The organism is Methylophilus sp. (assembly GCF_035460085.1).
Taxonomy (GTDB): Bacteria; Pseudomonadota; Gammaproteobacteria; order Burkholderiales; family Methylophilaceae; genus Methylophilus.
In genome coordinates this window covers 1-51,582 of record NZ_DATHWZ010000054.1, presented here as the reverse complement: position 1 = coordinate 51,582, position 51,582 = coordinate 1, and the positions used below count along the sequence as shown (strand labels likewise).

Here is a 51,582-nt window from a genome sequence, read left to right as displayed (position 1 = left end):
TAATGACTGCGGGAGCTTCACAATACCGGCCCTTTGATGATTAACATCTTCCACCTAATTTTGAATTTTTTGTGAAATCGACCAAAAATCCGGTTTAGGGTTTAAGTTAGCGAAATTAATTTACGTTATTGCTATTAAATTGCAATCAAACAATAAATAGTGATGCTCGCATATACCAGATATCCACCCATGACTTCCAGACCACCCTTCCTCGACAGCCTGGCTTATAGCTGGGGAGCCAAATGGGGAGAAGATCAACTAAAACGTTTTGCTGAAGGGTTGGATCCAGGGTCAGACACTATCGTAGATATATTAAGAACACGGTGTCTGACCTCGGTTTACCAGCCTATCGTGTCATTGAATAATGCAGATATTTATGGATTCGAAGGTCTGATCCGTGGCCCGGCGGATACTAGCCTGTACCTGCCGTTGCAATTATTCGAGGCCGCCAAACAACGCCAATACCTGCCAGAAATGGAGCACCTTAGTCGCCAGATCGTGCTTGAAAATTACGCGGCCACCTGCAAAACGCGCAAGCTTTTTCTCAACAGCACGCCCGAAATGCTATTGATGTCAGCGCCGAATAAAGCTGAAACCATGGCCTACATCGCCAGTCTTGGCCTGGAACCACAACAGATTATTATTGAAGTCACCGAGCAGACCCGCAACATGGATTATGGCCAGCTGCGTGAAGCAGTGCAGCTATACCGCGACATCGGCTTTGAGATCGCGATGGACGATCTGGGTGAGGGGTTTTCCAGCTTGCGTCTGTGGTCAGAGCTGAAGCCGGACTATGTGAAAATTGACAAACATTTCATACGTAATATCCACCTCGACCAGGTCAAATTCGAATTCGTCCGCTCTATCCAGCAAATAGCGCAGAACTCTGGCGCCAAAGTCATCGCCGAAGGCATTGAAACCTTTGAAGAACTCAGTATTATCAAAGACCTGAAAATTGATTTCTGCCAAGGTTACTACTTGGGCCGCCCCGAACCGACCTTGATACAGTCGATCGATGTCGATGTAAAAAAACAACTGGTCAGGAATACACTGCATCTTTACCAGAATACCTATATCGCACTGGACCACCGCTCCAATGTCAGCAAACTGCTGAAATATATCCCGCCCATTCAGGCAACGATGACCAATAATGAAGTGATGCGGCTGATCGACGCAGATAGCAGCATCCATATGCTGCCGGTAGTCGATGGCGAAACACCGATCGGGCTGATCACGCGCTATACCATGATAGATAACCTGGCCCGCCCTTACCGCAGGGAGTTGTACGGTAACCGCCGCTGTGCCGAGACCTTTATGGATACCCAGCCACTGATCGTCGAAAAATCCATGAGCCTGAAAGCACTGAGTGACATCATCGCCGAGGAGGCACAGCACTTCAGCAATGGTTTTATCATCACAGACAATGGCCGCTACCTGGGCATAGGCCGTGGACAGGATTTGCTGCGTGAAGTCACGCAAATGCAGATCAACGCCGCACGCTACGCCAACCCCATCACGCTGCTGCCAGGCAACGTACCTATCAATGAACAGCTTGACCGGTTACTTGCCTCGGAGTGCAGGTTCAGCGTCTGCTATTTTGACCTGGACACCTTTAAGCCCTATAACGATATTTATGGATTCCGCCGTGGCGATGAAATCATCAGTTACACCGCCAAACTATTACTGGATCACGTTGACCAGAATTTTGATTTTGTCGGCCACATTGGCGGTGATGATTTTATTGTCATCTTCCAAAGCAAAGACTGGCAGGCGCGTTGTAAACAGATTCTGAGCAATATGGAAAATGATATTGCTGAATTCTATGATGAAGCGCATAAAGCCGCCGGAGGTGTTGTGGCGGAAGACCGCCAGGGAAAAGTGGTGCAATACCCGTTTGTCAGCCTGTCTATCGGTGCGGTAAAAGTGAAACCGGGGAGATTCCGCTCACAGCATGAACTGTCTTCAGCAGTCAGCCTGGCAAAGAAACAAGCCAAAAAAATGCCGGGCAATAGCCTGTTTATTGAACGACGGGCTTAAAGGAAAAAGGCGAAGCTAGCTTCGCCTTTTTTTGATTTACCTACAAGAATAACGCAATCAGGATAATGATAGGGATTGGTAACCCGATAAACCAAAGTAATAATGAACGCATGTAAATCTCCTAATGAATGACAACTTCATGTCTTTGCACGCTTAGCGTACTAAACAGAGTTAACGTACAAACAAGGCAATCAAGATAATCAGTGGGATAGGCACACCCAAAAAGAATAGTAGTAGTGAACGCATATTAATATCTCCTGATAATTTAAAAAACTTTTATCCGTTTAAACCCTGATTACGCATCGCGGCAGCGGCCACCCCAGGTTGCAGCCAGGCTGGCTGAGAATGCACCAATCAGTAAAGATACGAACAACCACAGCGTGATACCAACAGAAGCCTTACGTGCTTGATCAGCAGCTTCCTTGGCTTTTGTTGCGGCTTCATTCAGTTTTTTATCCAAGGTGGCATAGATTTCTTTTACACGTGCCTCGGCTTCTTGCTGTGTCAACCCAGTGCGTTGTGCAACGAGCTGTGTCAGGTAAGCAGAGTCCTCAGCTGACAATGAACCATTCGCAACGGAATTTGCAAAAATGCGTGTAACTTCATCAGTTGGAATAGGTTTTGAAGGCGAGTCCATCGTGTTACGGCTGGCAGTGTTGTTAGTGCTGCTTGGGTCTTGTTGAACTGTACCATTCAGATTAGGCCTGAACAAAGCATCGACAAAATAACCTGAGGTGTTGCTACCGTTAGCGGATGTTTCGCTGTTGGCTACATGCGCGGCTGCCATGACACCGGCAGAGGCGGCACCACCAGCTAAACTTGCTGTAGCCTGTACGCCTGTATCTACAATGGAGCCAATGATAGAAGTCACCAGTGTCGCTGTTGCCAGAGTCGCCACACTCCATGCCAGGAAGCCATGGGCAGTATCGCGGAAATATACTTCATCAGGATCAGTGTCTATCCATCTAACACGCAGGCGTCCCGTCAAATAGCCACCCATACCAGAAGCGATTGCCTGCGTGACTGTTATCCATATGATGGCAGAAATTCCGAATGCTGCAGCAGAAACCCCGTCGTGAGACCATGGTGAGATAGAAGAAAGTCCCAACCCTGTACCCAGCAGAAAAAGGATCAGTGATAGAACTGCTGATGCGACTGCACCGAGCAGGATAGCTGACCAGGAAATTGCGCTGGTAGGCCCCCCATTAACGAGAGTTGTACGACTCGCTGCCGGGTCATTAGATAAAATAGCTGCCATGATTAAGCTCCAAAATTATTATTTATTAAAGTAATTATTAATCTGATAAAACCGTCTCAACTAGCCCCTGGCGATATCCAGGGGTATTCGCATCAAACGTGTTTTTCATCAGTGTTTTAAATCCATCCTGCTAACGACATAATCAGCAAAATCACAAGCGCGGAACCTAGAATACCAGGCGGGTAATACCCCCAACGGTTGTGATAGGGCCATGCAGGTAGTACAAAAAATAGAGCCAAAATCAGCGACCCTATTAACATATCGCCCAACATGATTCCTCCCCAAATCGAATAAATAAACCAGCGACTAAACAATTTATCTATTTACATCACATGCCTGGTCTTGTGACCAGATGCTTGAAACTAGTGCATTGCATGCGCTATAGGATGAGGCTTCATCATGCGGATTTATGATGTTGGCTTCCATACACTTTACGCTGAAAATTTTGTAGGAATTCTCGGACGCTCAAGTGCTTAATCTCCGGCGGCATTGATTACCGATGATGATTTGCGGGCAGTGATTAAGGGCTAAACAACTTGAGTAATGTTGGGCTGAGTTTTTGCCGGATTTTCAGATAGTCTTTCCACGGGTCAGATCTCTGCCTGGATAAGCGTTCGCCTATATTGGTGATATTGAAAATATCAGAGTGGATGTCAGCGCCTACCTCGTCCCAGAAGAGTGGTGTCGCCACCGGGGCGCCGGCGCGGGCACGCGTGGAATACGGCACAATGGCGGTGGCCCCGGAACCGTTTCGCAGGTAATCAATAAAAATTTTACCTTCGCGTTTCTTTTTGGAAATGCTGGAGGTAAACCGGTCGGGAATATGTTTTTCAAGATACCGGGCAATATCGCGGCTAAAAGCTTTTACCACTTGCCACGGATATTCAGGCTTGATTGGCACTTCTACATGCAAGCCTTTGCCGCCGGTGGTTTTGACAAAGCATGTCAGGTCGACTTCTTCCAGCAGGCCTTTTAATAACAGAGCTGCTTCGGTGACTTTGTCCCAGCTGAGTTCCGGTGCAGGGTCTAGGTCAAAAATAAGCCTATCTGCCAGTGCAGTCACCGGATAGCGTGAACCCCAGCTATGTAACTCCAGCACGCCCAGCTGAACCAACTCGATCATGGCAGGCAGCGTACTGGCGATAAAATATTCAGCGTCTTTCGATGCTGGATCCAGTTGTACCGATTGCAGGTGGCGGTGGCTATCCCTGGTCACATGTTTCTGGAAAAAACATCCGTTCTGGTAACCATCCGGACAGCGCACAATTGATAACGGCCTGTCCTCCAGATAAGGCAATATCCATTGTTCGATATTGGCATAATGGCGGGCGATATCCATTTTGGTATAGCCATCGCCGGCATAAAGCACCTTGGCTGGGTGAGTGAGCTTGATGCCGGCTACCTGTGATCCGCTCGCAGAATCAGTCAACGGCTGAGTAGAGGTTTTTTGGCCAGTGTGCCTGGTGTTATTAGCGTTTTTTTTCTCTGCGTTTTTTTCTTTGGATGCCTTACTTTCAATATCTTCCGGAGCCAGCGCTGCTTCATGGATGATTTCTTTCGCCGGCTTGTCACTACGCAACCCTATAAAACTGGCATGTCTTGTCAGGCCTTCGCTGGTCCATTGTGCGAACTTTACTTCAGCCACCAGTGATGGCTTCAGCCAGTGCACACCCTGCGCTTCCCGGCCTGTGGGCGGGTTCGCAAACGCCGGTGTTGCCATCTTCAGTTTGGGTAAATGGCCGGCAATCATGTTCAGGCTATCTGCATTAAAACCGGTACCGACCCGGCCTGCATAGCGCAACTTGCCTGCTTCATCATAGAGACCCAGCAACAAGGCGCCGAATCGTTCACGGCTGCCAGCGGGATCGGTATACCCCGCGATAACAAACTCTTGCCGCAATCCGCATTTCACTTTAAGCCAGTCAGCAGACCGGTTTTGCACATAAGTGCCCTGCGCATCTTTGACGACAATGCCTTCCTGTCCATGCAGGCAGGCTTGTTTGAACACTTCAACCGCCTGCCCGGTGATATGGTCGCTGAAATGGATAAGGCTGTCTGCACCTTGCTTGGCCAGCAGGGTACGCAACAAGTCCTTACGGTTAATCAACGGCAATTTTGTCAGGTCATGACCGTCCAGATACATCAGGTCGAACACAAAATAGATCAGCTTTGCTTCTTTATCCAGGCGCATGGCATTTTGTAGCAGCTGAAAGCTGACATTGCCATCCGGCCCTATCGCCACGACTTCTCCATCCAGCCAGGCGGTATCCACCGGTAAAGCAGACAGTGCTTCAGCCAGAGCAGGCCATTTAGCTGACCAGTCATGCCCATTCCGGGTCAGCATCCGGGCCTTGCCATCTTTAATGCGGGTCAACGCTCGGTAACCATCATATTTCAGTTCAACCAGCCATTGTTCGCCATCCGGCACCTTACTGGCCAGCGTAGCCAGTTGTGGTGAACACTTTTCAGGGATTGAGGTAGGTGTTGTATTGGCAGGAATTTGAATTTCCGGCGAGGCCCCTTCGTCATGCTGATGGTCATGGTTATCCGGCAACTCGCTGACAGACGCTTGGGCAGTGTTGGTGATCTGTGCCCCAGCCCCGGTGCGCGCGTGCTCGTCATGCTCCTTGATCAACAGCCAGTTGATTTTATCGTCTTTATCAGCTTGCCTTGTTTTCATCCGCACCAGTGCCCATTTGCCCTCCAGCTTATGTCCGTGCAGCTTGAACTTGATTGAGCCATTCTTATAGCCGGTCACCGGGTCACCGATGGCTTCCCAGGTGCCTTTATCCCACAGCATGACATGGCCTGCGCCGTACTGGCCGGAAGGGATATCACCTTCAAATGTGCCATAGGCGAGCGGATGGTCTTCCACTTCTACCGCGAGGCGTTTATCAGCAGGGTCCAGGCTAGGCCCTTTCGGCACTGCCCAGCTTTTCAGGGTGCCATCAAACTCCAGCCGGAAGTCATAATGCAGGCGGCGCGCATGGTGCTTCTGGATAAAAAAACGCAGTTGCTCACCCGGCGACTCTACTTGGCCACGTGGTTCACGCGTGATCTTGAAATCACGTTTTTTCCAGTATTGTTGTAATCCCATCCTGTCGTCTCACCTATTACGATTGCCACTCAGGCCGACCGTTTACGCGCCGGTTCTGATTTCTGTTTAGGCTCTGCTTTCAGCCGGGCGGTTTTTGGCCCAGGTTTGACTTTACTTTCAGTGTTGCTTTTCCCTGCCGGTTTACCACCGGCACGTGCAGTTTTGTCGGCAATACTGGCTTTCAGCAGCTGCATCAGGTCCACTACATTGCTACCTGAAGGGGCACGGGTTTGCTCGCCATCTTGCTCCGGCTCGGTCAGCGTATGGGTTTGCTTGGCTTTCACTTTTTTCTTCACCAGCGCCAGCACATCCTGGCGGAAAGTATCCTGGTATTGTTCGGGGCTCCACGCTTCAGACATATCTTTCACCAGCGACAACGCCATGTCCATTTCTTTGGCGGATACCTGTGACTGTTTGCCGGGCTTGGGTTCGGGGATTTCCGGCAACTCACGGATTTCCTCCTGGTAACGCAGAAGATTGAGGACTATGACCTTATGGAATGGCATCAATGCAGCCAGGTGCTGTTTGGTGCGGATGACCACTTGCCCCAAGGCCAGCTTGCCGGATTCCTCCAGAGTTTGCCGTAATAAGGCATACACCTTCTCGCCGCCTTTGCCGGGTACCAGATAATAAGGTTGTTCAAAAAAGAATACCGGGATCTCGCTGCGGTCAATAAAAGACAGGATATCTATGGTCTGGGTGCTTTCAGGGTTGGCTCTGCGTAAATCTTCATCGGTCAGTACCACATATTCATCTTTTTCATAGGCATATCCTTTGATGATATCCGGCTGCTTGACTTCCTTGCCGGTGACTTTGTTATAGCGCTTATAGCCCACCGGAGCGAAATCACGTTTATCAAGAAGATCCAGGTCTATCCCTGAGCTGCTACTGGCAGAATGTAGTTCAACCGGAATATGTACCAGGCCGAAACTGATGGCACCTTTCCAAATGGGACGTGACATACGGCGGATCTTTCAACAATCAATGAAGAAATATAATCTTCCTTATTCCTTTGTACCAAATATCGGAATTAAGCTGAAAATCCTGTAGGAAAAGTACTAAATTGAACAATTATCTAAGTGAAAAATACTTTTCTGATTGTTAAGTGAACAAATATACTTTTATATCAATATGAGCGTATACTAAAGATGCAGTTCATGGAAACAGTTCTGAATTTTCCTCTACGTCCTCATTTGAGGCTCCTCCATCTGAGTAATTGTTTTAAGTTTTCCTTCCCGTGCTTCCCTAGTAGTTTGCTTACTTCCGCAGCATGCGTTTGCATTTCGAATAATACGCATTACGCCTGGGCATACTAATGGCTGCAGCTCTCCATCTATTCTTCCCAAGCTTTTAATTTAAAAGGTCAAGAAAATGGATGAATCATTATTGTTCAGCAGTGCAGACTTAAAAGTCAGCAATCAGCATTTGAATGTTAGAGGGAAAATCTATGCCATCGCCGACATCAACCAAGTGGAATTGAACTTCATACAACCTAAGCGCCTATTGGCGACTATTTTGTTCTTAACGGGTTTATTTTTATTACTCGATGAAGGCAATTTATTTGCCTTGGGTGGATTTTCAATCATCCTCAGTGTCGTGTTCTGGGTCTCGGAAGGCACCAGATACGCCTTGGTGATACATTCTGCGGCGTCAGAAAAACAGGTTTACATCAGTAGTGACCGCTTGCTGATTGAAAAGGTGATTTACGCTTTGGATACTGCCATGCTCGAAAAAGTCAGCCCTAAAACGGTTAGTAGCTATTCCAGTATAGAAAGAACTTACCCTGATAACCCTAATGATATTAACTTCGGTGCTTCTTGATGGGACAATAAAATCACAAACTGCTGGTATCAAGCAGGTTGTGATATAGCCGCTAGCGCTTCTGTAGCGGTTGACTGGTCATTCAACACGATATCCGCTAGTGAAATAATACCAACCAGCCGGTTTTCCCGGTCTAATACGGGCAATCTGCGTACCTGAAACTGTTTCATATCTGCCGCAGCCTCTTCTATTGTCTGGTCATCGAAAACATACCTGGCTTCAGTACCCAACAATTGGCTGACTTTAGTATTATCCAGTGACAAGCCTCGTGCCACTGCGCGTATGGTGATGTCACGATCAGACAACATCCCAATCAATTCACCATTCTCGCAAATGGGTAATATGCCTAAATCATGTTCCATCATGATTTTTGCCACGGCACGCAAGGTGTGATCTGGAGAAGTCACAATCACTTCCGGCGTCATAATTTCTCTAATCAGCATATTGTTTCCTTAACATCAATCAATCGATCAATCTAATGTGCAACACCTTAAAAGTTAAGTTGAGCACTGTTAGGCTTAAGTCTAAAGATTTAAACGCCGCAAAATCATCCGTAGGCGGCTGATTACGGCGTCAGACATTGATGCAAATATATGCAGATTTATCTGACAAACCAAATGTGATTAAGCAGGCGATGCCGCCTGATTTAATGCATACCTGTAGTCAGCACCACTTTGCAGCAGGCTCTTCCATGCAATGGATGATGTCGGCAGGATGCAACTGCCCTCTTCAATACTGTTGACTAATTCAGGAGGAAGCACCATAAATAGCTGAATTAACACTAGGACTTGATCAAAAGCCTCTCTCTATAAAACGACCTGGAAAAATTACATGGATACCGCTGACAATGGAATCAGATATTCACTGACAGTAGCTGTATGCATTTCGTCCTAGACTGATGCTTTCTCAATGAAAAGGGAATCGTCATGTATTCAGTAAAACGTTTAATGCTGGGATCAGCAGTAGTGGGCCTGCTTTGTATGGGCTTGAATGTGCATGCTAAAGATATCGCATCATCAGACAAGCGCTTTTTGAAAAACGCGGCTGAAGCTGGCAATTACGAAATCGCAGGTAGCCAACTTGCACTGAAGAAATCCAAAAACGCGGAGATTCTGAAATTTGCAAAGATGATGACTGAAGACCATACGCAAGCAGCCGCTAAAGTAAAAGATTTAGCTGCAAAACGCGGTGTGGAGTTGCCTAAAGAACCTAGCCTGATACAACAGGCAAAACTCAAATATCTGGAAACAAGAGAAGGTACCAAGTTTGATAAAAGCTATGCTTCAGGTGTAGGTGTGGCAGCACATGAACAAACCATTAAATTATTTGAAGATGCAGCGGAAGATGCGATGGATCCGGAAATCAAAAAATTTGCTTCTGATAGTTTGCCTGTCTTGAAAAAACATCTTGAAGAGGCAAAAAGAATAGATATGCGAGTCAATAAAGACGACTAACGATTAGCCAAATGCTTAGATTAAAAAGCCTGACTTGGTACAAGTCAGGCTTCGTGCTTATTAAAATGACTGATGGATTATCGTTCGGCAATCGCAATTTCTATCCAGCTTTCAATGTGTTCACTGATATGTGCGTAGACCTCTTTGCTGGTCTCGCCAGGTGGATCATAGGTGTGAATAACATCGGTGACCAGTCGGCCATCCGGCATACTTAGACCTTCAAAAGGATCCGGTCCGGCCATATCTTCCTGCTGCTTTTGATCAAGCAATTTGTGTATCCTGATGCCTAATAATCCTTTGCCAGATAGCAGGGTTTGTTCGATTTCATAACGGACCCATTTGCTACGTGCCGTTTCTGCCCCGATCAATACAATGGTACAACTACGGCCATTGAGTTGCTTCTTGATCCAGCGACGAATGGCTGAGTCCTCAGATTTATATACCTCTTCCCAGGCATTATCAATCGCAGCCTGGTTGCCTAAAACCATGCCGATATTGCGCACCATAGAGGCTCGCCAGCTATCGCGCTGATAATCAAAACTGTAGAAAACCCGCCGCGCCATACACACTCTTTAAAATCCAAACCCTCATGTTACTTTAAATGCCGGGGAGCTTGTAGGACAAATGAGAATTTTATGATTTGCAGGGCAAACAGAATGTGAAAAATAACCATTGGCTGGTTATTTAATAGAGAAAAAATCGAATTAAAAGAAAGTTAGCGATGTTTATCTTGGTGGGATTATTGCATCGGATTGCTGGTAGCGTATGCGAAATGCGTGTGAAAAAGCCGCGCAAAATCGATATCTGCAAGATCAGTTTGGGTGCCATAGCCATGATCCAGCACCAAATTCAAAGCAGCACCGCCCGGAGAAGGTACCGGTAATATACTGGCATTGGGATGATAGTATTTGAATATCGCATGCTCGGTTTCAACCCCTTCCATGCCACCAATAAACACGGCTCCGATGAGGTCTTCACGCGAAAGCATTTCCTTGCGCATGTGCAGGATGCTGGCTTCCCTGTTATTGGATACAGGGCTGGTGTAAATGACATTGCCGAATCTTTTGTTTTCTTCAGCGAACTCATCCTCAAAAAACCTGCTCTGGTAAAGCACCACAGCATCGGCATAATCCACACCAATATCCTCGCAGATACTCCAGAGCATGGGCGTAATTGCCGGATGGCCACCCCAAACTATCTTATGCTGCCTGATCACGGCAATCATCATCTCACGCACCGCGCACTGGATTAAGAAAGGGTTGGCAGTCTCATGGTAGGTACCACGGTTAGGGACAGGCACACTGGCTGAAAGAAATATTGCCCCCATGTATCAATGCCCCCAATGCTTAAATTGCTGGCTGGCTTCAGAGGCTTTAATCCAACTGTCGGATTGAGTATGCTTGCTAAGCCAATCCAGGTAATGCAGGCCTTTTTGATATAAACCGACGGGGTCATAGACGACAGCCGCAGACTGACTTGACGGCGTATGGCTTAGCGCCTCTTCTAAAAGGACAGGGGTGGGTACTCCAACTGTTGGATAGACTGTTAAACGTTGGCCGTTCGGTAATTGCATATGCATCGCTTTATAGGTGCTGACGCCGAGCATTTTCCCGCCAATCGCCTGAATTGCAATCCGGAGATTACTGATCATATTGACCATTCGTATAGCATGATTCTGGCTGCGCACCTCTTCAAGTTGTAAACAAATACGTTCCACTGCGTCAGCCTCGAGCCCTCCGGAATCCAATTGAATATCCTCACTTGCGAGCTTGCTTATACAGGTAGTGGCTGATCGCCGGGAGGCAGTGACATCTGGCCAGTTCACCCGCAACACACTGATGCCTTTGGCCAGTACGCGGCCAAATTCTGCGTTACTCCAGCGACTATTAAAATAACCAGGTGTATCCAGCATCAACACGACATCAGAATCATATAGCTTATGCCATGATAATGCCTTGGCATCCTCAGTCATGTCGATACCATGCGTATCCATGAACACATTGAATTGCCGCGCGGTGAGCGCTTCACAAAGCTGAGAAGCCGCAGCAAGGGCATCATTACGTTGATAACTGATAAATACCCGTCGCTGGTGCGCTAACAGTCCGACACTCTCCAGTAGGGCATTCGCGACATGCTCAGCCCCGCCTGCTTTATAATCGAGGCAGTTCAAAGGATGCAATATGTCAGGTAATTCTGACTGGCGTCGACTTGAATCTGATACCACTGGCAATATGGGAACACCGCGCGCTAAAAGCTCTTCAAGGTTTGCAACATCTACGTTATTTCCGCCAAAGAATACCGCCGCTGATGGTTGTAGTTGATCTGGTTTAAAAGTGGCTGGTAAAACATCCCATACCACTTCATGCCTCAGCCGTAAATTAAACTTGTCCAGAGCAGAGGCTATGCATTCGCTTAGATCGCGAATTTGTGCCTCTGTTGGCGCACCCAGGACAGCGAGTTGGTATAGAAAAGTCATTGTGATGCAGTCATGTGTTTATTCGAAAATCATTACTGATGATGCCTGATTTTAATTGTGCAAATACTTACTTACAGTATATAGCTTAATGCAAGCCAAAGGCCTATACCAGATAAATACTACGCCCATTCAATCATGCAATCTCATTTTCAAAGTAATTAATGTGCAAATCGTTAGGCTAATATGCAATATTGATGTTAAAACAACCAGTCATGTTTGGCTGAAATACTTGTAAGATTTTACGGACGATTCAAGTTGGTCAATTCTGGCATGTCTTAAGCATGCTTAACTAGAAGGATTTTACGTGCTTCTAAGAAAGGAAATCTTGCTTAATTTCATGAGCACAAACATTCTTAAGACAAAAAAGTGGATGTGTATGCACACATCCTAAAATGACCCGGCTACAGTGGTTCACCGGACATCATCATGAATCAGTTTATGAAGCTGATTGTTTTTCTTATCACAATCAGAACAAAGGTGTTTTCAACATCACTGATATTAAGTGGTCCTTGCTCATAGGTTTATCCGCCGATGACTGATTGCCACGTCAGAATTTCATTCAACATTAGTTTATGCAAAAAATGGTGTTCACCAAAAACAAAAGACTCATGGCTGATGCCTGGAGTCTCATTTTAGTGCTTTCGTTAGGCAACTTGCCTATGAATCTCTATTTCACACGATTCAAATCTCAACTCATTGCGCGGATTGGCCTGCAGAGAGGTCCGGTTCAGGTTTGTAAATGAACGTGATCTTAGCGCCGCTTTCTGCGGCCGCATTCGCCAATTGATGGATATCTTCAGCCGTTTTGCTATTGGCGACAAGGGTGAACCCCAAGCCGGCTTTAGCAATTCTGATCAATGCATCTGTGGGTTTGTTTTCAAAGCTCATCATGAATATCCTTCCGTAAATTGATCGGAGGTATTTACACACTTGATTCTTCAAGTAAGGGATTAAATTTTGCGCGCATGCTAATTATCAGGCAATAAAAAACAGCCAAACATAGCTAATTTAAAAGTTTAAGCATACTCCGCTATAAATTAATAGCCAGCATTCCTTTAACCGCTGAGCATATTCAGGAATAATTCCCATGTGAAGTTAGCCGCAGGAAAAATGTATGCATGTGGTGGATGATTTTGTTCAAAAGACATAACTCAAAGCATGCAGATGATTGCGAATCCGACCAGGCTTTGAGCACTCCCACAAACCCGTAAAACCAGATAGACTGGCTCTTTGGAAACAATTTTGGTTAAAAGAACAAGCATTCATAGTTCTTTGGAATAGATAGTAAAGTCACTTACCAGTAACGACAGTGGAGATTAAATGCGTCAGGATTCAACACTGCAACTTGTTGCAGGTCACATCAAGGATAATGCAGCAGCTTCGGTAGATGCATTAATCGTTGCGATGAAAAATGCACGTATCGGCATGACTAAAGCATTTGAATCTGAGGATCACGCGCAGGAAGGGGTGGACATCGGGCTATCACTGGTAAAAACCTCACACTGCATGACGGTGAAATTCGCGTGACCATTCCTGACATCAACAAAGGCAGTACATGTTCACAGGACTTAAAGCCGGTAGAATCGCCGCAACATGAAATCAAATCTGCGGTGGTAGAACATGCCGCGCAGGATTTACCCAAAGAAAAAAACAGAGTACTGGTCATCGACGACAATGAAGACGCAGCCAGCACCCTCTCGGATTTATTAGCATTAGCTGGTAATGATGTAAAGACTGCCAACTCGGGCAAACAAGGCCTTAAAACCGCAGAAGAATTTCAACCAAATATTATATTCTTGGATATTGGTTTGCCCGATATAACAGGCTATGAAGTTGCAAGGGCCATTCGCCAGAGTGAAAAACTCAGCAAATGCTATTTAATCGCACTCACCGGTTATGGTACCGAGTCTGACCGGCAAACCGCATTGGCAGCGGGTTTCGATCTCCATGTAACCAAGCCACTGGATTATGAAAAGATTGAATCCATCAGTCTTGGGCTTTGAGTTGACTTGGGCTTTGAGTTGACTTGGGCTTTGACTTGACTTGGGCTTTGACTTGATAAGAAAACGCCCATGCAAGCTTTTCAGGATTTGATTAGTGCTTACTCTTGGATGTGTAGCTCACATTATTTCCGCTAATCGAATCATTGTTAAACACGATCCCGATCAACATAATGGTCGTGATAAATATAATAAACATCATCATGATAGAAGCAACGACGATGCTTGCCGAAATCACCATGGATGTCACTATATTTAGCATTCCTTTTGTTAAGTTCCCTTTTTGCATTTAAGCCTTTATCGTTATTTGCAAATCACATGTGTAGCGATTAATTCTTAATTCCTGACTAATAGTTCTTAATTTCTGACTAAGCATGCTGGCTTCCATCCAAATCCGATAGCCGGTTTTGCCTGAGTTTTTTGTCAGAATCCACTGAATCAGAACTGGAGTAATTTTTGAGATCAAGCGATCTTTAATCAAAGATAATCAGCGATTAATTCAGTTTTAAAAAAAATCCCCACCGAAGTGGGGAGATAAATTAGGGTGTCTCAGGGAAACAAAATGACTCTAAGCCAGCCACTTTGTAGGTATCCATAATCGCATTTAGGTAAAGATAAATGTATAGGTAAATACTGATTAGCAGGTAGGAGTTATCTGACGTAATGATGTTATTGCAGACATGGATGAGAATTGGTAAATAGCATTCCTCTAACGCAAACCCCTAATGCTTCGTCCTGAAGCATTAGGGGTATCTTGAAAGCCTGAAACTATTCAGGCAAATCAATGCAGCTATTTATTGACCTGAATATACAACATCAACGCGACGGTCATGCTGGAAGCAATCTTCTTCCGCACAGTTTTGTTTTGAGCGCTCTTCGCCATAGCTTATCGTTTCGATCTGCTGATCATTGACGCCTTGCACATTCAGTGCTTTTTTAACTGCAACGGCACGACGCTGTCCCAAGGCCAGGTTATATTCATGGGTGCCACGCTCATCGGTATTACCTTGTAACACGACTTTCGTTTGTGGGTGTGCAGCTAAATATTTGGCATGATTTTCAATCAGAGCTCTGTACTCGTCACGGATAGCATCACTATCGTAATCAAAGAAAATCTGGCGTTTAGCCAGCTCAGCTGCGCTCATTTGATCTTTACTGGAATCCACCTCGACAGTTTTGATTGTGATTTTATTTGGGCTGGCAGCTGCGTCAGCGTTAGTGTTTTCCTGCTGAGCGGGCGGGATTGGCCGCGCAACGCTTGGGTCCACCTGCGCCGGATTCATAGGCGTACTTTTACAAGCAGACAATAACAATGCAAGCACAGCAACTTTCCATAGATTTTTTTGCATGACGTTTCCCTTACTTTAAATTATAAAAAATTTTACTCATTTTCTTGATATAGATTCGCTATCAACAACTGGATGGTAAGCCCATATTTTTATTGCTAACGATACTATTACGTAGGTTCAGTAAATATACGCATAAACTCGGTGCGATACAAAGCATCCAGAAAATGTCCTTCTTCATCTTGAGACTCTGACTTGGAAGCGATCTCTGACTGGACGCCAGATGTCACCCCTACTTTCGTCTGTGCGATCTCATCCCCGGTTAACGTTCTGGTCATCCACACACGATCACTGGTCATCGGCCAGCTAGTATCATTAGAAAGCAAAGAGGAAATCAAAAGGAAGACTACGGCGGCAATGATGCCTGCAGTCATCGTCGCTAAAGATATGCCGTTATTCTCATTACTTGAAGCATCAGCGCTGTTCATCATGACAACCTCACTTCATTAGAAATTTTTATCAATGGTGTTAAAGCGAGTGAGACACAACCTTATGCGCCACCAGTGAGTGCGAGAATAATCAGGATCAAGAGTACCAGGCCAATTCCGCCACTTGGATAGTAGCCCCATTTAGAACTGTGTGACCATGTTGGCAAGGCGCCGATGAGAGCAAGAATTAATACTACGATGAGAATTGTGTGCAGCATGAACCTCTCCTAAATCTTAAGCCATAAATGTCGAAAATGAATGTTGTGCAATAACACGACGACTCATTGACTTGAGGCTCAATCATGCAGAGTTTGTGGAAAACGCTGTATACCGTTTCAGCTGAATTTCACGTAGGAATCATCGTACAAAAAACCGGGGCCTTAACCCCGGGGTGGTTGTGTGGATACTTTCATTCGCCAGCTAATCCGGTCGGGATTTTAAACTTTCAAGTAATGAATACTTTTCCCTATCGATTTCATCGCGCGTCCTGATTCCCATCCTCCGCAAGATTGGCAATGGTGGGCACCAGCCTTGCAGGCCATGCTGTAATAAAAACGGCAACACCACTGCCGGGAGCGCAAGCCATTTTTTGTTAACCGTTAATCCCAACACTAGGCCGGTCAGTGCCAGGGTAGAGGCATTCACTTCCAGGACGCGCTCCGTATCCCACTCTTTTTCCAGGGCAATAATGCGCTGCTTCACTTCCCATGCCGGCCTGGTCGAGTAGTAATCAATATTGGTATTTGTTACGCGATCGATCTGCTCATTGATATCTTCATCAGTTGAGTTTCTGACGCGATCAAACTGGTTGGAATTTTTAACTTCATAGTTCAAATCCATGGGTTCACCTTATTGTTTTAAATAGATATATGAATAGGAAAATAAAAAAGTAGTTCATAAAAGCCGTGACTGGCCGAATAATGATATGCAACCATAGATCGAGAAAAATGCGTACTTGTTGGGTATTCCTGCACCTCAAACACCAGCTGCATGCCTGGTGTGTAAACCTAACTTCAAATTGGCTGAGACGGCTTTATCCATCATTTTTGGCGGTGGTAAATCCAGGTTATCCATCATGCGGATAAATTCTTCGCGGCTTTTTCCGGCTATCCTTTTATTATTTCGCTTCTCGTCGCCTATTGAAGAATGCTTCTTGCCATCATAGTCATGGCAAGGATAAACCATGGTCTCATCAGGGTAGCTAAATAGTCGCTGCGTGATACTGTCATACAGTGCACCCGCATCGCCATTCTGGAAATCTGTGCGGCCACAGCCATTGATGAGCAGACTATCGCCAGTAAATAATTTACCATTCCAGAAATAGGTCATCGCCCCGGAAGTATGCCCTGGAGTGTGAATAGCTTTAATCACCTGATGCTTACCAAAATATAATTCCTGACCATCATCTAACTGGATTTCTGCAGCGGTGATTTTACAGTGGACAGGTGTGGCGGCCCTTGCCCCTGTTAAGGAACATAACACTCCCGCTGAAGTAATGTGATCGGCATGTGCATGGGTTTCTAACACATAGGTGAGCTTTAAATCTTCATCTGCCAGCAATGACATATATTGCTGCAAATGTTGGTCTACCGGGTCAATAATAACCGCCTGCCTGGTTTCATCATCTGTCAGTACATAAGTATAAGTACTGGAGTCATCATCGAAAAACTGATAAAGATCCTTCATTGTGTATCCCAAGTTTTTGCATCTCTATTCGATTGATCAGGGCTTTTATGAGGGTATATCTGAATCCGTAAGCGAAATTTTCTTAACTACGGGGGATAACATCGCAAGTGATTGTTGCTATTCTGGGCTCACAGCGCGCGTATTGACTGCAACAGTTGAACCAAGCTGGATCTCAGACGGCTCTCTATCAGATAAGAAAGGCATTTGAGTATGTGCTTCTTCTTCAAACACTGCACCTACAAAAACATCCATGGCAGCCAACCCGATCAACATCACAACCAGGACAGGTAAAACTTTAAGCACCGAACGCGCTATTACACTAATGACTGCACTGATGACACTTGCAACCTCATTAATCACTTGTAGCGTTGTCATAATGTCATCCAATCAAGTCGATTACATATTATCCATATGAGGTGCATGCCTGGCATGGTTTCACATACCAGGCATTGTGCTGACCTCAGTGTTAGTTGGTAGTGGCAGGTGGAGCGGCCTCATACTCAGTCGGCTGCACCGGGTTGCCTTTGGTAGTGCCGGCTTTTTCATCTTTGTTATTCAGCACTTTGTTTTTTTGTCTTTTAAATGGGCGGTCAGCAGAGCCTTTGTCAGTGCGTTTGTTTTGCTCTTTCAATTGAGGAGTATCAGCGTTGCCCAGGTTGCTGGCATCGTTTGGCACACCGTTCTGGTTTACATCTGTAGGGCCCTTGTCGGTGTAACGTTGCTGTCTCTCAACTTGTGGGCTATTAGATGTCCCTAATTTAGCGCCATCATCTTTGCTCTCAGCCGCATAATTAGACATTGAAACGGTTGAGAATAAAATCGCGATCATTATTTTTTTCATTGTTATATCCTTTTCAAATTAAGCGCTACTCATGCAGCGCCGGTGGTCAAAATGAATTATTTCTAAGCGTGATGAATTAAATAATGTTTTGCGTTATGGCTCTATCAGTTAGGTGCTCATTTCGCTGTAGGAGGTCACTTACTGAATCTGACTTGCTTAAGGACTATTTCAGATTGCATCGCAGTGGATGCCAAGGATCTGCAGTGATGCGATTGGGTTGCTCAAATATAAACCAACACATATAAATCAAAAAGCCCGGCTGAATTTAGCGGGGCTTTATATGAAACCGACTGCCTGAAATTTATATACCAGCACGTTTATTGATGTCCTTTTTCTTCACATTAGGGTTAATCTGATAGAGACCGGGATCTGGATCATCTGGATTATCATCCGGGTAAAAATCGTCATACAGATCTCTTTCAACGGGTTTGGTAATGTCCGTGTCTTCATGGCCGGGACTTGAAACATCCGGATCATGGCGTTCATTATTTCCAAATGCATCTGTATGCACGGCACCATCAGTATCCAGCAGAATTCTATTCGCTATTTTCACTTCTCTGCTTTTTAAGTCACTATTCAAAGCCATCATTATCTCCTTGTATTTTAAGAGTTAAAATTGGTCATTTGTTTAATAAATAATTTCCTATTGTTAATATAAAGCAGTTTAAATAAAAGCGTTATAAGCTGGTTCTGATTGTCATGTAAGAAATTTTATTCAGGTAATTAATTAGCTAAGGTTTAATGCAAAAACCACTATAAAAAGACACCCGTTGTCATGCCGCAATAGGTTATTTTGCACATCAGGTAGCAGCCATGTGCCAGGGGCATCTGCCACTTGCAATGAGGCCAGATCACAAATTGCTTTTAGTGAATGCGGCTAACCAGCATAAAAACTGTGCTCCTGATTATTCGACCAGGAGCACTCACGGCGACACACATTTAAGATTTGATAAGGTATGCGCCACTAACCTTCGCCACGTTTCACTTTGTCTTCATATTGCTCCAGATTCACCAAGCCTTGAGATTCTGCAATCGCTTTTTCTTCAGGCGTGATGGCATCCTGCACGATATCCAGCCTTTTCCAAGTGGGGATCGGCGTCACTTTACAGGGCTCCGGCACATATTTTGATTGATCAATCTTTTTGTATTTGTGGATGTAGCGCGGGCAATTCACCCATATCTTCGTCACCGTCACAAAGATCAGGTACTTTGCCTCTGTATATTCCGCCATCAATGCATGCTCACGTACCAGTTTGGCGGTACCCTGCACCCTGATTCTATGCGGCGTTTCAAAATCAATAAACAGCATGCCGACTTTGCCCTGTCCGTCGATATTGCCAACCGAATAAAACATACCGTTGCCATCAAAGCCAGGGAAAACCAGGGTGCTTTCATCCAGCACTTTTACAAAGCCTACCCCGCCGCCTTTGTAAGATACGGTGGGCATGCCATCCCTATCGACAGTAGAAAGAAAAAACATATCACGGCTAGCGATAAAAGCTTTCTCTTCATCGGAAATTGTTTCATGAATCCAGCCGTTGTCTAACAATTCTGCGAGTTTGGTGGTTTCGAATTCTTCCTGTAATGCCCGGTGTTCCGGTGAGTAAATCGATGTCATTGGATTACCTCCTAAAAAAGCCATTAAATCCTGGCCATGCTTATTTAATCCTAATCAGTCCAGCCCTAATACAGCCTGAGTGATGATTGTGTATTGAATTGAGTTTAACGCGTGCTTTATAACATCATGCGCTGTAGCCAACGGCTTCATTCTATGCGAACAGGCCATCATCACCAACAGCTTCCACAGGTCTATCAACCTTGGTTGATACCGTCATCAGCAACAGGCTGTATTCATGATATCGGCTGCAAATGCTACGCACATTCAATGATGCTGCCGGGCTTTCCGTTGATGAGCGCCCTTATCGTGAATGAGATTTGCAAAATGCACTTACATATTAAGTGCAAAATAATATTTATACCCATGCTTGTAAGGATTCACAGATAGTTTAAGATGGTTCTAGCATTGAAAAACCGCACTCCACCTCCAAAAGTCAATAAGAACAGGATCGGATTTTGATTAAAAAAACAAGAGAAATCGCCATCAAGACTCTCGAGTTCGATCCGCATGACCTTGCCTGCGAAGAGTTGCGTCATGTTTACCGAGGCAAAAACAGCAGCAAGTTGATTGTATTGTTTAGCGGTTTTGTTGCTGCGGGCATGCTGGCCTGGGATATCAACACAAGTTATGCCGGCGTATGGTATGTCTGGTTGCTTGTCGCACATGCCTGGCATTGGTGGCTGGGCCGTCTGGACTTTCTTTCAAGTAACGTCAGTATAGAATTGGCGCGTATCAACCGCCATGTCGCGGCTGCGGCCATTGCCGGCCTAGGCTGGGGGGCGCTTGCCATCGCACTACCCTTGTTAAGCCGTCCAAGCAAAGCTGCTATTTTGATTATCATGCTTATCGGTGTGATTGTGGCGCTGCCTCGCCTGGTGGTGTTCCTGCCTATTTTCTTTGCGTTTGCTGCTGGCGTCTATGTGCCGCTCCTGCTGGCAACCCCTTTCCTCGATTTTGAAACCCTGCATATGGTTATGGTCATGCTGGTGCTGGTAGGTGCCACACTGTGGGCATCAGCAAGCGAGATTCGTAAAATAATGATAGATGTACTGCTGAAACAAGTGCTGTCAGAGCAGGCTTCATGGGAAGACCGCCTGACCGGCATAGGCAACCGGCGGAGTTTTGATGTCAATTTTGCGAATCAATGGGCACAGGCATGCCGTTCCAAAGTACCGCTGTCGTTAATGATGGTGGATGTGGATCTTTTCAAGAAATTCAATGATACCTATGGGCATCAGGCAGGAGATGAGTGCCTGCGCCAGGTGGCGCTGGCGCTGGATGGTTGCGCGCGCCGGGCAGGGGATTCCGTGACCCGTTATGGCGGCGAGGAGTTTGCCGTAGTGCTGTTTCATACCTCGTTGAACGAAGCACAGAATATCAGCGAAAACATGCTGAGTGCCGTCCGCAGATTGAATATCAGGCACGAGCAATCCACACATGACATCGTCACTATTTCCATGGGGATTGCCACTATTCTGCCTAGCCCTCACAATGACATGCAAACACTGGTGCAAGAAGCCGATCAATGCCTGTATCGCGCAAAGGAGAACGGACGTAACCGGGCGGAATGGCAAATAGTAAACAATGTGGATAAAGCATAAAGCGGCACCACATCCCTGCCGCTCATTTACATTTACACACATCATTGTCATTATTTGTCAGGTTTGAGGCAAAATGTGTGAAGCGGCAATAGCAACTATTGTCAAATTATGCAATACTATTTGCACAAACTATATTTAAATCAAATAGTTAATTCTTGTTTCACGAATATTAACAATCCTGGCACATTAGTTGCTAATTACATTTAGAGCAATACATGTTTGGCGTAATAGAGTTAAGTTGCAGCACTGTTAACGTCAGGCATTCACTTGTTGATCGAAGTACCTTAAGAGTACTGTTTTTTAAATGTGTGTAACGTGGGTTATTAGAAATACCTGCTTAACAATATTCCGGGGAATTAAAATGTTCAATTTGATCAAAACAGCGTGTGTAAATCTCATCTCTGACGAAGAAGGTGCCAGTGCCATTGAGTATGCATTGATTGCAGCCATGGTGGCTATTGCACTTGTCACGTTTGTCCAGCCTATCAATACGGCTATCACTACCATTTTTACCAGCCTGCAGACAGCGCTGACTTAAGCCACGCATCCATCGCCAGTACACCTGGCGATCAATCAGAACGCATAGCATGACTATTGCTGAAATGATTGTAGTTGCCTGGTGCCTGGCCGTTGCCGTAACAGATCTGCACGCAAGGCGCATCCCGAATATCCTGACCCTGGGTATGTGCCTGGTTGCCCTCTGCTGGCTGCTGGTTTCTGGGCATTCACTACTAGATACAAGCATACAGTCAGCCATGCTTGGCGCAGCCATTAGCCTGCTGTTGACATTACCCGCTTATGCGGCACGCCTGTTAGGCGCCGGCGATGTCAAGGTATTGCTGGCAATTGCGCTGGTTGGCGGTCATTACCTCATGCTGTTTGCCTTTGTAATGGCGGCTTTGCTAGCGGTTGGTTTGGGCATTGCTTATCTTTTTATTGTTCGGTTTCGCGCACACACAATCACACGCAGGAGATGGCTACCTTTTGGCGCAGCATTGAGCGTGGGCTTGCTAGTGGCAGTAAGGATCGCGACATGAGGATACCCTTGAAAAAAACTGGTTACCTGATGCGGGAGAAAGGCGCGGTAGCTATCGAGTTCATGATGCTATTCATGCTCTTTTTTGCGCTGTTTTATGCCATGGTCAATTATGCCATGGTGATGTTGATGCAATCTGCATTTGTGCATGCCGCTGAAGAAGGCGCACGCGCAGCGATAGCAGTAGACCGCCTGGCATTCGTTAACAACCTGGCTTATCTGAGCAATGGTGTAGACCCCAAGGTACGGAGTGTGGTGGGCGATGCATTGAATTGGCTCCCGAGTAAACCCAAAGATAAAGTACTGGGCGCGGGTAACAGCCGGGTGCAATTGAGCATGAACGGCAACCAACTTACAGTCAGCGTGGTGTATAGCGGCTATGCCGCAGACCCGCTAATCCCGATACTGACATTACCCATTATAGGGCAGATACCGAAAGTGCCTGCCGATCTGGCAGGCAAGGCAGTCATCGAGCTTTAAAACAATACCAAGAAAAGGAAGGCATCATGAACAGTACATTTTTGCGTGTATTGGCGATATTGATGGTGATTGCTGCCGTTGTAACTGCTTATGTAGGTTATCGGCTAAGCCAGAAAAAACCAGTCGACACCATTACCGTGGTGACACCAACCTATACAAACGTCATTGCCCGAAACACTTTACCGGCCGGGCATGTGCTGGTTCTTGAAGACCTGGAAACTGCCGCCAGCCCGCACTTAGACAACCGGTCGTTTGGCGATCCACAATCGCTGATTGGCAAAACAATCACGACACCTATCCTCAAAGGCGCACCGTTCCATGCCTCGCATTTCCCTGCCAGCAGCGTGCTTGGCCAGGCCCTGGCCCCGCATGAGCGTGCAGTCGCCATCAAGGTGAATGAAGTGGTTGGTGTGGGTGGCTTCATCAAGCCAGGTGATCATGTAGATGTATTGCTGTATTTGCGTTCGGAGCGTGAAACCGGCGAGATCAGCTCGGCACAGGTAATACTTAACGATGTGAAGGTGCTGGCTTATGGCACACTCACCGGTGAAAATGAATCCAGCCAGCCGGAGCCATTGCCCCCTTCAACACCGGCCAAACTGGGTGCCGATAATAAATCCGATATCAAGAACAGTAAAGATAGCCGTTCTGCCATCCTGGCAGTCCATGCACAAGATATGGCAAAACTGATGCTGGCAGATAGCACCGGCTCTTTACGGCTGGCTTTGCGCGGCGAAACCGCTGCTCCCAATGGCTCTGCGGTGGCAAGTGACCAGCTTATCCGGCTGAGCGAAGTTTCCCATTCACCTGGTGTCAAAGCACCCGGGCTTGCTCAGATGAATATCGACCCCTCTCAAGGCAATACACACAGCAAGCCATTCTCAGCCACCCCCAAACGCGAACGGGTGATTGTGCATCGCGGCGATGAAACAGAGGTCATCGATGTGGCCAGATAATCGTCAGGAAGCCAGGGGATCAGCATGTCCAATATGAAACATATCTGGTTAATGTTGTTGTGCGGCCTTGCACTGCCAGCACAAGCTGAAGATACCAGTGCCTTGAATCTGGCAGTTGGTGACCAGCAGGTGTATGTGCATACCAAACAGGTCAAGCGTGTAGCAGTTGGCAACCCCGATGTCGTGAGCATCAGTATGTTGACCTCACGCAATGTCATGATCACCGGCAAACAAGCCGGTGTGACTGAAATTGCCATCTGGGAAAGTGAAAAAGCAGCCATACCCGCAAAACGTATCAAAGTCGCGGTTCAGGTGAATACCGAGCTTGAACAGCAACGCCTGAAACTGTCTAAAAATATCAAATTGCTGCCAGCGGGTAATCAGGTGGCGATTTCAGGTGAAGCCGAATCTTTGGAAGACCATACCCTCGCGCGCCAGGCCATTGATAAAGAGAGCTCGACGCCGATGGATGCCACCTTGAGCAGCTTCGACAATCAAGTGCAGATTGATATCAAAGTGGTAGAAGTGAGCAAGCAGAATATGATGCGCGCCGGATTTTTCCTGGGTAAGAATAGTCGTAACACCACTCTTTCGATAGGCTCTCCTGGTAATCTTAGTGGAGTTCGCAGAGGGCCTCCCGTTACTTTTAACGGCAATGCTGGCGAGAATTTGACGCTCGATAGCGCTTCCGGATTCTTACCTGTTCCAAATGCCTTCAACTTTGTCGCCGGTAATGCAACCCGAGGCTTACTTGGCACGCTAAGTATTCTTGAAGCCAATGGTTTTGCGTACACACTGGCAGAACCCAGCCTGACCGCTTCTTCCGGGCAAAGTGCCAGTTTTCTCGCTGGTGGTGAGTTCCCCATCCCGATCCAGTCTGGTGCAGGCGGTTTAGGGGCAGTGACGATTCGTTACAAAGAATATGGCGTGCGTCTCATGCTGACACCCACGGTATTGGATGCGAACAGAATCTTTCTTAAAGTATCCCCGGAAGTGAGTGAAATTGATTTTACCAATGCCGTGCAAAGTGGCGGAGTGGCTGTCCCGGGTTTGCGCGTACGCAGGACCGACACCAGTGTTTCGCTGGGAGATGGTGAAAGCTTTGTCATCAGCGGGCTGGTCAGCCGTAACACACTGCAGGATGTGGACAAGGTGCCAGGATTAGGCAACCTGCCGATCATAGGTGCGTTTTTCCGCTCTACCCGCTTTGACCGCGAGGATAAAGAGCTGCTGATGATAGTCACACCGCACCTGGTGCGACCCATCGCCAGGGATGCGGCACTGCCTGCGATGCCGGGTGGCAACCTGCGTGACTACAACCCCAGCTTCAGCGACCTGTTCTTCCAGAAAGGCCCCAAGCCCGATACTGGAATCCCTGCAACCGGCTTTTCGAGGTAAACCATGAGCGAACGCAACTGCTTTATTGCCATTACCCAAAGCCAGGAATGCCTGCAGTGGCTGGGTCAATCGCTGCGGGATGAAGGCGAAATGATTCCTGCCGACTCACCTTCCATTGACCGGGTGATACAACTTTCGGATGCCATCGGCGCTTCCATTATTTTTGTACAGCTGAATCCAGCAGAATATAGGAAAGAAGCCTTACTGATTGAAGGTATTATTGCGGCCAAGCCTTTCCTGCCGGTGATCGTGGTGGCGGATTCTTTTGACCAGAACCTGTTGCTCACCGTGATACGCCTGGGTGCACGTGACTTTATCAAAAGCGGCACCCGCACCAGCGAAGTGATCGCCGAGGTCAAACGTTTGATTCCGCGAGAAGGTGGTTTGCAAGCCTTGCAAAATGACCAGCACGGCAAAATCACCGCAGTGGTGAGTGCCCGGCCAGGCAGCGACTCGCCTATGCTTGCATTGCATCTAGCCCTGGCGATCCAGGAGACAGAACCTACCTTGCTGCTGGACCTGGGCGTACCGCATGGTGACGCCATGCTCTACCTTGGCCTGACTTCTTCGTACAGTTTTATTGATGCTATCCGCAGTTTGCGGCGTATTGACTCCACCCTGATTCAAACCGGTTTTGGCCGTCATAAAAGTGGCCTTACCGTATTGTCTATGCCGGAAGATTCCTGGACCGGTGCCCAATTCACTGCTGCCGATGTGTGCGTACTGTTACGCAGCCTGCGCCGGCATTTCTCGCGCATTGTGCTTAATCTGGGTGGCATGGTCGATTCTGATTTTCTGTTGTTGCTGCTGGGCAATGTCGATCAGATCGTTTTACTGGTCGAGCAAAGTGTGCCCAGTTGCAGGCAAAACATGCAGCTGATCAAACACCTGCGTGAGGAAAAAGTCTCGCTCGCGAATACCGGCGTCGTCGTTGATCGCTACCTGGCCAAAATGCCGCCGGATGCCGAAAGTATTGCCCAATCGTTTGGCCTGCCATTGCTCTCCAGCCTGTCATCTTCAGGCATGGCACGCCTTGCCACCATGAACTCCGGTGAGAGTATGTTTGAGCTATCGCCAAACGACCCCTATAGCGTCAGTGTGCGCAAACTGGCTGATAAACTCATGGATGGCAAGGCCAGGCAAACCGAGAAAACGAATGGCTTGCTACACAAGCTGATTTCTGTAATCACACCTATTGCTGATAGGCTGTAGAGGGACATAAGATGAACTTCCAGCTACGCGGACTCGATTACGGCCTGAAACAGGCGCAAGACTACCAGGAACTCAAGTTTCAGTTGCATCAGCACCTCATTGCAGAAATCGAACGCGACCACTTGGGATTGCTGGAGCTAACGCGTGACGAAGTTGCTGATTATGTGCGCGAAAAAGTGATTGCCTATGTGGCTGATCGACACCTGCCTATCAGTGGTTATGACCTGGATAACCTGGTAGAAGAAGTGGTCGATGAACTGGCCGGTTACGGCCCGCTGGAAAGCCTGATCAAAGATGACCGCATCAACGACATCCTGGTCAACGGCCCGAAAAAAATATTTATCGAGCGCGATGGAAGGCTGGAAACCACCACCTTGCGCTTTATCGATGATGAGCATGTGCTGCGCGTGATCCGCCGCATTCTCGCTCACCTTGGGCGCCGTATCGATGAAGCCAGCCCGATGGTGGATGCCCGTTTACCGGATGGCAGCCGGGTCAACGCTATCATTCCACCGCTGGCGCTGGATGGTCCTTGTCTTTCTATCCGTAAATTCCGCAAGCAACCGTTACTTTCCGGCGACTTGCTGCAATATGGCACGCTGGATGAGGAAATGCTGGCCTTCCTGACTGCAGCGGTTGAACGCCGCTGCAACCTGATCGTGAGCGGTGGTACCGGTGCCGGTAAAACCACTTTACTGAATGTGCTCAGCCGGTTTATTCCCCCTAATGAACGCATCGTCACCATTGAGGATGCAGCCGAGTTACAACTTGAACACGAGCATGTGGTCAGGCTGGAAACCCGCCCCTCCAATATTGATGGCAATGGCGAAATTACCGCCCGCGAGCTGGTAAAAAACTCCTTGCGGATGCGGCCAGACCGCATAGTGCTGGGCGAGGTCCGCGGCGAAGAAGTGATGGACGTACTGCAAGCCATGAACACCGGTCATGATGGCTGTATGAGTACCGTGCATGCCAATAGCCCGGAAGACGCCATGCTGCGCTTCGAGATGCTGGCTGGCCTGGCCAGGTTCCAAGGCACGGAAAGTACCTTGCGCAAGATGATTACGGCCGGCATTGAACTGGTGGTACAGATTGCACGCATGCCGAATGGGCAGCGTAAAGTCATTTCAATTACCGAGATCGCCGGTGTCAGGGATGACCAATTTGTGCTTAACGAGCTATACGCTTACGACGCATCCACCGGCTACTTTGCTCATCCTGGCGTCAGGCCTTGCACCCGAAAATTACAGAACCTGCCATTCCGGAGGCAGGCATGACTACACTCGTGGTATGCATTATTCTGGTCTCTGTTGGCATGTTGCTGCTCGCCGTCTGGATATTCAGGTACAGCAGGCAGGCTCGCATCCGCGAACTGATGGTCAGCCATTTCCGGGAGGTATTGCCGAATGGCATTACTGTAGCCGGAGTTGTGCCCGGTGCACAGCAAACGCCCTGGCACCAATTCAAAACACGTGCCTCTATCTATATCGGCTTTGACCTGCAAAAGAAACATGCATTTCTGATCCCGGCCGGATTGATCTTGATAGGCATGATCGGCTGGCTGATTTATGGCCTTGCCGGCGCAACCCTGATTGCCGGCATCACCCTGTTCACCTTCGGATTTTTACTACCCTATAGCCGTTTACGCCGCCGTCAGGCGCAGACCATCGCCCAGATCCCCCTATTTATTGACCAGCTGTTACGCAGCCTGAGCACCGGGCGCAGCCTGGAGAGTGCAATAAGATTTGCAGCCAACGAGTCGGTGCCCCCCTTGCGTTATGTCGTAGACCGCGTCACACGTGCCGCCGACCTCGGCGCCGACATGGTGGAGAACCTGACCGAGGCAGCCAAGCTGCACAACCTGCGTGAACTCAATCTGATCGCGTTAGCCATGCGGATCAGCAATCAGTATGGCGGCAGTCCGCGCGACATGCTGGATAGCATAGTCAAAATGGTCCGCCAGCAGGAATTGGCTCGTCGGGAATTGGCAGCCATGACCGGCGAAACCCGGATGTCGGCCTGGGTACTGGGGACCACGCCTCTCGCCATCGCCATCTACATCATGGTGATGAACCCGACCTACCTGAATATGCTGCTGGATGATCCTACCGGCAAAACTTTGCTGATGACCGCTCTGATGCTGCAAGGCGTGGGCGCATTTATCCTCTGGCGCATGTTGCGGAGTGTGTAATGAACATTTTGTGGCCGATTTCTCTGGTGTTTTTGCTGTTAGCAGCAGGCCTGATGTTATATGGCGCACTCAAGGACAGCCACCCGAGATATATACAGCGCCGTTTCCGTGAGGCTTTGCAGCAGGAAGGTATTCACATCTCGACCCGGCTTGGACCACTCGACCTTGAAGAAGTCGTGCATGACGTACTGGACAAGGTCTCAAGCAGCGAAATGGAAGAAATGCAACGTCTGCTGGTACAGGCAGGCTGGCCTGGCACCAAGGCAAAACTCACCTTTTTACTGGCCGCATGGCTGCTACCGCTGGTACTAGGGTTGATGGCAGCGGCTTACGCGATATTGAATCAGGATACCTGGATCAATGTCCTGTTCCATCTGCTGTTCGCCTTTGCCGCAAGCTTTGTGCTTGTCCGCCGATTGCTCCGCTGGAAGGCACAAAGCCGTCGGGACGCTATCCGAAAGGAAGTGATTCCGTTTTTGCATTTGCTGCGCATGCTGTTTGAAGCGGGCCTGTCGATGGAGCATATCTTGCTGGTCATTGAGCAGCAAGGCCAGGACCTGATTCCCAATCTGGCCAATGAGTTGCAACTGGTGATCAACCGGATACAGGCAGGCCAGGACCGTTCAGACGCGCTGATCGAGATGGCTGCGCCACTGGAAGTGATGGAGTTGAATGACACCATCGCCATGCTTAAACAGGTCACGCGCTACGGCGGTAATATCCGGGATTCACTGGCGGAATACACTACATTGGTTGAGCAACGCCAGGTGTCGGATTTGCGCGAATATGTCAGCAAACTTTCTGCCAAAATGACGGTGGTGATGGTTTTATTCCTGTTTCCGGCACTGATGATTTTCCTGGCTGGGCCAGGCTTTATGGGGCTATCCAAAGCCCTGAATGGAGTAAATGGTTTATGAGATCGATCACATTGATAATCACACTCGCCTGCCTTTGCCTGCAACCCTCATTAAATGCGATGGCAACTGATGCGAAAGCGCCCATTAAGCTCACGGCAGACAAGGCTTGCACAGAGCTTGTCCCCGAAGAGTCCACGCGTCTGGCGCTGATTCAACAAATGCTGGCAGATGGCAAACCCCACGCCGCCATCGCCCACCTCGATGCGATCAAGTCAAAAAGTGAACGCGCAGAATTATTGCGCGCACATGGCCTGCGCCAAACCGGGCGTGCGCAACAGGCACAGGTGATTTACGAACAGTTAACCAACAGCTGCGTTTCCGGGCACGCCTATCGAGGTTTGGGCCTGATCGCCAGCAGTGCCGGCAACCTGCCTGAAGCATTGCGCTACCTGAAAGCGGCCAGTAACACACTGCCTACCGAACACACTATCCGCAATGATCACGGTTATGTATTGATGCAAAGCGGCCAGCATGACGCCGCCTTGCATGAATTCCTGACGGCGGTGGAACTGGCACCTGATTACCGACAGGCTGCGCATAACCTTATTTTATTGCTTTACCAGCAAGGCGATACCGCACGCGCAGAGGCGTTTGCCAAGCAGTTCGGCATTGTCGCCGATGAAATGCAGCAACTGAAGAAAATGACCCAAGCGGGCAATAAAATCGGCCCTGTAGCTACCCCCTGAGCAATGAGGAGATCATCATGAGCCGTTTATTTATTTGTATGCTGAGTGGATTATTAAGTATCCATATCTCGCTGGCAGAAGAAGTGCAGAGCCTGCCTACGCATGCCACGGCAGCATACCCTTCAGCCCAGCCATCTTCAAGCCAGTCATCGGGAATCACACCATCCATCCCAACGCTGTTGCCAACACAGCAATGGCTGGAACTGCAACGTTCAGGGAAATCGGCCTCAACCCAGGCGCAGCCATACTCCGGCGAAGTCATGGATAAAGTACATACCCGCTACCTCAAAAGCTTTGAAAAACCGATTCCGGAATTCTTTGAGCATGAGATGCGGACCGCTCGCTAAATATCCCTACCAGCGCGGGTCCATTGGACTCGTCGGAGGACTATTATTGCTGATGGCATTGCTGCTGACAGCCCTGGTGGTAGACAGTGGACGCCTGTGGATGCAACAAAAACATTTGCAAACCGTTGCCGATATGGCCGCAATCCATGCCGCGCGCCATCTCGGTTGTGATGCCAGCCAGCAAAGTGTCACCCAAATGGCACAACAGGCAGCCGTCAATAACGGCTTTGATGGCCAATTATCAGCAACGCCGAACCAGGTGCTGTTAGGCAAACTGGATACCGTACAAGGCATACGCCAGTTCACTGCCGACGGCAGTCGTGGCGCGGTGTACGTCAGGGCCACTAGAGTGGTGCCTAGCAGCATGGTGGCGGGTGGCATGTTTGGCGGCACGGTCGCTTTACATGCCGAAGCAGTATCGGTCTCTGATCCATCCCTGGCAACCTTTGGCGTAGGCAGCTTCACCACCAATCTCAGCAGCCAGCAATCTGTATTATTAAACGGTTTGTTAGGAGGCATGCTTGGTGGGCCACTCTCACTGGATGCACTCACCTATCGAGGTATTGCAGCCACGACAGTGACCTTGCAAGATATTCTCGCCGTCTCCGGGCAAAGCGGTACGGTAGAGGGTTTATTGAACACCAATATGCAAATTGGTGATCTACTGGACCTGATTGCTACTGCCGCAGCACGCAATAGCGTGGCAGACATACAAGCGATTTCGGCGATACAGAACATAGCCAATATGACCGTGAAAACCGCGACGCTCAAACTGGGTGATGTGCTGGCCGTCAGGACGCCCGACGCCAACGCTGCCGCGACTGTGGCGCTCAATGCTTTATCCATGATCACCACCGCAGCCATGATCGCTAATGGCGTCAATGCCATCACCCTGCCATTGAGCATCAATGTGCCGTCACTCACCAGCGTCAATGCGCAGGTGACTATCATTGAACCACCTCAACTGGCTATCGGCCCGGCTGCGGAAAGTGGAGGCTTATGCACCCAGGCACGCACCGCCCAGCTCAGGGCGCGCGTAGCTGTATTGGTGAATATTCCGTTGCTGGCACGTATTGACCTCGCACTCGGTGTCGAAGTGGCTCAAGGCTCTGCCGGCCTGCGCAGTATCCGCCACAATGATGGCGACACCGAAGTGGAAATCGAAGCCAGCCCGGGTATTGCCGCGCTGACGCTGACGAATATCGCGGGTACGCAGCCAGCCAGGATTTCGACCCTATTGAATATTCCCATCGCGGATATTGGCCTGAATCTTCCATTGCAGCCGCCTAATCCGCAAACAATGGAATTCACTGTCGCGCATCCGATCGAGAATCACCTGCCCCTGGCGCAAACTGTGACCAGCCCCTTAGGCAACAGCCTGCAGAATGCATTGGGTCAATCGAATGTGTTGACGATCAGCGTGTTGAGCATATTAAATCTCGGGTTGGTCAATAATGTGATCTCTTCAATCGTCAGCCCGCTTTTGGCAGAGATAGGCAGGACATTGCTAGACCCGTTATTGAATTTATTGGGCATCAGTTTGGGCGGTATGGATATCACATTGGATGATGTGCAGTATCGCCAGGCAAAACCGTTGGCTATCTAATGGATGCATATGGTCTGATGCGGCAACTAAAAAGTGAGCAAGCCAAGGATTACGAGTACTGAGAAAAGCAAAAAGGCACCCCGGAGGAGATGCCTTTTTTAACACTGGATCAATATGCAAATTGTCGAATGCGGGTAGGGATTGTTTCACTCCGTTAACATAATTACTTATCCTAACGGTCCTAGTAGCAAAGCAAACCCTGGACACCATAATGCAGGGAAACATTTTGCATGCCTATAGGAGTTTTTCCCGAATTAAATTTAAATAGCTGTTTGAAGCTCGAAAAGTGGATTTTTGCCTGCATATCGTATGATAGATTCTTGTCAGTCATTTCAAAATAATCTGCCTCAATAAAGTGCCGCATCAAAATTGCGAGTTTTCAACTCCATAGAAGGTGTTTTTTCACAGAGGATTCTTAGGTGGAATCAATGAATCGTCCAGGATTTTTCCAGGTTCGATCTCAGGCTCAATAACGGGTGCAATTTCAGGCTCGACTCCAGGCACCACTTCAGGATCAACGCCCGGAATTTTCCCAGGCTCAATCTCGGGAGTGCTTGGGGGATTAACATCGTCACTTGTATCAGGATGGATATCCATCTGATGATTGGGCTGACCGGCTTGCTCGCCAGTGCCCTCAATTGTGCCATTTGGGTCAGTAGCCATCATTTTTCCTTTTCCAGAATTAGGTGTTGATTAATTTGTTGCCAGATGTGCAATCTTAATTAACACCTAACAAATTTATCATCAGAAAATAACTGATACTGCTGTAAGAATTATGTGTCAGCATGATTACGTACTACTAATTGAATGTTTATTGCAAACGTTTAACGAGACCCGGTTCTATCTTTGTTTTTATCGTAGGATGGTCTTCAGGGTCTACGCATGGCACATTGCCTGGTTGCTTTTCCAGATCCGTAGGCGGGCTTCCTGAATTGCCGTCATTATTTCTATTAACATTGATATCTTTGTATTTATCTTTCGGGTGATCAGTCCCCTCGATAGGGCGATTTAATTCGGTAGTCATTGCATCTCCTTTTCAAGCCTGTTCAAAATCAGCCTGGTTTTATTAAGTGTCAGGAAATGATAATAATGAGGTGATTTTAAAATCATCAGAACAATACTGATTCTGCTGTCAGAGATTCCCTAGATTTTTCACAGCCGGATTTAGCAAGCTTTTAAAGCTGATTGATATTAAACTTCAAGTTGGCATCAATCTACTATCGCATTTCAAACAACATGATCTCAACTCAATACGCCAGAAATATCAGCCTGAAACGGGATGAGATTGAGTCGTTTGAAAACTACCCGTTTTGTCTTCCCGCTGTTCGGTCTTTACATACACTGGAGTTGCACCCCAAGATCACCTTTCTGGTGGGGGAAAATGGCTCGGGGAAATCAACATTGCTCGAAGCCATTGCGGTTTCATTAGGATTCAATCCTGAAGGTGGTACCAAGAATTTTCGTTTCGGGACACGTGCATCACACTCGCAGTTAAATGAATTTATCCGTGTTGCCAAAGGTACAAGGCAACCAAAAGATGGTTTTTTCCTGCGTGCCGAAAGTTTCTTTAATGTCGCCACCGAGATAGAAAACCTGGACGCAGCCCCTTCATTCGGACCACCGATCATCGATTCGTACGGCGGGCATTCGCTGCACGAGCAATCGCACGGTGAGTCATTTCTCGCTTTGATGATGAACCGTTTTGGCGGCAAAGGGCTTTATATCCTGGATGAGCCGGAAGCAGCGCTATCTCCGCAACGCCAGTTAGCGGTGCTCACGCGAATGCATGATCTGATCGGTGATGATTCGCAATTTATTATCGCCACACATTCGCCTATCCTGATGGCCTACCCGGATGCCTGGATATACTCCTGCTCTACAGCCGGGCTCACCAGAACTGAGTACAAAGACACTGAGCATTATCAAATCACACATGATTTCATCACTCATCCGGAGCGAATGCTGCGGCTACTTTTGGATATTTAACCGGCCTCGCAAGATAATGTTTGATGAATGGATCAATTGTTAGCAGCAAGTTTTAGGGTGAAAACTACTTCCCCATTCTCACTATCATAGGTGTAGATGATTTCACCATTGTGGGCTTTCATGATCTGATTCGAGATATACAGGCCTAAACCCATACCGGTTTTATTACGATCATTTTGTTTTGACAAGCGCTTGAAAGGGTCAAACAATATTCTGGTTAATTCGGGCTCTATCTCGGTGCCTTTGTTTCTGACAGCCAGCATAATCACTTCTGCCTTTTTTTGCAGGCTTACCTTGATCGGTGTGCCAAGCTCGCCATGATGCCTGGCATTGCTGATTAAATTGGCAATCACCTGGCTAATCCTGTCAGGATCGACAACCGTGACTATGTCGAAGATATCAGAAATGATTTCTGAATTTGGGTAGCCGACCCGGTTTTCTTCAATCATTTCGTTCAATAGAGCGGCCAGGTTTGTTTCGATAGGGTATACCTTCAGGCCCACCCCTCCCTGCAGTTTGGCCATATCCATCACATCAGTAATTAAGCGGCTCATCCTTCCTGTCGAGCTTTTGATCCGCGCCCGCATTTTCGAACTGCCTTCCTCGCGTTCCAGGAATTGATTCGCCATACTGATAGAATTTAACGGGTCCCTTAAGTCGTGGCCTAAAATCGCCATCAACTGCGTACGTAAACGGTTATTCTCGGCACTTTTGGCGTTGGTGATCTTCAACAAATCGAGTTGCAGGTCTTTAGCCAGAAATATTTCGGTTTGCGTCCATACCTCACACTGGCCTTTGATGGTTTGTTTCCACTCATCAAATGAGCCTCTTGGTGTGAGCCGGATACCCAGAGGGCCAACTTTATACTCTTTTTCGGGGAAACCCGACCAGCTGATTGTGTGCACTTTTTCCAATCGCAGATAGATGATCCAGCTGCGATCATTTTTGTCGATGGAGAACCCCAAGGCACCGGTCAGCCCATTGCCCCAGGTTGAGAAAAAGTGAGGCGCCTCCTGGATCGAACTAAACTGAAAATAATCTTCGGTTAAACTATCTAACCAGGGAATCAGCTCATTGGCTAATTCCGGGCTCACTTCGAGCGGATTCACCCTGCCATTAAAGGTAATTAATACCGCATCGGCTGGGATGATTTTTTTAAGCGAAGCCGCGCTTTCCAGCAAATCCTGAACGTAATCCTCTGAATTGACTAGCTTTAAAGAAAGTTGGGCACGCTCAGCGGAGGTTAACACTTTCTGGTCTGCGGCAGCCTTGGTTTCAAGCTGGTTAACCGTACTGCCAAGTATCTGGCAAAGTACATCGCCCGCCATGCGTATTGAATAAGGCACCTGTTTGGCAGACATGTGATGACATGCAATCAGCCCCCATAGCCTTCCATTCACTACGATTGAAATACTCATGGATGCTTCCACACCCATATTCTGTAAATATTCGATGTGGATAGGTGACACACTCCGTAGTATGCAGTGACTCATATCCAACAAAGGTTGAGGGCCTAAACTAAGTACTGGCACAGGTTTGCTGGATACGTCCGAGATCAGGCGCAACGTATTTTCAATATACAGTCTTCTTGCCTGGGGAGGAATATCGCTGGCCGGGTAATGGCGATTCACAAGAGGGTCCAGATCCCCCCGCTTTGACTCAGCCACGATGTGCCCACTGTCGTCCTGATGAAAAACATAAGACATCACCCTATCAAACCCGGTGATGTTCCTGATTTCATTAGCTGCTGATTGCATGACTGCGGCTATGGTTTTTTGCTGACGGATCACGTTAAGTGCCTTCTGCACCTTTACCGAAAAAGAGATGGTGTCATCATCAGTCTGGCTTCTGATTTCAAATTCGGCGATAACGATATCCGCATAGATGTGCATCACCAGATCATAAACTTTGTGGTCAATCGCCTTGAGTTCATGCGTGATCAGTATCGCTTGACCATTTCTGGCCTCTTCGAGATATTGCAGAATAAATTCAGCTGCTCCCGGTAAAGTTTCCAGATGCTGCCTAGTCAGCGCACTAGAAGGAATATTACCGAGAAAGCTGGCCGCATTTTCACTGAAATAAAGCAAATCCCCATTCAGTGCAAAGCCCAATAAAACGCCATTCGGCTGGATAGATCCAGGCGTATGGATGGGTTCTTGATCGCAATTATCCAGTGTTAATTGTGTCATTTTAATTGAGACACCTCATGCAATTGTATATAGCGCTGAAAAGCCCATACGGAGCCTTCCTGGGCACTGGCCAAGTCTTCTTCAGTCCATGCATGCGCCTCCAGTTTATCCAGGAATTTTTTCCAGCGATACTTGCCATGCATTTTTGAATCCTGCATAAATTCAATGGGCGCAGCGGGAAACAGCTGTGTTGCCTTGTGATGAAGCATGGCTGTTCCCAATGCTGAACCTTTAACGACGTATTCGATGCCCAGACAGTAGGCAACACTCAGCCTGGCAGGCGTTGGGTTGCCAGCAGCGTGAGGGCTCACTTTGACCTTCAGTGTCTGCAGATCACGATCGAGCAGCTTTAATAGCATCGCATTGATCTGGCTAAACTCAGTTGATGGAAAACTAGTGCGGTCAATAAATGCCGCTATCTCAGAAAGCCAGAGTTTGAAAGCAAGCAAATGCTGAGAATAATCTTCGATTAATGGGTGTGAAGAGGCCAATGGTAGGCTATTATCCAATTTTGCATGCAATTCTGCCGTGGCTTTGCGTAGCAGAGGTAATACTGTGTCTGAAGCCGTTATTATCATAGCTGCACATGTGGACATTAAGATATATTACTATTGCAATAACTATTATTGCGCCGCAATAATAGCATTGAATCATGAAGCATGATTGTTACACATTTGTGCGCTTGATGCGCTTATTACATCATCACCATATAAAAACTTCGAACAACCAGCCACTGGCAAAAAAGGCAAATCATGTTGGTTAGTCACTATCAAACATCCCTCGTCATAGTCTCTATCCTCGTTGCCATTTTCGCTTCTTACTTCGCCATCAGCCTGGTGAGCACCATCACAAAATCGGATGCAAAAGCTGCGCGCTGGTGGATAACCGGTGGTGCATTAGCCATTGGTACCGGCATTTGGGCCATGCATTTCATTGGCATGCTGGCATTTCGCTTGCCTATCCCTCTCGGATATGACTTAAGTATCACGTTTTTGTCATTGGCGCTTCCTATCGGGGTATCTGCTTTGGCCCTGTGGCAAGCCAGTCGTCCCCAGTTACCCTTTAAAAGCCTGGTTATCAGCGCATTGTTGATGGGCGCCGGGATCACCGCCATGCATTACACCGGCATGGCGGCCATGCGCATGCAACCTGGCATTATTTATGACCCTTTATTGTTCGTGGGATCCGCCTTGATTGCAGTGGGTGCCTCAGGCGCAGCCATGTGGATAGCTTTCCGGTTACGGCAAGAACCTACTCACGTTTGGCTCACGCGACTATGTGCAGCGATCGTGATGGGCTCGGCGATTGTGGGCATGCACTATACCGGTATGGCCGCAGCAGAGTTTCCGCTGGGAAGTATCTGCATGGCTGCAATAGAAGGTGTCAGTCAGGACAGTTTGGCGCTGATCGTCATCATCGCCACTTTCGGCATACTAACGATTGCTATGACCGCATCCCTGTTCAATGCTCGACTGGAATCACGATCCCAGATTCTAGCGCTGGTGCAATCCACTTCAGATGAGCGCCAGGATTTATTGCAGCGTGAACGAACGGCGCGACATTTAGCGGATAACCTGGGGCTGCAAAATCAACAACTGCTTAAAAGCTCAGAAGAGCGCAAGCGTCTCTACGAAACGATTTTAAATACTGTTCCTGATTTTATTTACGTTTTTGAATTCGGTGAGGTTCACCATCACTTTGCCTACGCCAATGAAGAGCTCCTGAAGCTGTTTGGCCGAACCTATGAAGAAACTATAGGCAAGACTTTTCTGGAATTAGGCTATGAGCCCTGGCATGCTGAAATGCACGATAAGGAAATTGACACTGTACGGAATACTAAACAACCCCTTCGCGGTGAAGTCTTTTTTAATGGTGCGTTTGGCAGACGCATGTATGACTATATTTTTGTGCCGGTATTTGATGAGCGTGGTGAGGTCAAGTGTGTGGCCGGCACCACCCGGGATGTGACGGAGCGCTACAACGTACGAGAAGCGCTGAAACAGAACGAAATTGTTTTAAAGCAGAGTGAACAGGCTCTCCGCGAAGCCGATTTGCGAAAAGACGATTTTCTTGCCATGTTAGCGCATGAATTGAGAAATCCGCTGGCACCGATCAGCGCGGCTGCGCACATCATGTCTTTAAGCCAATTTGATGAAAAAAGAGTCCGCAATGCTACTGAGATCATTCAGCGCCAGGTAAAGCATATGGTGGGGCTGGTCGATGATTTACTGGACGTGTCCAGAGTCAACCGGGGGCTGGTCATCATTGAAAATACGCCGCAAGACATGATTGCCGTCATTTCCGATTCGGTAGAGCAAGTTAAGCCTTTGATCGATTCCAAGCAGCAAGCGCTATCCATTGCGGTGGAATCGGGGCCAGTCACAGTATTAGGCGATTTCAAACGTTTAGTCCAGGTAGTCTCCAACCTGCTCAACAATGCTGCGAAATATACCCAGGCGCAAGGCAATATCAGTCTGCGCCTGAAAACCACCAACGATCAAGTGACGATCACGATCACAGATGATGGTATTGGCATCATCCCAGAAGACCAGGAATTGATTTTCGACTTGTTTGCCCAGGCAAAACGCAGCTCTGATCGCTCTCAGGGTGGATTAGGCCTAGGGTTAGCGCTAGTCAAAACCTTAGTCCAGCTTCACGACGGAACGGTCAGCTGCCACAGTGAAGGCCTGGGATCGGGCAGCCAATTCACTATTACCCTCCCTCTGCGATCAAAAGCAGATACTGCACTGCAAGAGAGTCACGAATAAATGTCATCTGCGTGTGCATTTGGTTTATTCACATTCATTTAGGAATCTAGCTTGAGTAGTCAACCAATCAGCCGTCGTAATACACTTTCTTTAGATGCCCTGAATTTCTTCCTTGCAGATGTCCGCGATGGACTAGGTCCTTATCTTGCTATCTATCTGCTAGCCGTGCATCACTGGCAACCCGCCAGCATCGGTTTTGTCATGACGCTTGCAGGAGTGACGGCGTTAGTCACCCAAATACCTGCTGGCGCCTTGCTTGATAAAACACATAGCAAACGCGCCGTGATAGTGGTTGCAGCGTTATTGGTCACGATCAGCAGCGTCACGCTTCCCTTTGTCAGTGCATTCAGCTGGGTAGCATTCACCCAAGCCATTAGCGCCCTCTCTGCCTCAGTATTTGCACCGGCAATCGCTGCCATATCGCTAGGGATCACTGGTCCACGCGCGTTCACGCAAAGAACCGGTCGCAACGAAACATTTAACCATGCAGGCAATGCCGTCGCCGCACTTTTGGCAGGTAGCTTCGCTTACTTTTTTGGCCCGACGGTCGTTTTTTATTTGATGGGAGTGATGGCGATCGGCAGTGTAATTTCTGTCAGCTTTATATCTGCAGAAGCAATCGATCATCACCTTGCGAGAGGCGCAATCCCAAGTCCGACAACAGGTACTGAACATGCTTCCGGTCTGGGCATATTACTTACTAACAAACCGCTCATCATTTTCGCCATTTGTTGCGCACTATTTCACCTGGCAAATGCGGCCATGTTGCCGCTTGTCAGCCAGAAACTGGCCCAGATTGATTTACAGATGGCGACGCCACTGACATCCGCTTGTATTGTGGCCGCACAGCTGGTGATGGTGCCTATGGCTATCCTGGTCGGATCCAAAGCCGATATATGGGGTCGCAAACCTTTACTGCTTGCTGGCTTTCTCATACTCCCACTGCGCGGTGTCTTGTATATATTGTCCGATGATCCTTACTGGTTAGTGACCGTGCAGCTGCTGGACGGCATCGGTGCCGGCATCTTTGGTGCCCTGTTTCCTATCATTGTGAAAGATCTCACCCAGGGAACAGGGCGATTTAACGTTAGCCTTGGCGCCCTCTCCACCGTCTTTGGCCTAGGCGCGGCCCTTAGCCCCGGCCTGGCAGGGTTAGTTTTGCAACAATCAGGTTACAATGCCGCTTTCTTAACCCTTGCCGCGATTGCTGCGGCGGCCTTTGCCTTGTTATTGCTGGCCATGCCGGAGACTAAAGAATTTTCTGAAGATACCGCGGTCAAGTAACGTGCTGTATAAAGCGCAGCGCATTCCATAGGAGAATTAATTTCTAACCAAGCTTATTATCAGAAACAGGATATTTAGGATCCTCTGAAATATTCACTTCAATCATCTCTTTCGCATTTTCAAGCAGTGCCTGACAATCCCGACTTAAATGCCTCAGATGTAATCTTTTTCCGGCAGCTTTATATTTGGCCGCCAAGCCGTCAATAGCGACTATTGCAGAATGATCCACAACCCTCGCATGTTTAAAATCAATCACAATATGTTGTGGATCTTCAGCAATACTGAATAAGGTTTGGAAGTTCGCCACAGAGGCGAAAAATAATGTGCCATTCAAAACATATACGCGCGTGCCGGTATTCTCTGTTTCAACCTGCACTGTAATTCTCTTTGCGTGTTCCCAGGCAAAAATCAAGGCAGAAACAATCACGCCAGCAATCACCGCAATTGCCAGGTTAGCCACAATGGTCACGCCACCGACCAACAGCCCCACAAACACATCTTGTTTTGGCACCTTGCCAAATAAATTAAGAGTACCCCATTCAAACGTTTTTTCAGCCACCACAAACATAACACCAATCAGCGCGGCTAACGGAATCATCTCAATCCATCTAGAGGCAAACAGAATAAATGAGAGCAAGAACACCGATGTGGCAATGCCAGACAGTCGTTTTAGTGCGCCATTATTAATGTTGATCATGCTTTGACCAATCATGGCGCAGCCGCCCATGCCGCCAAACAATGCAGTCACGACATTTGCTGCACCTTGCGCCATGGATTCACGATTAGGGCGACCTCTGGTATCCGTCATTTCATCAATGAGATTCAGGGTCAGTAAAGTTTCAATCAAGCCGACAGCGGCCAGTATCAGCGCGTAAGGAAAAATAATAGACAGCGTTTCTAAATTGAATGGCACTTCTGGAATATGAAAACTTGGCCAACCTCCTGCAATCGAACCCAGGTCTCCCACGGTTTTAGTTTCTAATCCGCATAAAATGACCACGCCTGTCACCGCCATAATCGCTGCTAATGTTGATGGTATCGCTTTAGTAATTTTAGGCAGCAAGTAGATGATCGCCATGGTGACAGCGATCAAGCCCACCATAATGTACAGCGGTTGCCCTGACATCCACACAACGGCGCCATCCGGGCTAACCGTTTTGAAATGCCCGAATTGCGCCAGAAAAATCACGATTGCCAGGCCATTCACAAAACCCAGCATCACTGGATGCGGCACCATACGAATAAACTTGCCTAGCTTGGCAACAGCAAAAAGTATTTGTAACAAGCCCATCAAAATAATCGTGGCAAATAGATATTGCACACCATGCTGCACCACTAATGCGACCATCACCACAGCCAAAGCACCAGCTGCACCAGAAATCATGCCGGGACGACCACCAAAAGCAGAAGTAATAAATGAAACCAATACTGCCGCGTACAAACCCGTCAAAGGGGACACATGCGCAATTAATGCGAACGCAATGGCTTCTGGCACCATTGCTAAAGCGACAGTTAAGCCACTTAAAAGATTAACTTTTGCCTCGTCAAACTTTGATGATGACGTTTCTAATGTAAACATAGGGTACTTTCATTGAGTAGCTGCATATCTGGCACCAGGTTAGATGCGCTTATGAGATGCACTTGGAAATTATTTAAATAAGATAAGCGAAGAGCATAGACATCAATGCGCTTAGTCTTAAGAAGTCGAGCCAATAACTCGAACTGAGTTGAAAATATTACATTGGTGTAAAGCTCAAGTGGTTGCTGGATTATATCCTTTGCGCCATGACCCACAAAACAAAAAGCCAAGGTGAACTGATCTTAAGGCTTATCCCTATTGATGAAATCCTAATCTGTAATCTCTCATCAAAACTCCCTTGCATTAGGTAAAAAAAGTTTATAGAATAATTAGACAGACCTGTCTGCATATTGATTGGATCATCCACTTGCTGGTGTTGCCAATCATGCTCAAGCACGCCGACATCAGGCTATTTATTACAAACAAGATTTCAAGGGGAAATAAAATGAATCAGGATAAACATGCAGGGAATGTCATCTTATTGAGAACAGCCTGCATCACTTTGCTTGCCGGGTTGGTGCTTGCATGGTGCCTTGTGATGACCAGAGGCATGAAGATTCCATACATGCTCAATATATTCACCAGCACCGAAAACCTCCTCTCCGGTCATTTAGACTACTTGATGATGACTATGCTGTTATTAGGTTTTTACGCTTCAAAAATCAGCTTACCCAAGTTTGTCATTTGGCCAATGGCACTAGGCTCGATCGGCAACCCGACAGCGTTTCTAGTCTTAGCGATAGCGCCTAAGATTCATTCATTGCCATATATCTTGTTCCTCTACACCACCTTATCGTTAACCACCTTTGGTTTTGGGATGGCTGCAATTAAAGTGCTCAGATATTCCCTCAAATAAACTGCCTTTAGAGGGAACAATATCTGGGCTGATAACTATGGGCATTGATCTTAAAAACTCGAAAATACAATATGGTTTGATAGCGAGAATGTTGCATTGGACGAGTGTGGCAACACTATTGACTGTCATCGTGGTAGCCAGCCAGTTTTCAGATTTAGCTACCGGCCCTGAGAAGTTGGAATTCATATCCCTGCATTCGTCAATCGGCATCTTGTTACTCATGCTGATGATTGCAAGGTTGACATGGCGAAACCTGAATCCAAATCCTATCTACTCTTACAGCATCAAACCCTGGCAAAAACTGTTAGCTATTTCTCTTCACAGATCAATATACGTCATCATCATTGCACAATGCATTGCAGGCATATTGATGTTGCTAACCAGCGGCCAAACAGTGCACTTTTTTGATGTATTTGAACTGCCTGCATTGCTGGATAAAGCTTCCTCCATCCACGTGACAATCTTAGGTTTCCACTATTTAATCTCTGTGATGATTTATCCCTTATTCGCTGTCCACATCTCTGCGGCTATCTACCATCAGATTTTTGGCCTGGTGGAAGACCATTAATCGTGAAAAAATACTAACGGCGATAAGGTAAGCAGTCTCCTACGTATAAATAAGATTGGGTCGGATACGTTTGAGAGTGGTTGTGTAATTAAATATACACACGTTCTAAATTTATAAATTTAGCCCCGAAAATCCACTGTTTATAAAGGATCCAAAATGAAAAAAATCTTATTTTTATTAGCTTTGACAACAATGGCACGTAAAGTAATGGCCGCAGTCAAAAATGATAAATCAGCCTGTGCTGAGACAAAGCCTAAACAGGCTGTTTAAGCTGAACCTGACTGTTAAAAAAGAGACTGTTTGAGCAGTCTCTTTTTTTACAAAAATACTATCCTCAACCCCAACCAGACTTATCTATTAAGACTTTCTCTACTCATAAGGCTGACTGATTAGAAGTAATCAAAGCTAAAAGTTGAAAACCTAATCATAAAAAAAACGCCTTACATTTCTGCAAGGCGTTTTATGCTTTAGTCGAAATTGATTTTCTATAAGCTGAGCATCAATAATCAGTGTTATTTGACACCATAGTTAATATCCACACGGCGATCTATTTTGTGGCAATGTTCGTCAGGACAATCCCGGCTTGCAAACTCATTACCGTAACTGATTGTCTCAAGTTGCGCATTTTTTACGCCTTGCGCATTGAATGCATTTTTCACTGCCACTGCGCGACGTAAACCAAGATCTTTGTTGTAGTCTGGCGTACCTCTTTCATCCGAATGACCTTGCAGTGAAATCTTGCTTTGCGGATGATTCAATAAATATTTGGCATGTACTGCAATCAGGTTTTTATATTTTGGATTAAGGGTATCGCTGTTGTAATCAAAATATACCTGGCGGTTTGAAAGATAAGCGCCATATATCTTGTATGCCCTGCCTTCATCTTTCTCACCTACAGCATGCTCTGCTGCGGTTTCCTGTTTTGATGTTGGATTACCAGTATGTGATAAATCCGTTGGTGTACTTTTACAAGCGGTTAGAACAAATGCAAGTGCAACGATTTTCCATGTGTATGCCTTCATAACTTCTCCTTTTTTTGCAACCTTATTATTGAACGCGCAATGTTTCACATAGCCGTTTTGTTGTTAATAACCAGCGTAGGGCTCACTAGGATAGAGGCTTTCTTCGTATCAACAGCATCAGACTAACCATTTTTGCGATAAACATTTATCGGAAAACTTCTCTAAACCTTGTAGGAATTTGCCTGCTTGGTAAACCTTGGGTTGATGCCAAGCCCTATGTGGTTTATCACTCTTAAATGATTCAAGTAGATTAAGCAGTGAAATTTTGCTTATCAATGCCAGGCAGCATCCGTACGCTCCAGCCTTCTGCTAGATAACAGTACTTATGCGCGAGCACAACTCAAGCAATGGTGGCAAAGGCTGGATGTAGAGGCTATAAAGCGAGAATTACCCGTAATTTTGAAAGGAATGGAAAGATGAATATTGAATGTTTCCAAAAGCTTAATCATCACTTCATTTTGATGGACGTAAAAAAGCCCAGTAACACTGGGCTTTTGATTAAGCAATGCATCACTGCTTATCTGCTGGAAGATTATTCCGGCTTGATATTCGCTGCTTGCTCGCCTTTAGCGCCAACCACGATATCAAATGATACACGTTGACCTTCATTGAGGCTTCTAAAGCCGCCATCTGAAGCAATCGCTGAGAAGTGTGCGAACAAATCTGCACCACCATTATCTGGAGTGATAAAACCAAAACCTTTAGCGTCGTTAAACCACTTTACATTGCCTATAGCCATGTTAATTCCTTTTGAAAATAAAAATAAGGCATTTGCCTGAAGTTAGGCGAGAAACAAGACTAGGAATGAAAAAGAGAAGAAACTTATGAAAGAAACTAAACTGATAAAAACTAAAGGACTTGCAATTCACCGCCCATCCACTATGAGCCAATCATCGGAATATAGCAAGGTTTATTTAAGTATTGATACATTTCATGGATCAGCACTCATTTACTAAACACCTTTATAAATTTTCTTTATAAATAGCCATGCATATTAAATAAGATCATTTATTTTTATGATCAAGGATTCCATTTCAAATGGTTTTGTAATCATGGCCATACCCTCACGCAAAAATCCAGAAGATGCGATTGCTGTTTCTGCATAGCCAGTCATAAATAAAACTTTTAGTTCAGCTCTTTCAACTAGGGCAGCATCTGCAATTTGCCTTCCATTCAGTCCGGGCAATCCTATATCTGTGAGTAGTAAATTAATAGACGCTTTACTTTTTAAAATATCCAGACCGGAAGGACCATCATTTGCTTGAAGCGTTTTATACCCAATATCCTCAAGAGCATCTACAACCAGTCCTCTGATAATTTCATCATCTTCAACCACCAGTATCACTTGCCCGTCTGCTGTCACTGAATCCAATAAGATTTTCTCTTCAATGACCGGTAATGCGCTGTATTGGACTTGGTATTTGGGTAAATAAAGGTGCAATGTTGTGCCGACACCTGTTGCACTTTCTATTTTACTGAATCCTTCAGACTGCCTGGTAAAACCATAAATCATTGATAAGCCTAGCCCTGTCCCCTGACCTTGCGGCTTAGTGGTGAAAAATGGATCAAATGCACGCTCAACGACATCAGGTGTCATGCCTGTTCCGGTATCACTGACAGAAATCCTGATGAACTCGGCATCATCATGACTAGCAAATTTTTTCTCAACCAGATTCTGAGTCTTGATCTTCAGCTGACCACCATCCGGCATTGCGTCCCGCGCGTTGATGGCTAGATTAAGAATTGCATTTTCTAATTGGTTGATATCGCAAAGCGTTTCCCATAGATGCTCTTCCAGGTCCAGCTCGAACAAAATATTTTCGCCTAAAGTTCTTAATAATAAATCTTCCATTGACCTGATGAGAGGATTCACCTGAACAGGTTTAGGGTCTAAAGGTTGCCTACGTGAAAAGGCTAACAACCGATGTGTTAATCCAGCCGCACGAAACGATGCACTTAAAGCATTATCAATATAACGTTCGATATCTATAGTTTTACCGAGTTGCAGGCTTTTTTTGATGACGTTTAGCGAACCGGTGATGCCTTGAAGTAAATTATTGAAATCGTGCGCAATGCCACCAGTTAGCTGTCCGACAGACTCCATCTTTTGCGACTGCCTTAATGTATCTTCAATCTTTAACCGCTCATCCATTGCTGTTTGTAATGCTAAAGTACGTTCAGCAACTTGCTCTTCTAAAACGATTTGAGATTGGTGCGAAATTTCTTCAGCAATTTTTCGATCGGTGATATCCATCACGAATAAATGGAAACCATCAATGAAAGTACTTTTGGCTACTCGGGGTAAAAAACGCACTTCCGCTTCTCTTCTTTTACCGTCTAAATGCGGCCAGGTAAGCTCACAATGAATATCTTCGCCACTTAGTGCATTAGCTATATGCGTTAAAGAAACTGCATTCGTTCTTTCAACTAAAAAACTTTCGATTTGACAACCAATCAGTTCACTTGCATGCTTATAAAACCAATTCTCGCACGCATTATTCACAAACTTTATCCGGCCTTCCATATCGATAAAGGCAATCAATACAGGTAAAGAATCTGTGACTAAGCGAAGTTCACTTTCACTCTGCTTTAAAGATTCTTCAGCATTCTTACGCTTATCTATATCTATTAAAACGCCAGGAAACCTTACTGCAACCCCTTGGGTGTCCAATTCACAATTGCCATTTGCTTCAACCCAGCGCCAACTGCCATTTTCATTTTTAACGCGATATTCAGCGCGATAAATTCCTCCAGTTTTCACTGTTTCGGAAATCATATGATTCAAATAGTCTTGGTCTTCAGGGTGGACTAACTGTACAAACGAATCAACAGCCACGCCATTCTTTAACGCATATGGACTGGTGCCAAAGGTTTTAGCTAATCGCTCATCTCCCGTCAGCAGATCATTTTTGACATCCCAAACCCAGGTCCCCAGCACTGTGCCAGAACTTAATGCCAAATCAATACGCTCATTAGAGTCGCGAAGTCGTTCTGCCGATTGACTAAGTTCTTCGAGTTGATTACGTATTACATACTGTCTTAATCTTGCCGTTAATGCCCATTTTACGGCACTGATAAGAGACTCTCTACTTAACGGTCTTTCAAGCACCATTACGTTGGAGATTCTTTCGGGTAACAAACTGCGAACTGCAACACTGTTTGTATGAGAAGATATTTGTCTGGCTGGCGCCAGATATATAAAAGGAATATCTGACCAGGTTGGTTGCGCATTTAAGGCGTCAATCAATACATTAAGATCTATTCGCGCTATAGATTCGCTGGTTAACAAAATAGCACCCGTATCATCGTTAACCGCAAGCGCTAACTCATTAACAGAATGAACTACCTGAGCTTCAATTCCAGCACTGGATAATAATGTTTGACAATACTCTGCATCCCGACCAAGTGAAGCTAAAATGAGTACAGTGCACTTACCCACTAAACTATTGGGGTTCATCTGTACGAGGTTCTAATAATTGGTCGGACTTACCTGTGTAGTCTGGCACACCTGTTAAAACCCCTTTGAATTTATCTAACACTTCACCAACGCGCAATCCTTGCGAGTCAACCCTCAGTTCACGGATGGTATCTTCATGAGATCCACCACGGTTTTTGATGATGGATATGGCTTTTCTGATCCTGCCTTCAAATTCAAAGAACCGTAGCAGAATCACAGCGTCGGCCACATAGCTAACATTCAGTCCCGTCACTGACATCGTACCCACCAGACTTTGTTGCGGGTTGATGAGTAACGTCACGATTCCTTGTTGGTTAAGATAAGACAGCATTTCATGAATTTGCAGGAGTAATTGTTTTTCTTGTGGCATAGAGGATATATAACCTGCCAGGCTATCCACCACTATCATTTTCACATCACACTCTTCGACTTCTTTTTTGACTATACAGGCAAATTCACCTGGAGTAATTTCGGCAGGATCCATTTGCCTGATATGAAGTTGATCAGAATCTATATATTGTTGGAGATCAAATCCCAAGAGTTTTGATCTCGTTAAAAGTGTGCCGATCCGCTCATCAAATTCATAGATGACAGCTCGCTCACCCCGCTTACAGGCTTCTGCAACATACTGAAGGGCAATATTGGTTTTACCACTGCCAGAAGGGCCTGTAATGAGTGTAGTGGTTCCTCTTAGCATGCCGCCATCCAGTAATTTGTCTAATTCATCTATTCCAGATCCAACTGGCTCACCCACGAACGGGGTATGAAATTTAGAGGCAATCAATCTTGCATGAACAACTACGCCACCTTTTTTTATAGCAAAATCGTGAAAGCCGGCATTGAAGTCAACACCTCTCAGCTTTTGGACTTGTAGTCTTCTGGTGGCACCACCGAACTCCAAAGTTTTTCGTTCTAGTGTGATCACTCCATGACAAAGGCTGTGCAGATGCACGTCACGTTCGCCAGCGTTGCCCGTCATATCATCAACGAGTAAAACGGTGATTTTTTTCGAGGCAAAATGTTGCTTGAGCATTAATAGCTGGCGTCTGTAACGTAATGAGTCTTGCGCCAACAATCGCATTTCTGACAGGCTATCAAACACGACCCTACTCGGTTTTATCTGTTCAACCTTGTCAGTGATCAATTTAATGGTTTCAGAAAGCTCAACTTCCCAAGGATGCAAGATACTCTGTTCACGATCGAAACTCAGCGCAACATCTGCCTGCGCTAGCTCAAATAACGGCATGGCTTCTAAATTCCATCCATGTGATTCACCTACTGCATACAATTCTTCAGCAGTTTCTGACAAGGTAACGTATAAAACTTTCTCACCTTTCGCCAGACCTTCTATCAGAAACTGTGTAGCAACAGTCGTTTTTCCAGAGCCAGGAGCACCTTCGAGCAGGTAAAAACGACCAGCCGGCAGTCCGCCTTTAAGTACAGCATCCAAGCCTTCTATGCCTGTGCTTGCCAAATCGATTTTTTCTGGATGTAGGTTCATTAATATAATAAATTGAGTGAATAGCACACAAATTACATGTGTTGTAACAAGTCGTCAACAAAGGTATGACTTGGTTAAATTGAAATTGTTCAGGTCCGGTATTCCTCTGAACGTTGTGCTCTCTACTTATCGGAGGCAGTTTAAGTCTGGGCAAACCCTGCTCCTACACCACGACAATATAACCGCCAATTATTTTTTCTGAGAACAAGATCACTTGCATATAAGCCGTCATAAGCCTAGTATCAGTAAAGCCTGTATTTATTCATTCTGCATACTAGATAATATCGGTCAAAATTTACATAAATAATAAAAACTGAAAGTTATCATGCTTACTAGAGTGCGTTATCCGCATGGCAAGTCCCTTCATCTCATACATCCCACACCGCTCAATCAGTGGCCTTTTCATCTGGCTGACCTGAATTGAGCGCATCAGCACAAACGTTAGAGGTAAAGTATTCCGCTCTTGAAGCAGCAAATTCGGCATTAGTTGCCGCCAATAAAGCACTTGCTTTTCAGAATGAAGAAAAAGAAAAACGGGCGGCAGAACTTGCAATCGCAAATGTTGAATTAGCTTATGAGAACTCAGAAAAAGAGAAACGTGCAGCCGAGTTAGTCATCGCCAATCGCGAATTGGCATACCAGAATCAAGAGAAAGAAAACCGTGCGGCTGAACTGGTAATTGCCAATAAAGAATTAGCTTTTCAAAATAAAGAAAAAAGTAAAAGAGCCGCTGAACTGATTGTTGCCAATAAAGAACTGGCCTTTCAAAATAAGGAGAAGAGCAAGCGCGCTGCCGATTTGATAGCAGCGAACAAAGAGCTTGCTTTCCAAAATGATGAAAAGGAGAAGCGTGCAAGTGAGATGAATGAACTTGCATTTTATGATCCGCTTACAAAGCTACCTAATAGAAAACTCCTGGTAGATCGTCTTCAGCAAGCCTTATCCACCAGCCTCCGAACTGGCCAGGAGGGTGCAGTACTCTATCTGGACCTGGATAACTTCAAGACACTGAATGACACCATAGGACATGATTATGGCAACTTGCTTCTGCAGCAAGTGGCCGAGCGTATCGCGGCATGTTTACGTGCAGCGGACACAGTGGCCCGCATCGGCGGTGATGACTTTGTCATCATCCTGCAAGCACTGAGTACGCGCAATCTTGAGGCCGCTGCCCAAGCCAGGGCTATCTCCAACAAAATCCTCATTGAATTAAACAAGCCTTACCAGCTTGAGCAAAATCCATATATTTGTACCTCAAGCGTGGGTGTCACGCTGTTTAACCGCAAGGAATCGATGGTTGAGGAGTTGTTGCAGCAGGCAAATATTGCGATGTATCAAGCCAAAAAAGAAGGCGGAGATATCATTCGCTTCTATGATCCGCACATGCAAGAAGTGATCAATGCGAGAGCTTTACTCGAAGAGGAACTGAACGTAGCCATTAGGGAAGATCAATTCAAACTGTTTTATCAAGTGCAGGTGGATGCATCAGGTAAAGCGGTGGGGGCAGAAAGCTTGATTCGATGGGTACATCCTGAGCGCGGATTTATTTCACCTATAGAGTTTATTCCCCTGAGTGAAGAAACAGGCCTGATATTGCCGATAGGCGATTGGGTCATCAACACCGCCTGTGCGCAATTACGTGATTGGCAACAACAACCTCACACACGCGAGTTGAGTTTATCCATCAATGTGAGTGCCAGACAATTTACGCAAGCCTACTTTGTGGACCAAGTGAAGCTTGCCTTGCAGCGCTTTAATGTAAACCCCACGCTGCTTAAGCTTGAGCTGACAGAAAGCTTGTTGCTGCATGATGTTGACCAAGCCATTGATACCATGAATACATTATGCAAAGTAGGCGTGCGCTTCTCCCTGGATGATTT

Annotated in this window: 51 protein-coding genes; 24 read left to right on the top strand and 27 right to left on the bottom strand. The window is 46.7% G+C overall.

Features of this window, described 5'->3' with window-relative positions:
- Nucleotides 1-189: 189 nt before the first annotated feature.
- Complete coding sequence (locus VK958_RS08190; RefSeq protein ID WP_325240580.1) at nt 190-2,037, top strand: GGDEF domain-containing protein; 1,848 nt, start codon at nt 190-192, stop codon at nt 2,035-2,037.
- A 295-nt stretch (nt 2,038-2,332) separates the two neighbouring features.
- Here the strand turns inward: VK958_RS08190 and VK958_RS08185 are convergent, their stop codons facing one another.
- From VK958_RS08185 to ku, 4 genes are all read right to left on the bottom strand, one after another.
- Complete coding sequence (locus VK958_RS08185) at nt 2,333-3,295, bottom strand: hypothetical protein (RefSeq protein WP_325240579.1); 963 nt, start codon at nt 3,293-3,295, stop codon at nt 2,333-2,335.
- Nucleotides 3,296-3,411: 116 nt separating this feature from the next.
- Nucleotides 3,412-3,555 carry a DUF3309 family protein gene (locus tag VK958_RS08180; RefSeq protein ID WP_325240583.1) on the bottom strand — a complete coding sequence of 48 codons (144 nt, stop codon included), beginning with the start codon at nt 3,553-3,555 and terminating at the stop codon, nt 3,412-3,414.
- A 260-nt stretch (nt 3,556-3,815) separates the two neighbouring features.
- Nucleotides 3,816-6,392 (bottom strand): DNA ligase D, encoded by a 2,577-nt coding sequence (gene ligD, locus VK958_RS08175; RefSeq protein ID WP_325240577.1) that lies wholly within the window; start codon nt 6,390-6,392, stop codon nt 3,816-3,818.
- A gap of 29 nt (nt 6,393-6,421) precedes the next feature.
- Nucleotides 6,422-7,354: a non-homologous end joining protein Ku gene (ku, locus tag VK958_RS08170; protein WP_325240575.1), complete on the bottom strand. Its 933-nt coding sequence runs from the start codon at nt 7,352-7,354 to the stop codon at nt 6,422-6,424.
- A gap of 409 nt (nt 7,355-7,763) precedes the next feature.
- Here ku and VK958_RS08165 point away from each other — a divergent pair, with 409 nt between their 5' ends.
- A complete protein-coding gene (locus VK958_RS08165; RefSeq protein WP_325240573.1) occupies nt 7,764-8,213 on the top strand; it encodes a DUF6232 family protein in 450 nt (149 codons plus the stop codon).
- A gap of 29 nt (nt 8,214-8,242) precedes the next feature.
- Here the strand turns inward: VK958_RS08165 and VK958_RS08160 are convergent, their stop codons facing one another.
- Nucleotides 8,243-8,656: a CBS domain-containing protein gene (locus VK958_RS08160; protein WP_325240571.1), complete on the bottom strand. Its 414-nt coding sequence runs from the start codon at nt 8,654-8,656 to the stop codon at nt 8,243-8,245.
- Nucleotides 8,657-9,139: 483 nt separating this feature from the next.
- Between VK958_RS08160 and VK958_RS08155 the strand changes: the two genes are divergently transcribed.
- Entirely contained in the window at nt 9,140-9,667 is a 528-nt protein-coding gene (locus tag VK958_RS08155; RefSeq protein ID WP_325240569.1) for a DUF4142 domain-containing protein, read from the top strand.
- A gap of 77 nt (nt 9,668-9,744) precedes the next feature.
- Here VK958_RS08155 and VK958_RS08150 read toward each other — a convergent pair whose 3' ends face one another.
- From VK958_RS08150 to VK958_RS08135, 4 genes are all read right to left on the bottom strand, one after another.
- Nucleotides 9,745-10,230 (bottom strand): TIR domain-containing protein, encoded by a 486-nt coding sequence (locus tag VK958_RS08150; RefSeq protein WP_325240566.1) that lies wholly within the window; start codon nt 10,228-10,230, stop codon nt 9,745-9,747.
- Nucleotides 10,231-10,406: 176 nt separating this feature from the next.
- Nucleotides 10,407-10,994, bottom strand: a complete 588-nt coding sequence (locus tag VK958_RS08145; RefSeq protein ID WP_325240563.1) for an SLOG domain-containing protein — start codon at nt 10,992-10,994, stop codon at nt 10,407-10,409.
- Nucleotides 10,995-10,997: 3 nt separating this feature from the next.
- The gene (locus VK958_RS08140; protein WP_325240561.1) at nt 10,998-12,143 is read right to left on the bottom strand and encodes a toll/interleukin-1 receptor domain-containing protein; all 1,146 of its coding nucleotides are present in this window, start codon (nt 12,141-12,143) and stop codon (nt 10,998-11,000) included.
- A gap of 693 nt (nt 12,144-12,836) precedes the next feature.
- On the bottom strand, nt 12,837-13,034 hold the full coding sequence (locus VK958_RS08135; RefSeq protein ID WP_325240559.1) for a hypothetical protein: 198 nt from the start codon (nt 13,032-13,034) through the stop codon (nt 12,837-12,839).
- Between the two features lie 429 nt (nt 13,035-13,463).
- Between VK958_RS08135 and VK958_RS08130 the strand changes: the two genes are divergently transcribed.
- Nucleotides 13,464-13,670 (top strand): hypothetical protein, encoded by a 207-nt coding sequence (locus VK958_RS08130; protein ID WP_325240557.1) that lies wholly within the window; start codon nt 13,464-13,466, stop codon nt 13,668-13,670.
- Entirely contained in the window at nt 13,667-14,146 is a 480-nt protein-coding gene (locus tag VK958_RS08125; RefSeq protein WP_325240555.1) for a response regulator, read from the top strand. Before VK958_RS08130 ends, VK958_RS08125 begins: the two co-directional genes overlap by 4 nt.
- 791 nt (nt 14,147-14,937) lie before the next feature.
- Here VK958_RS08125 and pal read toward each other — a convergent pair.
- The 9 genes from pal to VK958_RS08080 all read right to left on the bottom strand — a co-directional run bounded on the left by pal (nt 14,938) and on the right by VK958_RS08080 (nt 20,062).
- Nucleotides 14,938-15,492, bottom strand: a complete 555-nt coding sequence (gene pal / locus VK958_RS08120; protein WP_325240554.1) for a peptidoglycan-associated lipoprotein Pal — start codon at nt 15,490-15,492, stop codon at nt 14,938-14,940.
- A 107-nt stretch (nt 15,493-15,599) separates the two neighbouring features.
- Nucleotides 15,600-15,920, bottom strand: a complete 321-nt coding sequence (locus tag VK958_RS08115) for a hypothetical protein (RefSeq protein ID WP_325240552.1) — start codon at nt 15,918-15,920, stop codon at nt 15,600-15,602.
- A gap of 59 nt (nt 15,921-15,979) precedes the next feature.
- Nucleotides 15,980-16,135, bottom strand: a complete 156-nt coding sequence (locus VK958_RS08110) for a DUF3309 family protein (protein WP_325240550.1) — start codon at nt 16,133-16,135, stop codon at nt 15,980-15,982.
- A gap of 202 nt (nt 16,136-16,337) precedes the next feature.
- The gene (locus VK958_RS08105) at nt 16,338-16,757 is read right to left on the bottom strand and encodes a hypothetical protein (protein ID WP_325240548.1); all 420 of its coding nucleotides are present in this window, start codon (nt 16,755-16,757) and stop codon (nt 16,338-16,340) included.
- Nucleotides 16,758-16,892: 135 nt separating this feature from the next.
- Nucleotides 16,893-17,603, bottom strand: a complete 711-nt coding sequence (locus VK958_RS08100; protein WP_325240546.1) for an MBL fold metallo-hydrolase — start codon at nt 17,601-17,603, stop codon at nt 16,893-16,895.
- Between the two features lie 117 nt (nt 17,604-17,720).
- The gene (locus tag VK958_RS08095; RefSeq protein ID WP_325240544.1) at nt 17,721-17,978 is read right to left on the bottom strand and encodes a hypothetical protein; all 258 of its coding nucleotides are present in this window, start codon (nt 17,976-17,978) and stop codon (nt 17,721-17,723) included.
- A 91-nt stretch (nt 17,979-18,069) separates the two neighbouring features.
- Complete coding sequence (locus VK958_RS08090; protein WP_325240543.1) at nt 18,070-18,444, bottom strand: hypothetical protein; 375 nt, start codon at nt 18,442-18,444, stop codon at nt 18,070-18,072.
- Between the two features lie 301 nt (nt 18,445-18,745).
- Nucleotides 18,746-19,030: a hypothetical protein gene (locus VK958_RS08085; protein WP_325240541.1), complete on the bottom strand. Its 285-nt coding sequence runs from the start codon at nt 19,028-19,030 to the stop codon at nt 18,746-18,748.
- Between the two features lie 378 nt (nt 19,031-19,408).
- Nucleotides 19,409-20,062, bottom strand: coding sequence for a pyridoxamine 5'-phosphate oxidase family protein (locus VK958_RS08080; RefSeq protein ID WP_325240540.1), 654 nt, complete (start codon nt 20,060-20,062; stop codon nt 19,409-19,411).
- 455 nt (nt 20,063-20,517) lie between these two features.
- Between VK958_RS08080 and VK958_RS08075 the strand changes: the two genes are divergently transcribed.
- The 13 genes from VK958_RS08075 (at nt 20,518) to VK958_RS08015 (ending at nt 32,492) form a co-directional block, all read left to right on the top strand.
- Nucleotides 20,518-21,663: a GGDEF domain-containing protein gene (locus VK958_RS08075; RefSeq protein ID WP_325240539.1), complete on the top strand. Its 1,146-nt coding sequence runs from the start codon at nt 20,518-20,520 to the stop codon at nt 21,661-21,663.
- A 361-nt stretch (nt 21,664-22,024) separates the two neighbouring features.
- Entirely contained in the window at nt 22,025-22,201 is a 177-nt protein-coding gene (locus VK958_RS08070) for a Flp family type IVb pilin (RefSeq protein ID WP_325240538.1), read from the top strand.
- A 49-nt stretch (nt 22,202-22,250) separates the two neighbouring features.
- Nucleotides 22,251-22,700: a prepilin peptidase gene (locus VK958_RS08065; protein ID WP_325240537.1), complete on the top strand. Its 450-nt coding sequence runs from the start codon at nt 22,251-22,253 to the stop codon at nt 22,698-22,700.
- On the top strand, nt 22,697-23,179 hold the full coding sequence (locus VK958_RS08060; RefSeq protein ID WP_325240536.1) for a TadE/TadG family type IV pilus assembly protein: 483 nt from the start codon (nt 22,697-22,699) through the stop codon (nt 23,177-23,179). Before VK958_RS08065 ends, VK958_RS08060 begins: the two co-directional genes overlap by 4 nt.
- Nucleotides 23,180-23,205: 26 nt before the next feature.
- Complete coding sequence (gene cpaB, locus VK958_RS08055) at nt 23,206-24,135, top strand: Flp pilus assembly protein CpaB (RefSeq protein WP_325240535.1); 930 nt, start codon at nt 23,206-23,208, stop codon at nt 24,133-24,135.
- Nucleotides 24,136-24,159: 24 nt separating this feature from the next.
- A complete protein-coding gene (locus tag VK958_RS08050) occupies nt 24,160-25,533 on the top strand; it encodes a type II and III secretion system protein family protein (protein ID WP_325240533.1) in 1,374 nt (457 codons plus the stop codon).
- A gap of 3 nt (nt 25,534-25,536) precedes the next feature.
- Nucleotides 25,537-26,745 (top strand): CpaE/TadZ family protein, encoded by a 1,209-nt coding sequence (locus tag VK958_RS08045; RefSeq protein WP_325240531.1) that lies wholly within the window; start codon nt 25,537-25,539, stop codon nt 26,743-26,745.
- 11 nt (nt 26,746-26,756) lie between these two features.
- Nucleotides 26,757-28,022: a TadA family conjugal transfer-associated ATPase gene (locus VK958_RS08040; RefSeq protein WP_325240529.1), complete on the top strand. Its 1,266-nt coding sequence runs from the start codon at nt 26,757-26,759 to the stop codon at nt 28,020-28,022.
- Nucleotides 28,019-28,936 carry a type II secretion system F family protein gene (locus tag VK958_RS08035; protein WP_325240527.1) on the top strand — a complete coding sequence of 306 codons (918 nt, stop codon included), beginning with the start codon at nt 28,019-28,021 and terminating at the stop codon, nt 28,934-28,936. Before VK958_RS08040 ends, VK958_RS08035 begins: the two co-directional genes overlap by 4 nt.
- Nucleotides 28,936-29,853: a type II secretion system F family protein gene (locus VK958_RS08030; RefSeq protein ID WP_325240525.1), complete on the top strand. Its 918-nt coding sequence runs from the start codon at nt 28,936-28,938 to the stop codon at nt 29,851-29,853. The genes VK958_RS08035 and VK958_RS08030 overlap by 1 nt, the downstream gene beginning before the upstream one ends.
- Complete coding sequence (locus VK958_RS08025) at nt 29,850-30,539, top strand: tetratricopeptide repeat protein (protein ID WP_325240523.1); 690 nt, start codon at nt 29,850-29,852, stop codon at nt 30,537-30,539. The genes VK958_RS08030 and VK958_RS08025 overlap by 4 nt, the downstream gene beginning before the upstream one ends.
- Before the next feature lie 17 nt (nt 30,540-30,556).
- Nucleotides 30,557-30,886, top strand: a complete 330-nt coding sequence (locus tag VK958_RS08020) for a DUF3613 domain-containing protein (protein WP_325240521.1) — start codon at nt 30,557-30,559, stop codon at nt 30,884-30,886.
- Entirely contained in the window at nt 30,864-32,492 is a 1,629-nt protein-coding gene (locus VK958_RS08015) for a TadG family pilus assembly protein (RefSeq protein WP_325240519.1), read from the top strand. Before VK958_RS08020 ends, VK958_RS08015 begins: the two co-directional genes overlap by 23 nt.
- 402 nt (nt 32,493-32,894) lie before the next feature.
- Here VK958_RS08015 and VK958_RS08010 read toward each other — a convergent pair whose 3' ends face one another.
- Together VK958_RS08010 and VK958_RS08005 are read right to left on the bottom strand one after the other, a co-directional pair.
- Nucleotides 32,895-33,155 (bottom strand): hypothetical protein, encoded by a 261-nt coding sequence (locus tag VK958_RS08010; RefSeq protein WP_325240517.1) that lies wholly within the window; start codon nt 33,153-33,155, stop codon nt 32,895-32,897.
- A 148-nt stretch (nt 33,156-33,303) separates the two neighbouring features.
- Nucleotides 33,304-33,516, bottom strand: coding sequence for a hypothetical protein (locus VK958_RS08005; RefSeq protein ID WP_325240515.1), 213 nt, complete (start codon nt 33,514-33,516; stop codon nt 33,304-33,306).
- 212 nt (nt 33,517-33,728) lie between these two features.
- On the opposite strand from VK958_RS08005, the gene VK958_RS08000 reads away from it, so the two are divergent.
- Entirely contained in the window at nt 33,729-34,478 is a 750-nt protein-coding gene (locus tag VK958_RS08000; RefSeq protein WP_325240513.1) for an AAA family ATPase, read from the top strand.
- Nucleotides 34,479-34,510: 32 nt separating this feature from the next.
- Here VK958_RS08000 and VK958_RS07995 read toward each other — a convergent pair whose 3' ends face one another.
- Both VK958_RS07995 and VK958_RS07990 read right to left on the bottom strand, forming a co-directional pair.
- On the bottom strand, nt 34,511-36,667 hold the full coding sequence (locus VK958_RS07995; RefSeq protein ID WP_325240511.1) for an ATP-binding protein: 2,157 nt from the start codon (nt 36,665-36,667) through the stop codon (nt 34,511-34,513).
- Nucleotides 36,664-37,245: a biliverdin-producing heme oxygenase gene (locus VK958_RS07990; RefSeq protein WP_325240509.1), complete on the bottom strand. Its 582-nt coding sequence runs from the start codon at nt 37,243-37,245 to the stop codon at nt 36,664-36,666. The genes VK958_RS07995 and VK958_RS07990 overlap by 4 nt, the downstream gene beginning before the upstream one ends.
- Before the next feature lie 174 nt (nt 37,246-37,419).
- Between VK958_RS07990 and VK958_RS07985 the strand changes: the two genes are divergently transcribed.
- Complete coding sequence (locus tag VK958_RS07985; RefSeq protein ID WP_325240507.1) at nt 37,420-39,435, top strand: MHYT domain-containing protein; 2,016 nt, start codon at nt 37,420-37,422, stop codon at nt 39,433-39,435.
- 51 nt (nt 39,436-39,486) lie between these two features.
- A complete protein-coding gene (locus VK958_RS07980) occupies nt 39,487-40,719 on the top strand; it encodes an MFS transporter (RefSeq protein ID WP_325240505.1) in 1,233 nt (410 codons plus the stop codon).
- A 43-nt stretch (nt 40,720-40,762) separates the two neighbouring features.
- Here the strand turns inward: VK958_RS07980 and VK958_RS07975 are convergent, their stop codons facing one another.
- Nucleotides 40,763-42,298 (bottom strand): SulP family inorganic anion transporter, encoded by a 1,536-nt coding sequence (locus VK958_RS07975; RefSeq protein WP_325240503.1) that lies wholly within the window; start codon nt 42,296-42,298, stop codon nt 40,763-40,765.
- A 373-nt stretch (nt 42,299-42,671) separates the two neighbouring features.
- Here VK958_RS07975 and VK958_RS07970 point away from each other — a divergent pair, with 373 nt between their 5' ends.
- Both VK958_RS07970 and VK958_RS07965 read left to right on the top strand, forming a co-directional pair.
- Nucleotides 42,672-43,154, top strand: a complete 483-nt coding sequence (locus tag VK958_RS07970; protein ID WP_325240582.1) for a hypothetical protein — start codon at nt 42,672-42,674, stop codon at nt 43,152-43,154.
- A gap of 37 nt (nt 43,155-43,191) precedes the next feature.
- Complete coding sequence (locus VK958_RS07965) at nt 43,192-43,722, top strand: cytochrome b (protein WP_325240501.1); 531 nt, start codon at nt 43,192-43,194, stop codon at nt 43,720-43,722.
- Between the two features lie 512 nt (nt 43,723-44,234).
- On the opposite strand, the gene VK958_RS07960 is transcribed toward VK958_RS07965, so the two are convergent.
- The 4 genes from VK958_RS07960 to VK958_RS07945 form a co-directional block, all read right to left on the bottom strand.
- The gene (locus tag VK958_RS07960) at nt 44,235-44,744 is read right to left on the bottom strand and encodes an OmpA family protein (RefSeq protein WP_325240499.1); all 510 of its coding nucleotides are present in this window, start codon (nt 44,742-44,744) and stop codon (nt 44,235-44,237) included.
- Nucleotides 44,745-45,276: 532 nt separating this feature from the next.
- Complete coding sequence (locus VK958_RS07955; protein ID WP_325240497.1) at nt 45,277-45,483, bottom strand: cold-shock protein; 207 nt, start codon at nt 45,481-45,483, stop codon at nt 45,277-45,279.
- Nucleotides 45,484-45,738: 255 nt separating this feature from the next.
- The gene (locus tag VK958_RS07950) at nt 45,739-48,201 is read right to left on the bottom strand and encodes a PAS domain S-box protein (RefSeq protein WP_325240495.1); all 2,463 of its coding nucleotides are present in this window, start codon (nt 48,199-48,201) and stop codon (nt 45,739-45,741) included.
- Entirely contained in the window at nt 48,188-49,702 is a 1,515-nt protein-coding gene (locus VK958_RS07945; RefSeq protein ID WP_325240493.1) for a DUF7125 family protein, read from the bottom strand. Before VK958_RS07945 ends, VK958_RS07950 begins: the two co-directional genes overlap by 14 nt.
- Nucleotides 49,703-50,122: 420 nt before the next feature.
- On the opposite strand from VK958_RS07945, the gene VK958_RS07940 reads away from it, so the two are divergent.
- Nucleotides 50,123-51,582, top strand: a 1,460-nt coding sequence (locus VK958_RS07940) for a putative bifunctional diguanylate cyclase/phosphodiesterase (protein ID WP_325240491.1), incomplete at its 3' end; no start/stop codon positions are given.

Coding starts and splice junctions, on each gene's coding strand:
- VK958_RS08085 (WP_325240541.1), bottom strand. CDS start 19,030: ATGGCTTTGAATAGTGACTTAAAAAGCAGAGAAGTGAAAATAGCGAAT.
- VK958_RS08110 (WP_325240550.1), bottom strand. CDS start 16,135: ATGCTGCACACAATTCTCATCGTAGTATTAATTCTTGCTCTCATCGGC.
- cpaB (WP_325240535.1), top strand. CDS start 23,206: ATGAACAGTACATTTTTGCGTGTATTGGCGATATTGATGGTGATTGCT.
- VK958_RS08070 (WP_325240538.1), top strand. CDS start 22,025: ATGTTCAATTTGATCAAAACAGCGTGTGTAAATCTCATCTCTGACGAA.
- ligD (WP_325240577.1), bottom strand. CDS start 6,392: ATGGGATTACAACAATACTGGAAAAAACGTGATTTCAAGATCACGCGT.
- VK958_RS08155 (WP_325240569.1), top strand. CDS start 9,140: ATGTATTCAGTAAAACGTTTAATGCTGGGATCAGCAGTAGTGGGCCTG.
- VK958_RS08135 (WP_325240559.1), bottom strand. CDS start 13,034: ATGATGAGCTTTGAAAACAAACCCACAGATGCATTGATCAGAATTGCT.
- VK958_RS07965 (WP_325240501.1), top strand. CDS start 43,192: ATGGGCATTGATCTTAAAAACTCGAAAATACAATATGGTTTGATAGCG.
- VK958_RS07990 (WP_325240509.1), bottom strand. CDS start 37,245: ATGATAATAACGGCTTCAGACACAGTATTACCTCTGCTACGCAAAGCC.
- VK958_RS08025 (WP_325240523.1), top strand. CDS start 29,850: ATGAGATCGATCACATTGATAATCACACTCGCCTGCCTTTGCCTGCAA.
- VK958_RS07960 (WP_325240499.1), bottom strand. CDS start 44,744: ATGAAGGCATACACATGGAAAATCGTTGCACTTGCATTTGTTCTAACC.
- VK958_RS08130 (WP_325240557.1), top strand. CDS start 13,464: ATGCGTCAGGATTCAACACTGCAACTTGTTGCAGGTCACATCAAGGAT.
- VK958_RS08005 (WP_325240515.1), bottom strand. CDS start 33,516: ATGACTACCGAATTAAATCGCCCTATCGAGGGGACTGATCACCCGAAA.
- VK958_RS08010 (WP_325240517.1), bottom strand. CDS start 33,155: ATGGCTACTGACCCAAATGGCACAATTGAGGGCACTGGCGAGCAAGCC.
- VK958_RS07995 (WP_325240511.1), bottom strand. CDS start 36,667: ATGACACAATTAACACTGGATAATTGCGATCAAGAACCCATCCATACG.
- VK958_RS08015 (WP_325240519.1), top strand. CDS start 30,864: ATGAGATGCGGACCGCTCGCTAAATATCCCTACCAGCGCGGGTCCATT.
- VK958_RS07955 (WP_325240497.1), bottom strand. CDS start 45,483: ATGGCTATAGGCAATGTAAAGTGGTTTAACGACGCTAAAGGTTTTGGT.
- VK958_RS07945 (WP_325240493.1), bottom strand. CDS start 49,702: ATGAACCTACATCCAGAAAAAATCGATTTGGCAAGCACAGGCATAGAA.
- VK958_RS08020 (WP_325240521.1), top strand. CDS start 30,557: ATGAGCCGTTTATTTATTTGTATGCTGAGTGGATTATTAAGTATCCAT.
- VK958_RS08105 (WP_325240548.1), bottom strand. CDS start 16,757: ATGGATTTGAACTATGAAGTTAAAAATTCCAACCAGTTTGATCGCGTC.
- VK958_RS08080 (WP_325240540.1), bottom strand. CDS start 20,062: ATGACATCGATTTACTCACCGGAACACCGGGCATTACAGGAAGAATTC.
- VK958_RS08115 (WP_325240552.1), bottom strand. CDS start 15,920: ATGATGAACAGCGCTGATGCTTCAAGTAATGAGAATAACGGCATATCT.
- VK958_RS08030 (WP_325240525.1), top strand. CDS start 28,936: ATGAACATTTTGTGGCCGATTTCTCTGGTGTTTTTGCTGTTAGCAGCA.
- VK958_RS08185 (WP_325240579.1), bottom strand. CDS start 3,295: ATGGCAGCTATTTTATCTAATGACCCGGCAGCGAGTCGTACAACTCTC.
- VK958_RS08050 (WP_325240533.1), top strand. CDS start 24,160: ATGTCCAATATGAAACATATCTGGTTAATGTTGTTGTGCGGCCTTGCA.
- VK958_RS08060 (WP_325240536.1), top strand. CDS start 22,697: ATGAGGATACCCTTGAAAAAAACTGGTTACCTGATGCGGGAGAAAGGC.
- VK958_RS08040 (WP_325240529.1), top strand. CDS start 26,757: ATGAACTTCCAGCTACGCGGACTCGATTACGGCCTGAAACAGGCGCAA.
- ku (WP_325240575.1), bottom strand. CDS start 7,354: ATGTCACGTCCCATTTGGAAAGGTGCCATCAGTTTCGGCCTGGTACAT.
- VK958_RS08145 (WP_325240563.1), bottom strand. CDS start 10,994: ATGGGGGCAATATTTCTTTCAGCCAGTGTGCCTGTCCCTAACCGTGGT.
- VK958_RS08045 (WP_325240531.1), top strand. CDS start 25,537: ATGAGCGAACGCAACTGCTTTATTGCCATTACCCAAAGCCAGGAATGC.
- VK958_RS08150 (WP_325240566.1), bottom strand. CDS start 10,230: ATGGCGCGGCGGGTTTTCTACAGTTTTGATTATCAGCGCGATAGCTGG.
- VK958_RS07985 (WP_325240507.1), top strand. CDS start 37,420: ATGTTGGTTAGTCACTATCAAACATCCCTCGTCATAGTCTCTATCCTC.
- VK958_RS08140 (WP_325240561.1), bottom strand. CDS start 12,143: ATGACTTTTCTATACCAACTCGCTGTCCTGGGTGCGCCAACAGAGGCA.
- VK958_RS08160 (WP_325240571.1), bottom strand. CDS start 8,656: ATGCTGATTAGAGAAATTATGACGCCGGAAGTGATTGTGACTTCTCCA.
- pal (WP_325240554.1), bottom strand. CDS start 15,492: ATGCAAAAAAATCTATGGAAAGTTGCTGTGCTTGCATTGTTATTGTCT.
- VK958_RS08000 (WP_325240513.1), top strand. CDS start 33,729: ATGATCTCAACTCAATACGCCAGAAATATCAGCCTGAAACGGGATGAG.
- VK958_RS08090 (WP_325240543.1), bottom strand. CDS start 18,444: ATGAAAAAAATAATGATCGCGATTTTATTCTCAACCGTTTCAATGTCT.
- VK958_RS08095 (WP_325240544.1), bottom strand. CDS start 17,978: ATGACAACGCTACAAGTGATTAATGAGGTTGCAAGTGTCATCAGTGCA.
- VK958_RS08165 (WP_325240573.1), top strand. CDS start 7,764: ATGGATGAATCATTATTGTTCAGCAGTGCAGACTTAAAAGTCAGCAAT.
- VK958_RS08100 (WP_325240546.1), bottom strand. CDS start 17,603: ATGAAGGATCTTTATCAGTTTTTCGATGATGACTCCAGTACTTATACT.
- VK958_RS08035 (WP_325240527.1), top strand. CDS start 28,019: ATGACTACACTCGTGGTATGCATTATTCTGGTCTCTGTTGGCATGTTG.
- VK958_RS08065 (WP_325240537.1), top strand. CDS start 22,251: ATGACTATTGCTGAAATGATTGTAGTTGCCTGGTGCCTGGCCGTTGCC.
- VK958_RS08180 (WP_325240583.1), bottom strand. CDS start 3,555: ATGTTAATAGGGTCGCTGATTTTGGCTCTATTTTTTGTACTACCTGCA.
- VK958_RS08190 (WP_325240580.1), top strand. CDS start 190: ATGACTTCCAGACCACCCTTCCTCGACAGCCTGGCTTATAGCTGGGGA.
- VK958_RS07950 (WP_325240495.1), bottom strand. CDS start 48,201: ATGAACCCCAATAGTTTAGTGGGTAAGTGCACTGTACTCATTTTAGCT.
- VK958_RS07975 (WP_325240503.1), bottom strand. CDS start 42,298: ATGTTTACATTAGAAACGTCATCATCAAAGTTTGACGAGGCAAAAGTT.